Genomic DNA, 56,907 nt, shown 5'->3' with positions numbered 1-56,907 from the left:
AAGTACCTGCAGACCCTCGACTACGTCGACGACGACAGGATCGGCATCATCGGCGGCAGCTACGGCGGCTACATGGTGCTGTCGGCGCTGGCCTTCCAGCCGGGTGAGTTCAAGGTCGGCGTCGACATCTTCGGCGTCGCGAACTGGATCCGCACGCTCGAGTCGATCCCGCCGTACTGGGAGTCCTTCCGCGAGGCGCTGTACGTCGAGGTCGGCAACCCGGAGACCCAGCGCGACTTCCTGATGGCGACCTCGCCGCTGTTCCACGCCGACAAGATCAACGTGCCGCTGATGGTGCTCCAGGGCGCCAACGACCCGCGCGTGATCAAGCCCGAGTCCGACGACATCGTCGCCGCGGTCCAGAAGAGCGGCGTGCCGGTCGAATACGTCGTGTTCGACGACGAGGGCCACGGCTTCAGCAAGAAGAAGAACCAGATCGAGGGCTACGGCCGCATCCTGGCCTTCCTCGACAAGTACCTGCGCGACGGCGCCGCGACCCCGCCGCCGGCGCCCTGACTTTCGCCGCGCGGGGGCACGGGGCACACTGGCCCCGTGTCCCCCGGGAGTGAGCCGATGATCCGCCTGCCGTTCCTGTTCGTCCCTGGCCTGGCCGCGCTGCTGCTGGCGCCGCCGGCCGGGGCCGAGTCGCTGTACAAATGCACCGGCGAGAAAGGGGCGGTGAGCATCCAGTCCGAGCCCTGCCCCAAGGGCATGACCCAGGTCTGGAAGCGCGACACCGCCCCCGACCCCGAGCCGACCCCGGAAGCGCGCGCGGCCCAGGCCGCCGCGGCCGAAGCCGAGGCCGCCCGCGCCGCCGAGGCCGCCCGCCTGGCCAACCTCGAGCGGCTGGCCGAGCAACTGGCCCGCGAGGAGCAGGCCCGCGCCGCCGCGGCCGCCGCCCCGGCCGAGCGGCCCGCCACCAAGAGCGAATGCACGCTCGCCCACGATTTCCAGGACGCCACCCGCGACATGGATTGGCTCGAGCTCACCCAGTCGCAGCGCGAGCGCATCCGCAGCTGGGTGATCCGGACCTGCCGCGACCCGGACGCCCCGGTGGCCCCGGTGACGGAGACCACCGGCACCTGATCCGCGCCCGCCATGCCCCACAATACGGGCATGGAATCGAAGACCAACCTGCGCGGCATCGTCGCGATGCTGCTGGCCGTGGGCCTGTTCTCGCTGATGGACGGCGGGCTCAAGCACCTCTCGACGCACTATCCGCCGATGCAGGTGGCGGCCATCCGCGGCCTGTCGTCGCTGCCGCTGGTGCTGGCCTGGGTGCTGGCCACCGGCGGCGCGCTGGCGCTGCTGCGCATCCGCTGGCCGCTGCACCTGCTGCGCGGCGCGCTGTCGATCGTGATGCTGGCGGCGTTTGCCTACGCGCTCAAGCGCATGCCGCTCACCGGCGCCTACACCCTGTTCTTCGTCGCGCCGCTGATGATCACCGCGCTGTCGGTGCCGCTGCTGGGCGAGAAGGTCGGGCCGCGGCGATGGACCGCGATCTTCGTCGGCCTGCTGGGTGTACTGGTGGTGCTGCGCCCGACCGGCGAGGGCGTGGTGACGCTGGCCGGGCTGGCGGTGCTGGTGTCGGCCAGCGCCTATGCGCTGTCCTCGATCCTGGTGCGGGTGCTGCACCGGACCGACAGCGGCCAGAGCATGGTGTTCTGGATGCTGCTGATGACCGGCGCCGGCGCCGGCGCGCTGGCGTGGCCGGACTGGGTGCCGCTGCAGGCCGGCGATGCCTGGGTGATCGCCGGCGTCGGCTTCACCGGCTTCCTGGGCCAGGTCGCGATCACCGAGGCCTTCCGCAGCGGCGAAGCCTCGGTGGTGGCGCCGTTCGAGTACAGCGCGCTGGCCTGGGGTCTCGGGCTGGACTGGCTGATCTGGCAGGCGCTGCCCGACGGCGGGACGTTCGCCGGCGCCGGCATCATCGTCGCCAGCGGCATCTACCTGATCCGTCGCGAGCGCATCCACGCCGAAGCCGAGCATCCCTGAGGGGTGGCAGCCCGGCGCGGGGCCGCTATGCTGGCGGCATTGCCTCCAGGATCCACGCCATGACGCCCGTTTTCCGCGCCGCCCCCGGACTTGCCCTGCTGCTGGCGGTGGCTGGCTGCAGCCGTGAAGCCCCGGCGCCGGTCGAAGACGCGCCCATCGTGGTGACCGCGCCGGCGCCGGCCGGTCCGGACTGGAGCCGCTGCCATTTCCCGGGCCTGGCGCTGCCGGTGCCGGGCAAGCTGTTCGTGGTCGACGGCGGCCTGCCGGGCGAGGACGCCGAGCCGGGCCGCGAAACCATCCGCCGGGTCGAGGTGCAGGTGCCCGGCGAGATCGCCCTGCTGCTCACCGCGCCCGATGCCAGCGCCTGGGCCGTGCGGGTGTCGCCGGACACCCGGGTCACCGCCATCTTCGCCAGCGGCGACCAGCCGCAGCGCATCACCGGCCAGGGCCTGGGGCCGTCGCGGCTCGAGCGCTCGGTGGCGATGGGCGACGACTGCGGCCGCTACTGGTTCGGCAGCGCGCCGGGCGCGTCGCTGGACGAGGCGGTGCAGGCCGTGTTCGGCCGGCGCCACGATGCGGTCTACACGCTCGTGGCGGGCCAGGTGATCATCGGCGGCAGCGAATTCCAGCCCGAACCCGGGCTCTGATCGGGCCTCAGCGGCTGCCGAACACTTTCCTGAGCAGTTCAGTGGAGCGCTGCGCGGGGTCCTCGCGGATTTCGCGCTCCTGTTCGGCCACGACCTCGAACAGCGCGTCCAGGGCCTCGTCGGTGACGTAGCGGTCCAGGTCCACCGCCTCGCCGCCGCCCAGCGCGTTGATCAGTCCGCTGTTGCGGCCCACCACGGCCTTGTAGCGCTGGGTGACGCCGGCCTCGGCGGTGGCCTCGCTGACGATGGGCAGGAATTCGGCCCGCAGCCGGTCCTCGGTGACGCGCCGGAAGAAGCGGGTGCCGGCGTCGGGTTCGCCGCGGACGATGTCGAGCGCGTCGCGCACCGTCATCTCGCGCACGGCGTCGGCGAACACGTCGGCCGCCAGCGGCACGGCTTCCTCGGCGGCGCGGTTCATCGACAGCTCGAAGGCATCCACCTGCTTGCCGGCGCCCAGCTGGCGCGCCGTGTCGGTGAGCTTGCGCAGCTGGCCCGGCGCGCGGATGCGCAGGCGCTCGTCGCCGTAGAAGCCGTCGCGCTGCCCCAGCTGCAGCACCGCGCGCTGCACGCCCTGGGCCATGGCCTCGCGGATGCCGCCGGCGGCGTCCTGTTCGGTGACGGCGCTGCCGCGGCGGTCGAAGCTGCGCTTGAGGCGGTCCTTCCAGTCCTCGGCCTGGGCGGTGTGGACGGTGCCGGTGGCGAACACCAGCAGGGCCAGGGCGGTCGCGGCGAGTTTCATGGCGGGCTCCTCGGGGGGCGTCTGGCGGCCATCATGCCGCATCGCGGCGGCGGCGGCGCGCCGGTAGACTGCGCGCTTCCGCGACCCTGGCACCCCGGCATGATCGAACTCATCGGCTTCGACGGCGACGACACCCTCTGGCACAGCGAGGACTACTACCGCGACGCCAACCGGGCCTTCGAGGCCATCGTCGGGCGTTACGTCGACCTGGCCGACGCCGGCCTGCACGACCGCCTGCTGGCGACCGAGCGCGCCAACCTCAAGCTGTTCGGCTACGGCGCCAAGGGCATGACGCTGTCGATGCTGGAAGCGGCGTTCGAAGTGACCGGCGGCCGCATCGAGGCCGCCGACCTGCATCGCATCGTCGGCATAGGCAAGCAGGTGATGACCCATCCGGTGGCGCTGCTGCCGGGCATCCGCGCGGCGGTCGAGGCGGTGGCGGCCGAGTGCCCGGTGGTGCTCGTGACCAAGGGCGACCTGTTCCACCAGGAAGCCAAGGTCGCCGCCTCGGGCCTGGCCGACCTGTTCCACCGGATCGAGATCGTTTCGGAAAAGGATGCCCGCGCCTACACCCGCGTGCTGTCGGAGTTCGGCATCGCGCCGACGGGGTTCGCGATGGTCGGCAATTCGCTGCGCTCGGACATCGAGCCGGTGGTGCGCCTGGGCGGCTGGGGCGTGCACATGCCTTACCACGTCACCTGGGCGCATGAGCTGGAGAACGGCCTGGAGCCGGCGCACCGCGAACGGGTGGCGACGGTGGACGCGCCCGCCGGCATCCCGGCCGCGGTCGCGGCCCTGCGCGAGCGCGCCGCGGCGACGCCCGCGGGTTGCTAGGCTTCAGGCTTCGCTCCGCCGGACCCGACCCATGACCACGCCGCCTCCCTTCGACCGCCGCGACCTCGACTTCCTGCTGCACGAGGTCGAAGGCGTCTCCGCGCTGTGCCGGCACCCGCGCTTCGCCGAGCACTCGCGCGAAACCTTCGATGCGACGCTCGATGCCGCCGCCGAGCTGGCGCTGGCGAAATTCGCCAACCACAACCGCGCCTCCGACGAGCACGAGCCGCGCTTCGCCGATGGCCGCGTCGAGATCCTGCCGGCGGTGAAGCAGGCGCTGGACGCCTATGCCGAGGCCGGCTTCAGCGCCCTGCTGGCCGACGCCGGCGAGGGCGGCATGCAGCTGCCCTACACCGTGGCCCTGGCCTGCGACGCGATGTTCGCCGCCAGCAACGTCGCCACCGCCGGCTACGCGCTGCTGGCGCGCGGCGTCGCCAACCTGCTGCAGGCGCACGCCACGCCGGAGCAGTGCGCGCGCTACCGCACGCCGATCCTGCAGGGCCGCTTCCTGGGCACGATGTGCCTGAGCGAGCCGCAGGCCGGGTCCTCGCTGGGCGACATCCGCACCCGCGCCGAGCCCGCCGGCGACGGCAGCTATCGCCTCACCGGCGCCAAGATGTGGATCAGCGGCGGCGAGCACGACCTGTCGGAGAACATCGTCCACCTGGTGCTGGCGCGGCTGCCGGACGCGCCGCCCGGCGTGAAGGGCATCAGCCTGTTCATCGTCCCGAAGTTCCGCGTCGACGCCGACGGCAGGCTTGGCGCGCGCAACGACGTGCAGCTGGCCGGCGTGAACCACAAGCTGGGGCAGCGCGGCATCGTCAACACCTTCCTGAAGTTCGGCGAGCGCGGCGATTGCCACGCCGAACTCGTCGGTGCGCCGCACCAGGGCCTGGCCCAGATGTTCCACATGATGAACGAGGCGCGCATCGGCGTCGGCGTCGGCGCGATCATGCTCGGCAGCGCGGGCTACCGGTACGCGCTGCAGTACGCGCGCGAGCGCCGGCAGGGCCGGCATCCGGACCAGAAGGACCCGGCCTCGCCGCCGGTGGCGATCATCGAGCACGCCGACGTGCGCCGCATGCTGCTGCAGCAGAAGGCGCGGGTGGAGGGCGCGCTGGGCCTGGCGATGCACGCCGCCACCCTGGTGGACGCGCACGGCCACGACCCCGACGCCGGCGAGCGCGCCGACGCGCATCGCTTGCTTGAACTGCTGACGCCGGTGGTCAAGGCCTGGTCCGCCGATGCCTGCCTGGAGGCGAACGACCTCGCCATCCAGGTGCTGGGCGGCTACGGCTACACCCGCGAGTACCCGGTGGAGCAGTGCTGGCGCGACAACCGCCTCAACCCCATCCATGAGGGCGCCAACGGCATCCAGGCCCTGGACCTGCTGGGCCGCAAGGCCATGATGGAGAACGGCGCCGCCCTGAAGCTGCTGCTGCGCGCGATCGCCGCCACGGCGGCGCGTGCCGGCACCGACCCTGCGCTTGCCGACCACGCGCTGGCGCTTACCCGCGCCGCCGCGCGGGTGGCGCGCACCACCGCGACCCTGGGCGAGGCGATGGCCCGCGGCGAGGTGCGCCTGGCCCTGGCCAACGCCTCGCGCTACCTGCGCCTGGTGGGCCACGTCGCCATCGCCTGGACCTGGCTGCGGCAGGCGCAGGTGGCCAGCGCGGCCACGCCGGCGTCCGCGGCGGACCGCGATTTCTACGCGGGCAAGCTGGCGGCCTGCCGCTGGTTCTTCGTGCACGAGCTGCCGACCATCGAACACGACGCCGCGCTGCTGGCGGCGCTGGACCGCTGCGCCCTGGACACGCCGCCGGACGTGCTGTGACCGGCGCGGGCGCGCTGGTCGGCACGGTTCGGCTGGGCTAGTCTGGCGTCAAAGTCCCGCAAGGGGAGTCGACTTGCCCGAAACGCTGCGATTGCCGCCAAATCCACGCGTCCTGCGCGGCCTGCGCCGGTTCGCGCGTGCCGCGGGCGTGTTCGCGGTGGTCGTGCCCCTGGTGGTGCTGCTCGGCTGGGCGATTGGCAACGAAACGCTCAAGTCCCTGGTCCCGGGCCAGGCCACCATGAAGATCAATACCGCCATTGGCCTGGCGCTGTGCGGACTTGCGCTGCTGGCCTGCCAGGGGCGGCAGCCGCGGTTCCCGCTCTCGGGCCTGCTGTCGCTGGCGGTGCTGCTGTTGGGCCTGGCGATTGGTTTCGAGTTCGCCACGGGCGTCAGCCTGGGGATCGACACGCTGTTCCATCCCGATGGCCAGGCGTTGGTGCGCGGGCGCATCCCGGGCCGGATGTCCGAGCTGACGGCAACGTCCCTGGTCCTGCTTGGGGTGTGCGGCCTGGCGGTGTGCAGCGAGCGCGGGCGCACGCTGGCGCAGGCCGCGGCGTTGCTGGTGGTGCTGATCGGGCTGTACGCGATGTCCACCTTTGGCTACCAGGTCGGCTCGCGCACGCAGGTGACGCCCTTCTTCCCGGTGGCCATCCACACGGCGATGGTGCTGCTGGTCTTGTCGCTGGGCTGGCTGGCCGCACGGCCCGAGGAAGGCCTGATGCGCGTGTTGTCGGCCGACAGCCTGGGCGGCGCACTCGCGCGGCGGGCCCTGCTGCCGTCGCTGCTGATCCCGAGCCTGCTGAGTTTCCTGGCGCAGCGCCTGCTGTCGCACGAGCTGCTGTCGCCGCAGGCCACGCTCACGTTGCTGGCGGTGGCGTCGGGCAGCGTCGTGGCCTGGCTGGTCTGGTCGGTCAGTACGCTGATGGACCGGATCGAGGGCGAGCGCCGGATGGTGCGCAGCCTGCGCGAGGACGCCAACACGGACCCGCTGACCCGGCTGGGCAATCGCCGTGCGTTCCAGGCGGCGATCGATGGCCTGGCGCGGCAGCGTCGCGAGGAGGACCGGGCGTTCTCGCTGCTGATGATCGACGTCGACCGCTTCAAGGCCTACAACGACAGCCACGGCCACCCGGCCGGTGACGAGGTGCTGCGCCTGGTCGGCCGGGCGCTGCAGGCGGCCCTGCGGCCCGGCGACGTGGCGGCGCGTTACGGCGGCGAGGAGTTCACCGTGCTGCTGCCCGGCATCGACGGCGAGCGCGCGCTGCGGGTGGCCGAGCGCATCCGCCAGGACCTGGAGCAGACGGCCTGGCCGTACGAGCCGGTGACCGTGAGCATCGGCGCCGCCCAGGCGGCACGCGACGAGGCGCCCGACCACCTGGTGGCGCGTGCCGACGCCGCGCTCTACCAGGCCAAGCGCGACGGCCGCAACCGCGTGGTGCTGGACGCCTGAGCGCTTACTCCGGCGAGTAGCCCAGGCCCAGGAAGATCGACGTGGGGTTGTCGTCGCCGACGATCGGGCTGTTGCTGATCTCGGTCGGCAGCCAGGCGTGGCTGGCGCGCGCGAACAGGGTCCAGCGCGGGCCGAGCTTGCGCTGCACCAGCAGCGACAGGTCCGGCGTCACCGCCGCTTCGCCGCGGTAGGCGGCGCGGCCGGGCAGGGCTTCGCCGGCGCGCACGCCGTAGTAGTAGTCGATGATGTCGTCCGACTGCCACTTGGCCGACACGCCCGGGACGAAGGTGAAGCCGCCGGCGCGGAACAGCCCGTTCCAGGACAGCGCGGCCTCGTAGCCGCCGCTGCGGTCGAGCGCATCGGCCGACACCGCCGCTTCGACCACGCCGACCTTGTCGATGGTCCAGGCCGAGGCGATGCCCAGGTCGAGCGAGAACTTGCGGTCGGCCATGCCGGCCAGGAAGGCGGAATCATCGGGGTCGTAGCCGTCGGTGCGGACCTGGGCGAACACCGCCAGCTCGTGGGTGTCGGTCTCGCGCAGGCGCCAGCCGCCGCGCAGGCCGCGCAGGTAGGCGCGCTCGCCCTCGAAGCGCACCAGCGGCACCACCAGCAGGCCCTCGTCGAGGCCGACGTAGGGCGCGTCGCGGTCCGCGGCCAGCACGCCGTAAGTCCAGCGCGGCGGCGGCGGACGCGTGTCGTCGGCCGACTGGGCCAGGACGGGCGCGGCGGCGAGGAGCAGGGCGCAGGCGATCAGGGGCTTGTTCATCGGGGGGCACCGGTTCGGGGATCGCCCATTGTGAAGGCGAACCGTCGAACCGGCGTGAGCGCCTCGTTCAGGGCAGGTCGAAGCCGATCGGCACCAGCGCGTAGGCCCGGATCGCCCGGCCCTGGTGGGTGGCCGGGTGGAAGCGCCACTTCGCCAGCACCTGGTCGCGGGCCGCGCGGTCGAGCTCGCGGTGGCCGCTGCTGGTCTCGATCACGACCTCCTGCGGCCGGCCCTGTTCATCGACCAGCACCCGCAGCAGCACGGTGCCGGTGGCGCCGCTGCGCAGGGCCTGGCGCGGATAGCGCGGGGCCGGGTAGACGTCGTAGGCCAGGGTGGCGACCTGCGGCGTGCCGATATCGAAGCTGTCTTCGACCGGCGGGCCCGGATCGACGTCGTAGGCCGGTTCGCTGCCGACCTCCACCACCGGCGCGGGGTCGACCGCCACCGGCTGCAGCACCGGCTGCGGGCTGGGATCCGGACGCGGACGCGGCCGTTCGATCTGGGTCGGCGGGGCGGGCATCACCTCGATTTCCACCGGCGGTACCCACGTGGGCAGCACGGTCATGGGCTTCGGTTCCGGCTTCGCCGGCGGCGTCCAGGTGCTGGGCACCAACAGCACCGCGAACACCGCCGCGTGCAGGACCAGGGCGAGGGTGTTGCCGGCGATGCGCTTGGCATCGACGGCGGCGAACGGCGAGGGCTGGGGCTGGGGCAGGCTGTGCGTGACCATGGGGCACCTCTGGGTTGGGCTGGGCACAGCCTTCAACGACCGGGCCCGGGCAACGGGGTTACGAGGGTGCGCCGGCAGTGAGAAGCTAGACGGGCGTCCCCACTGGAGCCCGAGATGACTGCCCTGCGTTTCCGCCGTTCCGCCGGCGCGGCCCTGCTGCTGGCCGGCCTGTTGGCCGCGACCGGCTGCGATCGCGCGCCCGACGGCTCGGTCTCGCGCCTGCCCACGCCGGCCGATCCGGCGGCGGACGCCGCGCCGGCCGAGGCTTTCGAACGCACCTGGCTGGGCGTGCTGCCCTGCGCCGACTGCGATGGCATCCAGACCCGGCTGCAGCTGCGCGCCGATCCCGACGGCGCGCGCTACGTGCTCGAGGAAACCTACCTGGGCGGCAGCGGCGAGAACCGCTTCGTGCAGGAAGGCGACTGGCGCGAAGAGGGCGCGGTGATCCAGGGCCAGCCGGCCGAGGTCTACCGGCTCGATCCCGACGGTCCGGGCCGCTGGTTCTGGGTGCAGCCCGACGGGGCGCTGGAGATGCTGGAGGCCGAAGGGCGTCCGGCCGTCGACGGCCTGGCCTTCCGGCTGCAGCGGATTTGAACGGCGGGGTCGACCTGGCCGACCTGCGCGCGCAGGCCGAGCGCCTGTGCCTTGATCCGGTGCTGCGCGAGGCGGTGTGGCGCCACGCGGCGGACCTGCCGCCGGGCGTCGGGCCGGAGCGGCTGAGCCTGCGCATCCATCCCGACGACCAGATGCTGGCGCACTCGCTGGCCCATCATCGGGAGGCGAACGCGTCCTTCGGCCAGTACTTCAACGTGGCCTTGCAGCAGTACCACGCGGCCCGGCAGGTGATGGCGGGGCTGTTCGGCGCGGACGCGGGCCAGGCCGAGGTGCTCGACTTCGCCTGCGGCTTCGGCCGGCTGCTGCGCTTCCTGTCGCTGGTGCAGCCGCCGTCGCGGCTGCTGGCGGCCGAGATCCAGCCCGAGGCCCTGGCCTTCGTGCGCGAGGCCTTCGGCGTGGCCGGGGTGGCGTCGCCGGCCGATCCCGCGCGGTTCGAGCCCGGCCGCCGCTTCGACTTCATCTGGGTCGCCTCGCTGTTCTCGCACCTGCCGCCGGCGCTGTTCGAGGGTTGGTTGCGGCGCCTGCACGGCTGCCTCGCGCCGGACGGCGTGCTGTGCTTCAGCGTCCACGACGCCTGCCTGCTGCCGCCGGCGCAGGCGATGCCGGACAGCGGCTGCCTGTTCTTCCCGCAAAGCGAGATCGCCGACCTCGACACCGCGGTCTACGGCACCACCTACGTCACCGAAGCCTTCGTCGCCGCGACCATCGCCCGGACCTGCGGCGCGGACCACGGCTACCACCGCATCCCGCGCGGCCTGGCGCACGAGCAGGACCTTTACCTGGTGGCGGCGGCGCCGGGCCGCGACTACGGCGCGCTGCAGGCGTTCCGGCGCGGTCCCTGGGGCTGGGCCGACGAGCGCCGGCGCCTGCCGGACGGCACGCTGTACCTGCGCGGCTGGGCCGCGTCGCTCGACGAGGGCGCCCTCGATGCGGTGGAGGCCAGCGTCGACGGCGTGGCCTTCGATTGCTGCACCGGCGGGCTGCGCGAGGATGTCGCGCAGGTGCTGGGCGATGCGCGGCTGGCCCATTCGGGATGGGAGTTCCGGCACCGCCCGGCGCCGGGCGAAGGTCCGGTGCGGGTGGTGGTCAGCGCGCGCTCGCGCCGGGGCGAACGCGCCCTGGTGTTCGCCGGCCACTTCGCGCGCCCGCCGGCCGACGGCGCGGCCTGAGGCGGCGCGCGCCCCGCGTTAGTGCGCGGTGTAGCCGCCGTCGATCACCAGCTCGCTGCCGGTGATGAACTTCGACTCGTCCGACGCCAGGTAGACCACGCCCCAGGCGATGTCGTCGGGCGCGCCCAGGTGGCCCAGCGGATGCAGCGCGGCCACGGCCTCGCGCGCGGCGGCGGGGTCGGCGAAGCTGGCCTTGAGGTGGCCTTCCACCATCGGCGTCCAGATGAAGCCCGGGTGGATCGAGTTCACCCGGATGCGGTCGGGCGCGTAGATCATCGCGTCGGTCTTGGCCATCAGCCGCACCGCGCCCTTGGAGGCGTGGTAGGGCGGTGAATCGGCGGCGCCGACCAGGCCGTAGATGGACGAGAGATGGATGATGCTGCCGCCGCCGGCGCGCCGCAGGTGCGGGATGGCGTGCTTGGTGCAGAAGAACACCCCCTTCACGTTCACCGCCTGCACGCGGTCCCACTCGGCCTCGGTGATTTCGTGGGTGGGCTTGTTGACGCCGGCGATGCCGGCGTTGTTCACCAGCGCGTGCAGGCCGCCGAACGCGGCGACCGCTTCGTCGATGGCGGCTTTCACCGCGGCCTCGTCGGCGACGTCCACGTGCCAGTAGCTCGCCCGTGCGCCGCGTGCGCGCAGCGCGGCGGCCAGCGCCTCGCCTTCGGCATCGTGCAGGTCGAACAGCGCGACCGCGGCGCCTTCGTCCGCCAGGCGCTCGGCGCAGGCCTTGCCGATGCCCAGGGCGGCGCCGGTGATGACGCAGGTTTTTCCTTTCACGCGATCCATGGCCGGTCTCCTGGGGTGGGAGGCCCAGTTTGCACCGCTTCGGCCGCGCCGCTTTGACCCATGTCAGCCGGCGCGCGGGGCGTGCAGCTGATCCAGGTCAGGGACGACGCGGTCCGGAAGGGCCAGCATGGGTGCCGGGTCGCCCCGCCGGGCGGCCACCCGCTCCCGGAGGACCTGCGGCATGGACATCTACTGGAACGACTTCGGCTCGCACCTGCCCAGCGGCGCTTCCGCCTGACGACCGACGCCGGCGGCGAACCCGTGCCGGGCTGAGGCGTGGGCCCGCCGGGACCGGGCCGCCGGTAAACTATCGCGATGATCCCGCTGCCCGCCCCCGAAGCCACCCGCCTGACGGTGGCGCCGATGATGGACTGGACCGACCGGCACTGCCGCGTCTTCCATCGCCTGCTCGCGCCCAATGCGCGGCTCTACACCGAGATGGTGCACGCGCAGGCGGTGATCCACGGCGACCGCGACCGGCTGCTGGGCTTCGACCCGATCGAGCACCCGGTAGCGCTGCAGCTGGGCGGCAGTGACCCGGCGCACCTGGCCGAGGCCTGCCGGATCGGCGCCGACTGGGGCTTCGACGAAATCAACCTCAACGTCGGCTGCCCGTCGGACCGGGTGCAGGCGGGGCGCTTCGGCGCCTGCCTGATGCGCGAGCCGCGCCTGGTGGCCGAGTGCGTCGCCGCCATGGCGGCGGCCGCGCCGGTGCCGGTGACGGTGAAATGCCGGCTGGGCGTGGACGAGATGGAGGACTACGGCGTCTTCCTCGCCTTCATCGACACCGTCGCGGCGGCGGGCTGCGCGATGTTCGTCGTGCACGCCCGCAAGGCCTGGCTGCAGGGCCTGAGCCCGAAGGAGAACCGCGAGATCCCGCCGCTGCGCTACGACTGGGTGCACCGCCTCAAGCGCGAGCGGCCCGGGCTGCGCATCCTGCTCAACGGTGGCCTGGCCACGGTCGAGGACAGCGTGGCGGCGCTGGACCACGTCGACGGCGTGATGATCGGGCGCGCCGCCTACCACGAGCCCTATCGCCTGCACCTGATGGACCAGGCGATGTTCGCGCCGGGCGCACCGCCGCGCAGCCGCGCGGAACTGCTGCGTTCGCTGCGGCCCTACATCGAGGCGCAGCGCGCGCGCGGCGTCGCGCTCAAGCACGTCAGCCGGCATTTGCTGGGCCTGTTCCACGGCCAGCCGGGTGGCCGCGCGTTCCGCCAGGTCATCAGCGAAGGCGCGCCGCGGCCCGAGGCCGGCTGGGAGCTGATCGAGCGCGCCCTGGCCATGACCGTGCGCGCCGGGCACGCGGCGTGATCACCCGCGACGTCGCGGCCTTCGTCGCCCACGCCCGCGCGCTGGCGCCCGACTTCGGCCCGGCCTGCGCGGCCGCGGCCTTCCTGGTCACGCCCGAGGGCTTCGCGCTGGCCGCGCAGTCGGCCAGCGACAACGCCTACATGGACCTGTCGCGGACGGTCGATCCGGCGCGCGCGCTGGACCAGCACCGCGCCCTGCAGCGCGCGCTGTCGGACGACCTGCCGGTGGTCGCCTTCCCGGGCGATCCGGCCGCGCCCGACGGCCTGTTCCCGAACAACGTCTTCGCCACCGCGCCGGGGCGCCTGCTGGTTGGCCGGATGCGCCACCCGGTGCGCCAGCGCGAGGCGGAGCGCGCCGACATCCGCGGCTTCTTCCGGGCCATGGGCCGCGACGAGATCGACCTGCGGACCCAGCCCGGCCTCTGCGAGCTGACCGGCTCGGTGGTGATCGACCGTGCCCGCGGCATCGCCTTCGCCGGCCTGGGCGAGCGCTGCGACGAAGCCGGGGCCGCCGCCCTGCATGCCGCCCTGGGCCTGCGCGCCACGCTGCTGTTCGACCTGGCGCCGGGCGAGTACCACGCCAACGTGGTGATGAGCGTGCTGGCCGGCCGCGCGCTGGTGGTCTGCCCGGACGGCTTCGCCGATCCCGGCGTGGCGACCGCGCTGGCCGCGCTCTACGCGCCGGCCGTGGTCGTGCTCGACGCGGTCCAGAAGGCGGCGTTCGCCGGCAACTGCCTCGCGCTGGCGCCGAAGCGCGCCTGGTTCAGTGCGGCCGGCGCCGCCGCGCTGCGGCCGGACCAGCGCGCCGTCCTCGCCGCCGCCGGCCTGGCGGTGGCCGCGGTGCCGCTGGATGAAATCGAGAAGGCCGGCGGTTCGTTGCGCTGCTGCGTGGCCGAAATCTACTGAGTGCTGAACCAGCCCCGCGCCAAGTAATTGAAGGGATTAGGGTTCAGATCGGATTCACTGCCTCCCGCCCAGACTTCGCCGCATGGTCCGGCTGGCTAGCGGACCCCCTTGGAGCTAGTATCCCGACGATGCCGACCGTCCTTCGCCCCCTGCTGCTGCTGGCCGCCCTCGCGGTCGTCGCGCCCGTGCAGGCCCGCGAGGACGAGGCCCCGCGCCCGAGCCAGGACGAGGCCCCCCGCCCGAGCCAGCGTGAAGACGCCGGCGCGCGCGTGCGCCAGGTCGAGCGCGACGGCGGCCGGGTGCTGCAGGCCGAGCCGATGCAGCGTGGCGGCCGCCAGGTCTATCGCTTCAAGGTGCTGACGCCCGAAGGCCGGGTCCGCGTGCTCGATGATGCCCGCGGCCGCGAACCGGCCCGCCGCGACACCCGCTTCGATCGCTCCGAGCCGCCGCGCCCGGGTACCCTGATCCGCGAACGCCCGCGCGTCCGCAGCACCGAACCCGCTGCCGACGAAGCGCCCCGCCCCCCGCGCCGCGACGAAGTTCCCCGCGAGCGCGACTGAACCCGTTTCGCCTGCCCGCGAGGGTCGGCCCCTGTCGAAAGGAGACGACATGCGCGTACTGCTGGTCGAGGATGAAGCCCCACTGCGCGAGACCCTGGCCGCGCGACTCAAGCGCGAGGGTTTCGCCGTGGATACCGCCGGAGACGGCGAGGAAGGCCTGTACCACGGCCGCGAAGTGCCCTTCGACATCGCCGTGATCGACCTGGGCCTGCCCAAGATGTCGGGCATGGACCTGGTGAAGGCGCTGCGCGCCGAGGGCCAGAAATTCCCGATCCTGATCCTGACCGCGCGCTCGAGCTGGCAGGACAAGGTCGAAGGCCTCAAGTCCGGCGCCGACGACTACCTGGTCAAGCCCTTCCACGTCGAAGAGCTGCTGGCCCGCATGAACGCCCTGCTGCGCCGTGCGGCCGGCTGGTCCAAGCCCTCGCTCGACTGCGGCCCGGTCAAGCTCGACCTCTCGGCCCAGACGGTGACCGTCAACGGCGTCGGCGTCGACCTGACCAGCTACGAGTACAAGGTGCTCGAATACCTGATGCTGCACGCCGGCGAACTGGTCTCCAAGGCCGACCTCACCGAGCACATCTACCAGCAGGACTTCGACCGCGACTCGAACGTGCTCGAGGTCTTCATCGGCCGCCTGCGCAAGAAGCTCGACCCCGAGGGCGAGATCAAGCCGATCGAGACCGTCCGCGGCCGCGGCTACCGCTTCGCCATCCCGCGCGACGAGTAAGCCGCCTTGCGCGGCTGGCGCACGCTATCGCTGCAGGCCCGACAGCTGCTGGCGGCCAGCCTCGCGCTGGTCGCCTTCCTCGGGCTGACCGGCTATGCGCTCGACCGCGCCTTCGTCGACACCGCCCAGAACGCCCTGCGCGAACGCCTGGCCGACCTGGCCAACGGCTACCTGTCCGGCAGCGAGCTCGACCGCAGCCGCGCCTTCATCTCGCCCGAGACCCCGCCCGACATCCGCTTCATGATCCCGGGCAGCGGCCTTTACGCCAGCGTGCGCGGCGACGGGCTGCGCTGGGAGTCGGCGTCTTCGCTGGGCCGGTCGCTGCCGCCGGTGGCCTTCCTCGAGCCGGGTGAACGCCGCTTCGAAGGCCCGCTGCGCATCATCGACGCGCGCGGCATGGAGAACAGCGTCTACGCCTATTCGATCGGCGTCATCTGGGAATCGGCCGGCGACTTCCGGCTCACCTTCAGCGTCTACGAGGACGCGGCCCAGATCCAGGACCAGGTCAACGTGTTCCGGCGCGCGCTGTGGGGCTACCTCGGCCTGGCCGCCGGCCTGCTGCTGATGGTGCAGGTGCTGGTGCTGCGCTGGAGCCTGCTGCCGCTGCGCAACGTCGAGCGCGAGCTGGCGCGCGTGCGCAAGGCGCAGAGCCAGCGCCTGTCCGGCCGCCACCCGCGCGAGCTCGAGTCGATCACCGAGTCGATCAACAACCTGATCGAATCCGAGCGCAGCCACCTCGAGCGCAGCCGCAACACCCTGTCCGACCTGGCCCACAGCCTCAAGACGCCGCTGGCCGTGCTGCGCTCGCGCCTGGACGCCGACGCCAGCCTGCCCGAGCTGCGCGCCGACGTCGCCGCCCAGGTGCAGCGCATGAACGAGATCGTGTCCTACCAGCTCTCGCGCGCCGCGCGCAGCGGCCACGCGCTGTTCGCCGCGCCGATCGAGATCGAGCCGCGGGCCGAGGAAATCGTGTCCGGGCTGGAAAAGGTCTACGTCGCCAAGGGCGTGCTGTGCGAGTTCGAGATCGATCCCGCCGCGCGCTTCCACGGCGAACTCGGCGACCTGCAGGAGCTGATGGGCAACCTGCTCGAGAACGCCTTCAAGTGGGCGAACAAGCGCGTGCTGCTGCTCGTGCAGGTGGAGCCGGCCGCAGCCAACCAGCGCCCCGGCGTCAGCTTCATCGTCGACGACGACGGCCCCGGCATCCCGGAGGACGCGGTCGAGCGCCTGCTGCAGCGCGGCGTGCGCGGCGACGAGCGGGTGCAGGGCCACGGCATCGGCCTGTCGATCGTGCAGGACATCGTCGCCGCCTACCGCGGCCAGCTGCGGGTCGAGCGCGCGCCGGAACTGGGCGGCGCCCGCTTCCACGTGCGCATCCCGCCGGCGTTCTGAGCCGGACGGGGTGGGGCGGCCGCGCCCGCGGGCTCAGGCGGCCGGAATGGGCGAGTCGCCGTAGAAGCGGCGCAGGTGCGACGCCACCGCCGGCATTTCCGCGGCCAGCAGCGCCGGCGCCGAGAAGTGGTATTCGCTGGTGACCGCGAAGAATTCCTCGGGCGCCTCGGCCGCATACGGATCGATCGGCGTGTCCTCGCCCGCGTCCACGCGCGCGCAGAAGGCCTCGTAGGCGGCCTGGAAATCGCGGGCCCACTCGCGCTGCCAGGCGGCGGGCAGGGGCGGGGTGCCGTCCATCGCGCCGTCGAGCGCATCGAGCTTGTGCGCCATTTCGTGCACGACCAGCTGGAAGCCGGCCTCGGGCGCGGCCAGGTCGGCCTCGATGTCGTCCCAGGACAGCACCAGCGGGCCCTGGTCCCAGGCCTCGCCGGCCAGCTCGTCCTCCCACTCGGCGACCACGCCGGTGTCTTCGTCGTGGTGGCGGCGGTGCACGCGGAAAGCGCCCGGGTACACGACCACCTCGGACCAGCCGCGCAGGCCCTCTTCACCGAACTCCAGCAGGGGCAGGCAGGCCAGCGCGGCGAGTCGTCGCTGCTGCACCGGCGACAGCGCCAGGCCGTGCACGGGCGTGATGGCCTTGCGCGCCAGGAAGCGCGCGACCAGGGCCAACAGGCGGTCGCGGCGCGCCGGCGCCAGCCGCGCCAGGAAGGGCAGGTCGGCCAGCAGGGCGGCCGCGTCGTCGGCGGACAGCGCGGGCGGGGCGGGCAGCAGGCGGCGGAGCAGCGACATCATGCCCGCAGGGTGCGGGCGCGACGCGGAACAGGCAAGCGGTCGGGCTTAGCGGAACATGCCCGGCAGCAGGCTGTGCCAGCGCGGGCCGCTGCGGGTGCTGCTGCGCGGACGCACCGGCGCCGGCGAACCCGGGCGCGCGGTGGCGGTGGTGGAGCCTTCCGCGGTGGTCGGCGCCTTGCCGGTCGCCGGCTCGGCCTTGGTGCAGCCCGGGGCTTCCGACTCGGTGGGGACCGGTTCGGCGGCGAGGGCGGCCGGCGCGGCCAGGGCGAGGCTGAGGGCAAGCAACATGCGGACCATGGTGTACACCTGCGTTCGGGGACGTCCCTTGGGATGCCGGGGCGGACCAAAAGGTTGCGGACCCGGATTCTAACCCCGTTCGTGCGCCGTTGCCCGCGGGGTCGATGCCGCGGTGCAGCATGGCCGTCGGCGCGGGTTTTACGGCAGACTCCGGCAGCCCATGAACGTCGCCTTCGTCGAAACTCCCCGCCCGCTGATCCGTGGCCCCGCGCTCCGCCGCGCCCTCATCGCCGGCGCCCGCCGAGTCATCGCCCAGCGCGAGCAACTCAACAAGATCAACGTCTTCCCGGTCCCCGACGGCGATACCGGCAGCAACCTCGCCTTCACCCTGGGCGGCGTGCTGGCCGGTGCGCTGAGCCGCCGCACCCAGGGCGCGGGCGACCTGCTGCGCCGGGTCGGCGAGGACGCGGTGGACGGTGCCCGCGGCAATTCCGGCGCGATCCTGGCGCAGTTCCTCACCGGGGTCGCCGAGGCCGCCGGCAGCGCCCGCGCGCTCGAGCCCGAAGCCCTGGCCCGCGCCATCCGCGCCGGCGCCCAGTCCGCGCGGCAGGCGCTCTCGGAGCCCCGCGAAGGCACCATCATCAGCGTCATCGCCGCCTTCGCCGAGGCGCTGGAGCATCCCGGCGGCGGCGACCTGGGCGACTGGTTCCGGCGCGCGCTCGAGCACAGCCGGCGTGCGCTGGCCAACACGCCCAACCAACTGCCGGTGCTGGCCAAGGCCGGCGTGGTCGACGCCGGCGCGCAGGGTTTCGTCGACCTGCTCGAGGGCATCGATGAGTTCATCGCCTCCGGTGCCGTGGACGCCGTGGGCGTCGCCGACGAGCGGCCGGCCGACCTCGAGGCGGCCGAAGGCCACGGCGAAATGGCCGATGCCGATCCCGCGCACCGCTGGTGCAGCGAATGCCTGCTGGTCGGCGAAGGCCTGGACCGCGCCGGCCTGCGCGCGGCGATGGGCGAACTGGGCTCGTCGTGCGTGGTCATCGCCGGCAGCACCTCGCGGCTGCGGCTGCACGCGCACGTGGCCGATCCGAGCCGGATGTTCGAAGTGGCCGCCCGCTTCGGCCGCGTCGAGGGCGCCAAGGCCGACGACATGCACGCCCAGGCGCGCACCGCGGCCGGCGCGGTGGCGGTGGCCGTGATCACCGACAGCGCCGCCGACCTGCCCGAGGCCGAGATGCAGCGGCTGAACATCCACATGGTGCCGGCGCGGGTGAATTTCGGCGACCAGGACTACCTGGACAAGGTCGGGCTCTCGACCGCCGAGTTCTATCGCAAGCTGCGCACCGAGCTGGTGCTGCCGCGCACCAGCCAGCCGCCGCCGGGCGATTTCCGGCGCCAGTTCGAGTTCCTGCTCTCGCACCACCGCGAGATGGTCTACGTGGGCCTCTCGCGCGCCATCTCCGGCACGCTGCAGTCGGCCGAAACGGCGGCCCAGCGCGGGCATCCCGAGCGCACCCACGTCTTCGACACCGGCAATGCCTCGGGCGGCGAAGGCCTGCTGGTGCTGCGTGCGGCGGAAATGGCCCAGGCCGGCGCCGACGCGCCCGCGATCCTGGCCGAGCTGGCGCGGCTCAAACCGCTTACCCAGACCTGGGCGCTGGCGCGCGACATCCGCCACGCCGTGCGCGGTGGCCGCATCCCGGCCTGGGCCAAGCCCCTGGTCGACTGGCTGGGCCTGACGCCGATGGCGAAGGTGAAGCCCACCGGCCGGCTGGGCGTGGTCGGCGGCCTGTTCGGGGCCGCCCACCAGCCCGAACGCTTCGGCCGCTACGTGGCCAAGCGGGTCGGCCGCGGCCAGCGCCTGCGCGTGATCGTCGGCCACTGCGACGCGGCCGCCGACGGCGAGCGCCTGCTGGCGACGCTGCGCGCGGAGCTCGACGTGGCCGAGGGCTGGCTGGTGGAAACCGGCTCGGCGATCGGTGCCCACGCCGGCCCGGGTGCGCTGGTGGTGTCGGTGCAGCCGATGGCCTGACGGTTCCCGCAGGCTGGCCCATAATGCCGGGATGATCGCGGCCCTCCTGATCCTGATCGCCTACCTGCTCGGCTCGCTGTCGGGCAGCCTGCTGCTCGGCCGCCTGCGCGGCGTCGACATCCGCACCCAGGGCAGCGGCAACGCCGGCGGCACCAATGCGCTGCGCACCCAGGGCTGGAGGTTCGCGCTGGGCACGGTGCTGGTGGACGTGGGCAAGGGCGTGCTGGCGACCTGGCTGGCGCTGCGCTTCGGCGGCGGCGAAGCGTGGCTGCCGTGGGCGGCGGGCGTCGCGGCGGTGCTGGGCCATGTCTGGCCGGTCTTCCACGGGTTCCGCGGCGGCAAGGGCGCCGGCACCCTGGTGGGCGTGCTGCTGGTGCTGTGGCCGCTGGGCCTGGCGGTGATGATCGGCAGCTGGTTGCTGGTGCTGGGCATCGGCGGCTACGTCGGCCTGGCCACGATCCTGGCCGCGGCCAGCCTGGTGCCGCTGGCGCTGCTCACCGGCGCCGATGCCTGGCGGCTGGGCTTCGCGGGCCTGCTGGCGCTGTTCATCCTGTTCACCCATCGAAGCAACGTGGCGCGCCTGCGCGCGGGCACCGAGCCGCGCTTCGAGCGCGCGCGCGTGCTGGTGCCCCGGCGCAGGGCCCATGACTGACCGCGCGCTGCTGGCCCGGCTGTGCGACGGCCCGGCCTCGGGCGCGGCGCTGGCGCGCGAGCTGGGCATCACCCGCAGCGCCGTGTGGAAGCGCATCGAAGCGCTGCGCGCGGCCGGCGTGGCGATCGCGGCCCGCCCCGGGCAGGGCTATGCCTTGGCGCAGCCGCTTCGGCTGCTCGATGCCGGCCGCCTGGCGGCGGCGCTGTCGCCGGCGGCGCAGGGCGAGCTGGCCGGGCTCGAGGTGCTGTTCGACACCGATTCCACCAATGCCGTGGCGCTGCGCGAACCGGTGCCGGCGCGCGGCTGCGGCGTCTGGTTGGCCGAGCGCCAGTCCGCGGGACGCGGCCGGCGCGGCCGGGCCTGGACCTCGCCGCTCGCGGCGCATGTCTACCTCAGCGTGTCCCGCCGCTTCGATGGCGGCATCGCGGCGCTGCAGGGGCTCAGCCTCGCGGTCGGCGTGGCGGCCGCCGAGGCGCTGCAGGCGCTGGGCTACCGCGGCATCGGCCTGAAGTGGCCGAACGACCTGCTGGCCGAGGGCGGCAAGCTCGGCGGCATCCTGATCGAAGTGGGCGGCGACGCCGCCGGCCCACTGCGCGTGGTGGTCGGCCTGGGCCTGAACGTGGCCATGCCGGCCGACGCCGCGCGCGACATCGACCAGCCCTGGTGCGACCTGGCCCGCCTGTCCGCGACGCCGCCGGATCGCGAGGCGGTCTGCGTCGCCCTGCTGGACGCGCTGCTGCCGATGCTGGCGCGCTTCGAACGGGACGGCCTGGCGCCGTCGCTCGAGGCCTGGGCCCGCCACGACCTGCTGGCCGGCCGCGCCGTGCGCATCACCGAAGGCGAGCGCGTGTACGAAGGCATCGCCGCGGGCATCGACGCCGACGGCGCGCTGCGCCTGCGCGGCCCCGACGGCGAACGGCGCTGCCACGCCGGCGAAGCCAGCCTGCGCGCCGCATGAACTGGCTGCTCGACCTCGGCAACTCGCGGCTCAAGGTCGCGTCCTGGGCGCCCGGCGAAGGCCTCGGCCCGGTGCAGGCCTGGCCCCACGGCGCCGCCGATTTCGCGCCGTCGCTGCAGCGCTGGCTGGCCGGCGTGCAGCCGGGCGACCGCTGCTGGCTGGCCTCGGTGGCCGGCTCCGAACTCACCGCCGCGGTGGCCGAGGCGCTGGCCAGCCACGGCAACCCGGCGATCCGCGCGCGCACCCGCGCGGCCTGCGCCGGCGTGCGTATCGCCTACGCCGAGCCGGCGCGCCTGGGCGTCGATCGCTTCCTCGCGCTGCTGGCCGCGCAGGCGCGCGGCCCCGGTCCCTGGCTGCTGGTGTCGGCCGGCAGTGCGCTCACCGTCGACCTGCTCGACGGCAGCGGCCAGCATCGCGGCGGCGTCATCGCGCCCAGCCCCGAGCACATGCGCGCGGCGCTGGCGGCCCGGTTCCCGGCCCTGGCCTACGCCGGTGGCGAGGCCTGCGATTTCGCCACCGACACCGCCGACGCGGTCGCCGGCGGCAGCGTCGGGGCCGCGGTCGGCCTGGTCGAGCGCAGCCATCGGCAGGCGATCCGCCTGCTGGGCGTGGCGCCGCGGGTGCTGGTCGGCGGCGGCGGCGCGCCGCGCCTGCGTGAGTGGCTTGAGATCGAATCGGAACCGGCACCGGGACTGGTGCTGGAAGGCCTGGCGGTCTATGCCGCCGACAAGGAGGACACGGGCGGATGATCCTGCGCGGACTGGTGGTGCTGTTGGTGTGCCTGAACCTGGGCGTGGCCGCGTGGTGGGCGCTGCACGTGCCGCCGCAGGTGCTCGCGCCGCCGGCGCGCGACGATGGCGTCGGCAGCCTGGTGCTGCTGGGCGAGGCCGAGGCGCCGCCGCCGCCGGACGCGGCCGAGCTCGGCGCAGTGCCGGTGCCGCTGCCCGACCAGCCCGTCTGCCTGAGCCTGGGCCCGTTCGGCACGCCGGCCGAACTGCGCGCGGCGATGGCGGCGCTGACGCCGAGCGTGGCGCGCATCCAGTTCCGCGAAGTGCCGGCCACCGAGCTGCGCGGCTACCGCGTCTACCTGCCGGCCGCCGGCAGCCGCGAGGCCGCGCTGGCGACCGCGCGCCAGCTCGCCGCCAAGGGCGTGCGCGACTACTACGTGGTCACCGCCGGGGCGCAGGAGAACACCGTCTCGCTGGGCCTGTTCCGCGAACTGGACAACGCCGGCAAGCGCCGCGAGGAGCTCGCCGCGCTGGGCTTCCAGGCCGTGCTGGAGCCGCGCACCGAAGACGCCGCGCAGTGGTGGATCGATCTCGCCGCCGAACCCGGCTTCGACTGGGCGTCGCGGCTGCCGCGCGCGACCGGCATCGAGGCGCGCCCGGTCGCCTGCCAGTAGCGGCCGCCACGCGTCGCGCCCCGCGGGTTAGAATCCGCCGCGTCGCCGGCATAGCTCAGTTGGTAGAGCAACCGCCTTGTAAGCGGTAGGTCCCCAGTTCGAATCCGGGTGCCGGCACCATTCCTGCCCGCGCATACCGCGAATCGCGGTCATGGCATTCGCCCCGGAATTGCGTTTCTATACCGAAAGGTAGTCCGACCGTCCCGGCCGGGGGAGACCGCTTCGCGCATGGGCAAGGCAGACGGCATCCCAGCACAGGACCGCTCCGGCGCGCGAGCGCCGGTCGCGGCGACGGCGTGGCTGGGCGGTGGCCTGTTGCTCCTGGTGCTCCTGGACGCGCTGTTGCTGAGGCCGGCGACACCGCCGGCGCTGCTGGCGTTGGGCGTGCCCTTCCTCGTCGGCGGCGGATGCTTGCTGCGCGCCCTGGCCTCCGGATCGGCCTGGCCCGATCGCATCGTCGGCGCCCTGCTGCTGGCGGTGTTGCTCGCGCTGCTGGCCTGGCCGGCGGCGCAGGCCGCGGTGAATCCGGGGGCCGTCATCGGCGCCGCGGCCTTGTTCCTGGGCCTGGTCCTGGCGCACGCCGGAAACTCCGTGGTGCAGCGCGCCGGCGTCCGGACGCTGGGCGCCCTGCAGCTGCTGCTGGCCTTGCTCGCGCTGGTCACCCGCATCGCGCCCCCCGACGCGGGCGGCCTGGGGCTGGCGGTGTCGGCGACGGTCGCGCACGCCGGCGTCGGCCTGGCCTGGCTGCTTTCGGGCCTGCGCGGCCAGCCCCAGCGGATGTTGCGCCTGTCGGCGGCCCTCCTGGGCGGCGTGGGGCTGCTGGCGATATCGGGCTGGCTGGCCGGCAGCCCCGCGATCGTGCAGGCCGGCACCGACAAGGTGCCGATGCAGTTCAACACCGCGCTGGGCTGCCTGCTGGCGGCGGTGAGCCTGGGGCTGCTGGGGATGGGTTGGCGCCGGCGGGCACTGCTGCCGATGCTGCCGATCGCGGTGATGGCACTCGCCAGCCTGGCCGAGGAATACGCCGGCCTGGCCTTGGGCGTGGGCGAATGGCTGCTGGCGCACGACATCGTCGCCGAGGGCGTGGCGCCCGGGCGGATGGCGCCCAACACGGCGATGGGTTTCCTGGTCGCCGCGCTCGGCATCGCGCTGGCGCCCGGCGACGGGCCGCGTGCCCCCAGCCGCTGGGCCGCGACCTGGGCCTGTGGCTTCATGGTGTCGGTGGTCGGCGCCGTGGTCCTGGCCGGCTACCTGGTCGACGTGCCGATGGTGCGGGCCTGGGGTTCGCATACGCCGATGGCGCTGCTGACCGGCGTCGCGATGCTGGTGCTGGGCCTGGGCCTGGCCTTCGCCGGCAGCGCGGTCGACGTGGGACAGCGCCAGCGCGGCGTCTGGCTGCCGCTGGTGGTGGCGATGGCGGTGACGCTGACCTCGATCACGGTCTGGTTCGGCATCAATCGCGACCAGGAGCGGCGCGAGCAGGCGGCGCTGGAGCGGCAGATGGCGGCGGTGGAGCAGTCGCTGGCCGAAGGCGTCCGCTTGCGCCTGGACGCCCTGGACCGGATGGCCGTCCGGCTCACGCGCGCCCCCGACGACGCCACCCGGCGAACCTATTTCCACCTGGACGCCGAGCTGTACGTCAGCGACTTCCCGAGCATCGCCGCCCTGGTCCTGACCGATCGGGACGGCGTCGCGGTGGAGGTCTACACCCGGCTGGAGAACGCACCGGACCTGGTGGGTCGCCACGTCGACCTGGATGCCGGGCTGGCCGAGCTGTTCCGGCGCGCGGAAGCAGCCGGGGGCGACGCCGTCGCCGGCGAGTCGTCGCTGGGGCCCGCCGATCGCGGCGAGCTGGTCGTGCGTCGCGCCGAGCGCGACGGCGAGACCGTGGGCTTCCTGGTCACCGCCATCGAGTACCGGCAGCTGTTCCCCCGGGTGCTGGGTGCCGTCGGCCCGCAGAACGACATGGTGCTGCGACGGGGCGCGCGCGAGGTTTTCCGACGGGGCGGGCTCGACCGCGGCGAGCCGGCGATGGTCCGCGAGATCGGGCTGCTGGGCACGCCGCTGCGCATCGAGCTGTGGCCGATCCCGGCGGCGCCGGGAACCGGCAACTATGCCAACCTGCTGCTGTTCACCGGCCTGGCCACGGGCGGCCTGCTGGCCCTGGCGCTGCGGCTGGCGGCGCTGGCGCGGCAGCGCGCCGAGCAGGCCGAGCGCACCGGCGGTGCGCTGGCGCGGCAAATGGAGGAGCACGAGCACGCCCGCCGGGCGCTGGCCCACGTCGAGCGCGAACTGGGCGCGGTGTTCGAAAGCATCAGCGACGCCTTCTACACGCTCGACCATGAGTGGCGCTTCGTGCTGGTGAATCCGCGCGCCGAGCAGATGATGCAGCGGCCGGACCGCCAATTGGTCGGCCAGACGGTCTGGGAAGCCTTCCCGGCGGCGGTGGGCAGCGAGATCGAGACCCAGTTCCGGGCCGCCGCGGCGGAGCGGCGCACGAAGGTGTTCGAGGTCTACTTCGCGCCGCTGGGCAGCTGGTTCGCGGCCCGGGTGTTCCCGCATCCGAACGGGCTGGCGGTGTATTTCCAGGACATCAGCGACCGCAAGCGTGCCGAGCTGGCGCTGGCCCGCGCCCAGGCCAGCTCCAGCCGCGCCCAGCGGCTGGCCCAGCTGGGGGCCTGGGAATACGACCTGACCACGGGCGAGCTGCAGTGGTCCGACGACGTGCTGCGGCTGTTCGGACTCGATGGCCAGCGGATGGCGCGCGGGTTGCCGGCGCTGGTCGAACGGGTGGTGTTCGACGACCGCGCCAGGGTGCAGGAGGCGCACCGCGGCCTGCACGCCGGCGAGGGTGACATCGACATCGAGTACCGCGTGCTGCGCCCCGACGGCGAGATCCGCGCCGTGCGCGAGATCGGCACCCTGGTGCGCGACGACCAGGGGCAGCCGCTGTTCGCCGCCGGCGCCATCCAGGACATGACCGAGCGCCGCCGCGCCGAGGACGCACTGCGCGAGCTGACGCGGCGCCTGGAACAGTCGCTGGTGCTCAACCGCCTGGTGATGGACAACTCGCTGGACGTGATCTGCGCCATCGACGCCAACGGGCGCTTCAGCCAGGTCAGCGCCGCCAGCGCCACCGTCTGGGGTCATCCGCCGAATGAGCTGCTGGGCCGGCCGGTGGTCGACCTGGTGCACCCCGACGATCGTGGCGCCACCCACCGGGCCATGGCCGACGTACTGGCGGGCCGGCCGACGCTGGACTTCCGCAATCGCCATATCGCCCGCGACGGACGCGTGGTGATCATGCAGTGGTCGCTGGTGTGGTCGCCGCGCGAGCGCCTGGTGTTCGCGGTGGCGCGCGACGCCACCGAGTCCGCACGCCAGTCGCAGGCGCTGCGTGAGGCCAAGGAAAGCCTGCAGCGCGCCCAGCAGGTCGCCCGCATGGGCGCCTGGGAGTACGACATCGCCGGCAACCGGTTGGCCTGGTCGGACGAGGTGTACTCGATCTTCGAGGTCCGTCCGGACGAGTTCGCCGGCAACTTCGAGGCCTTCGCCGCGCGCGTGCACCCCGACGACTATCCGGGCCTGCTGAAGGCGCAGGAAGCCACGCTCGCGGGCGGCCCCGACCTCGACATCGAGCACCGCATCGTCTTCCCGGACGGCCGCACCGGCCATGTGCACGAACGCGCGCGCCTGGTCCGCGACGAGACCGGCCAGCCGCGGCTGCTGGCCGGCAGCGTGCAGGACATCTCCGAGCGCCGGCGCATCCAGGAGCAGCTCGAGCGCAGCGAGCAACTGCTGCGCATGGCCGGCCAGGCGGCGCGGCTGGGCGGCTGGTACTTCGACCTGGCGGAAAAGCGGGTGGTCTGGTCGGAGGAAGTGGCCGCCATCCACGAGCGTCCGGCCGGCTTCTCGCCGCCGCTGGACGAGGCCATCGACTACTACGCCCCGGAGCATCGGGACCGGCTGCGCGAGGTGCTGCGTGCGTGTTCGGAACAGGGCGCGCCGTTCGACGAACAGCTGGTGCTGCTCACCGCCTCGGGCCGCCGCGTCTGGGTCCGTGCGATGGGCCTGCCGGTCTTCGATGACCAGGGCAAGGTGGTCCGCGTGCAGGGCGCGTTCCAGGACGTGTCCGAGCGCAAGCAGCAGGAGCTGCGCCTGCTCGAAAGCGAGCAGCGCATGCGCACCACGGTGGAAAGCGCCTTCGACTGCATCATCACGATGGGCGACGACGGCGGCATCCTCGAGTTTAACGCGGCGGCCGAGCGCACCTTCGGCCATGCCCGCGCCGACGTGGTCGGCAAGCGGCTGTCGGACGTGATCATCCCGCCGGCCCTGCGCGCGGCGCACGAGGAGGGCATGCGCCGGTTCCTGGCGACCGGCGAGCAGCGCGTGCTCGGGCGCCGACTGGAGCTGTCGGCGCTGCGCGCGGACGGCGAGGAGATCCAGGTCGAGCTGTCGATCACCGAGGTCGAGTCCGAGGCCGGGCGCGCGTTCACCGGCTTCATCCGCGACATCACCGCGGCCAAGCTGGCGCAGCGGCTGGAGGCCGGGCAGCGGGCGATCCTGGCCGGCATCGCCGCGCGACGGCCGCTGGCCGAGACCCTGGAGGCCGTGGCCCGCCTCTACCAGCTCCAGTCCCCCGAGGCGATGTGCTCGGTGCTGCTGCTCGACGAGGCCGGCGAACGCGTGCTGACCGGCGCGGCCCCGGACCTGCCCGAGGCCTTCAGCCTGGCCGTGCACGGCCAGCCGATCGGGCCGAAGGCGGGCTCCTGCGGCACCGCCGCCTGGCGCGGCGAGCGGGTGGTGGTCACCGATATCCGCACCGACCCGCTGTGGGACGACTACCGCGCGGTGGCGCTCGAGCACGGCCTGCTGGCCTGCTGGTCGACGCCGGTGAAGTCGGCCAAGGGCCGGGTGCTGGCGACCTTCGCCACTTACTACCGCCAGCCGCGCACGCCGACCGCGGCGGAGCTGGCGGTGGTCGACAGCCTGGCGGCGATGGTCGCCATGGCGGTCGAGCAGGTCGCGGACTACCGGCGGATCCAGCTCAGCGAGCAGCGTTTCCGCTCGCTGTTCGAAGAGCATCCGGACGCGGTCTACGCGATGGACCTCGACGGCCGCTACACCGACTACAACGGCCGCCTGCGCGCGACCGGGCGCACCATCGAGCAGGTGCGGGGCCAGATGTTCGACGCCAACGTCGCGCCCGAGCAGCGCGAGATCGTCCGCGCCCACTTCAGCGCCGCAGTGCGCGGCGAGGCCCGTACCTACGAGGCCACCGCCGTGCTCGACGGCGGCCATCGGCTGGACATGCGCGTCACCAACCTGCCGATCGTGGTCGATGGCCGCGTTACCGGCGTGTTCGGCATCGCCCAGGACATCAGCCTGCTGCGCAAGCACCAGCGCGAGCTGGCCGATGCCCTCGATGCGGCCGAGAACAACAGCCGCCAGCTCCGGCGGCTCAGCGATTCGGCCATCCGGCTCAATCGCGACCTGCGCGAGGAGGCGCTGTACCCCCTGCTGGCCGACATGGCCCGCGACATCCTGGGCGCGCACCAGGCGGTCGCCAGCGTCGGCATGGGCGGCAAGAAGCACCAGATCCACGCGGTGTCGCTGTCGGAGAAGTACGCCAGGTGGCGCGACTACGCCACGCCGGCCGACAACAGCGGCATCTACGCCGTGGTCGCCGAGACCAACCAGCCCATGCGCCTGACCCAGGCCGAGCTGGAGGCGCACCCGCGCTGGCGTGGCTTCGGCCCGCATGCCAAGGACCATCCCCCGATGCGCGGCTGGCTGGCGGTGCCGCTGGTCGACAGCGCCGGCCAGAACATGGGCCTGCTGCAGCTGAGCGACAAGCAGCGCGGCGAGTTCACCGAGGACGACCAGCTGGTGGCCATGCAGTTCGCGCAGATGGCCTCGATCGCGATCGAGCGCGCGCGGCTGATCGATCGCCTGAGCGTGCGCGACCGCTTCTTCGACATGTCGGCCGAGATCTTCGTCATCTTCAGCCCGGCGCTGCGGCGCTGGCTGCAGGTGAACCCGGTCTTCTGCCAGATCACCGGCTACAGCGCCGAGGAGCTGTGCGGCCGCGAGTTCACCGACTTCATCCATCCCGACGACCGCGGCAGCACCCGCGAGCGCGCCAAGCGGCAGAAGGCCGGCGTCGGCGTGCCCCACCACTTCGAGAACCGCTACGTCAGCCGCGACGGCGCCGTGCACTGGATCGCCTGGACCTCGGTGCCGGGCGCCGACGGCCTGGTCTACGGCGTCGGCCGCGACATCACCGAGCGGCGCCGCGCCGAGCAGGCGCTGCGCCAGACGCTGGTGGACCTGAACAACCGCAACCGCGAGCTCCAGGACTTCGCCTTCATCGCCTCGCACGACCTGCAGGAGCCGCTGCGAAAGATCCGGGCGTTCTCCGATCGCCTGCAGCAGCGCCACGCCACCCAGCTGGCCCCCGAGGCGCGCGACTACCTCGACCGCACCAGCCATGCCGCCGCCCGCATGCAGACCCTGATCGACGACCTGCTGGCGTACTCGCGCGTGGTTGCCCGCGGCAAGCCCTTCGCCGACGTGGACCTGGGCAAGGTGCTGTCGGACGTGCTCGAGGACCTCGAGGCGCGGCTCGAATCCAGCGGTGGCCGCATCGAGCGCGGCACCCTGCCGACCCTGGAGGCCGACCCGACCCAGATGCGGCAGCTGCTGCAGAACCTGCTGGCCAATGCCCTGAAGTTCCGGTCGCCGGACCGGCCGCCGGTGGTGAAGGTGTCGGCCGCGAAAGCGACCCTGGACGGCGTCGCGGCCTGGCAGCTGCGCATCGAGGACAACGGCATCGGCTTCGAGCCCCGGTACGGCGAGAAGATCTTCGGGCCCTTCCAGCGCCTGCACGGGCGCCAGGACTTCGAGGGCACCGGCATCGGACTGGCCATCGTGCGGCGCATCGCCGAGCGTCATCGCGGCACGATCCGCGCGGAAGGCCGCCCTGGCGAGGGCGCTACGTTCATCATTGTGTTGCCGGCACGCCAGCCGCCGGAAGCGCCGGACGGCGTGCCGAATGCCCCGGGACTGGGGTAGCGGCGCGGAATTGGGTTAGATTGGCCGGCATGACCCCCCGCGCCGGTGGAGCCCCCCCTTTGATCACGATCCTGATGGCCGAAGACGACGCGGATGATCGGTTGATGACGCGCGAAGCCTTTCTGGAGTGCCGCTTGGGCAATCCGCTGCAGTTCGTGGTCGACGGCGAGGAACTGATGGATTACCTCAAGCGCCGCGGCCAGTACGCCGACGCCGCCCGCTACCCGATGCCCGGCCTGATCCTGCTGGACCTGAACATGCCCCGCAAGGACGGCCGCGAGGCCCTGCGCGAGATCAAGTCCGATCCCGCGCTGCGCGACATCCCGGTGGTGGTGCTGACCACGTCCAAGGCCGAGGAGGACGTCGCCCACAGCTACAGCGACGGCGCCAATTCCTTCATCACCAAGCCGGTCAGCTTCGCCGCGCTGATCGAGGTGGTGCAGACCCTGGGCAAGTACTGGCTGCAGATCGTCGACCTGCCGCCGCCGGGGCATCCCGCCAAATGATGCGACCGATCCAGCTTCGCGTCCTCGTGGTGGACGACGACGAAGAGGATTTCCTGATCCTGCGCGACCTGCTGGCCGACTTCCCGGCGGGTCAGTTCACGCTCGAGTGGGTGCCCACCCTGGCGCAGGGCGTCGCGGCGCTGCGCGCGGGCAGCTACGACGTGTACCTGGTCGACTACCTGCTGGGGCCCGACAACGGCCTCGACCTGGTGCGCCTGGCCGTGGCCGAAGGCAGCGCCCACCGCCCGGTGATCATGCTCACGGGCCAGGGCAACGACGAGGTGGACCGCGAGGCGCTTGATGCCGGTGCCGCCGATTACCTCATCAAGGGCAACATCGACGGCGAGAAGCTGGCGCGTTCGCTGCGCTATGCCGCCGAGCGTGCGCGCCACGTCGGCGAGCTCGACGAGGCCCGCGCGCGCTACCAGATGCTGTTCAACCGCACCCCGTTCCCGTCCTGGGTCTATGACGTCGGGACCCTGCGTTTCCTGGCGGTGAACGACGCGATGGTCGAGCGCTACGGCTACAGCCGCGACGAGCTGGCCGGCATGGGCATCGCCGACATCCGTTCGCCGGCCGAGGCCCAGCGCCTGCGCGCGTACCTGGCCGGGACGGAATGCCGGGACGGGTTCGTCGGCGTCTGGCAGCACCAGCGCAAGGACGGCGGCACGCTGTGGGTGGAGATCACCAGCCACGCCCTGCAGTTCGACGGCCGCGCCTGCCGCCAGGTGATCGCCGTCGACATCAGCGAGCGCCGCACCGCGCAGGAGCGCCTGCAGCTGCTCGAGCGCGCGGTCGAGTCGAGCATCAACGGCGTGGTCATCACCGACCCGCGCCAGCCCGACAACCCCATCATCTACGTCAACCCCGCCTTCGAGGAGATGACCGGCTACACCGCCGCCGAGGCGATGGGCCGCAACTGCCGGTTCCTGCAGGACGAGGCCACGTCGAAGGCGGAGGTGGACATCATCCGCGCCGCCCTGCGCGAGGAGCGCGACTGCAACGTCATGCTCAGCAACCGGCGCAAGGACGGCAGCCATTTCTGGAACCACCTGTTCATTTCGCCGGTGCGCGACGACGAGGGCCACCTGGTCAACTACGTCGCCGTGCAGAACGACCTGACCGAGCGCCACCGGGTCGAGGCCGAGCTGGCCTATACCGCCAGCCACGACGCGGTGACCGGCCTGCAGCGCTTCCCGGTGCTCGAGTCGACCCTGGGCGGGATGCTCGACCAGGAAGGCGCGGTGGTGTCGGTGCTGTTCATCGACATCGATCACTTCCACGCCATCAACGAATCCATGGGCCACCTGATCGGCGACGAAGCGCTGCAGGTGCTGGCCGAGCGCATCGGCCCGGTGGTGGGCGGCCGCGGCTACCTGTCGCGCTTCGCCGGCGACGAATTCGTGGCGATCGCGCCGGGCCTGGACAGCGCCGGGGCGCTGGCGCTGGCCGACCGGCTGCGCACCGCGGTGGCGCTGCCCATCGAGGGCGATGGTTACAAGCTCTTCCTCACCGCCAGCATCGGCATCAGCCGTTCGCCCGAGCATGGCGACAGCGGCATGGAGCTGCTGCGTCGCGCCGAGGCGGCCATGACCCGCGCCAAGCGCCAGGGCCGCGACAGCATCTGCGAGTTCTCGGCCACGCAGATGCAGGAGCTCGAGGACCGGCTGGTGCTGGGCGCGCGCCTGCGCGAAGCCATCGCCCGCGACGAACTGAGCCTGCACTACCAGCCGCAGCTGGCCGCCGCCGACCTGCGCATCACCGGCTTCGAGGCGCTGGTGCGCTGGACCAGCCCGGACCTGGGCCCGGTGCCGCCGGGCCGCTTCATTCCGATCGCGGAGTCGCTGGGCCTGATGCCGGAAGTCGGCCTGTGGGTGCTCAACGAGGCCTGCCGCCAGCTGCGCGCCTGGCGCGACCAGGGGCGCGACGGCTTCACGGTGGCGGTCAACTTCTCGGCCCAGCAGCTGCAGCGCCCCGACGTGGTGGCCCAGGTGGCCGCCGCACTGGCCCGCCACGGCGTGCCCGCCACGATGCTCGAGATCGAACTGACCGAAAGCTCGCTGATGGAGAACGTCGAACGGGTGCAGGGCCGCCTGGCCGAGCTCAAGGCGCTGGGCGTGTCGCTGTCGCTCGATGACTTCGGCACGGGTTACTCCAGCCTGTCCTACCTGCGCGAGTTCTCGCTCGACAAGCTCAAGATCGACCGCAGCTTCGTCAAGGACCTGCCCGAAAGCGCCGACGACGCCGTCATCGCCCGCACCATCGTCGCCATGGCGCACCAGCTGCGCATGCGGGTGGCGGCCGAAGGCGTCGAGGACGAGGCCCAGGCCGCGTTCCTTCGCCAGATCGGCTGCGACGAGCTGCAGGGCTACCACTTCGGTCGCCCGGTGCCCGCCGACGAGATCGACCGCCGGTTCCCGCGGGACTGAACCGCGGCCACGCCGCGGGTGGCGGCCGGCGCGGCCGGGGGCTTATCCTGAGCGCCCCCAATCCACGCGAGGACGCGCCCATGCGACGTCATCCGATGCTTGTTTCCCGGGCCCTGCTGCTGGCCTGCCTGCTGCCGCTGGCGGCCTTCGCCGGCCGGCCCGGCGTGGCCCCCGCCGCGGTCGCGGAAATCACCGCCCGCCCCGATGCGCCGCTGCTGCTGGACGTACGCAGTCCGGAAGAGTTCGCCGCCGGCCACATGGCCGGCGCCGTGAACATCCCGCATGACCAGCTGGCCTCGCGCCTGGCGGAAGTCGAGGCGGCCGACCGGCCGTGGGTGCTGGTGTATTGCCGCAGCGGCAAGCGCGCCACCAGCGCCGAGGCGGTGCTGGCCAAGGCCGGCGTGGAAGTGCGGCAGGTCGAAGGCAGCTGGCTGCGCTGGGAGGCCGAAGGGCGCCCGGTGGTCGTGCCGGCGGAGTCCGGCCGATGAGCCTGTCGCGTTCCATCGCCCTGGTGGGCGCGCCCACCGACATCGGCGCCGGCCACCGCGGCGCCAGCATGGGCCCCGAGGCGCTGCGCGTCGCCGGCCTGGCCGAGGCCCTGCGCGGCCGCGGCCTGGACGTGCTCGACACCGGCAACCTGCAGGGTCCCTACAACCCCTGGCTGCCGCCCACCGACGGCTACCGCCATCTCGACGAGGTGGTGACCTGGAACCGCCTGGTGATGGACGCGATGCACGCCCAGCTGCAGGCCGGCCGCCTGCCCATCCTGCTCGGCGGCGACCACTGCCTGGGCGTGGGCAGCATCACCGCCGTCGCCCGCCACTGCCGCGAGACCGGCAAGAAGCTGCGGGTGCTGTGGCTCGACGCCCACGCCGACTTCAACACCAGCCAGGTGACGCCTTCGGGCAACGTGCACGGCATGCCGGTGGCCTGCCTGTGCGGCCTGGGCCCGGAGGCCCTGGTGAACCTGGGCGGCAGCGCGCCGGCGATCCAGCCGGCCGAGATCCGCCAGATCGGCATCCGCTCGGTGGACCAGGGCGAGAAGCGGCTGGTGAAGGAATACGGCCTGGACATCTACGACATGCGCTTCATCGACGAGTTCGGCATGAAGCGGGCGATGGAGAAGGCGCTGGAAGGCATCGATGCCGACACCCACGTGCACGTGAGCTTCGACGTCGACTTCCTGGACCCGGCGATCGCCCCCGGCGTCGGCACCACCGTGCCCGGCGGCCCGAACTACCGCGAGGCCCAGCTGGTGATGGAAATGATCGCCGACACCGGCCGCCTGGGGTCGCTGGACATCGTCGAGCTCAACCCGGCCTTCGACGACCACAACCGCACCGGGCTGCTGGCCGTGGACCTCGTGGAAAGCCTGTTCGGCAAGTCCACCCTGATGCGCGACTGACGCCTTCGGCCCCGTCGCCGTGAACCCCGGGTGAAAACAGCCGGCGTTCATTGACAGGCCGGTCGGCGCGCATAGACTCACGCCACCCAAGACCACAAAGGAGCCTGCCATGACCCGTGCCCGTTCGTTCCAGCTCGCACTGCTTGCGATGTTCGCCGCGATCGCCCTGTCGGGCTGCAACACCATCGAAGGTTTCGGCAAGGACGTGAAGAAGGCGGGCGGCGAGCTCGAGGAAGCCGCGGAAGAAGCCAAGAACTGATTCCGCCGCGCGTGGGACCGAAGGGCCGGGCCGCCATGCCCGGCCCTTTCCTTTTCCTGTCGGAGCGCCATCACGCGCGAAGCTTTTCGGCGGAGAGCTTCGCGCCTGAAGGCGCTCCTACAGGGTTTGCTCAGCGCGGATCGGGCACGAAGCCGATCGGGAAGGCCTCCGGCGCGCGGCGCGGGTGCGGCCAGCGGGCGGGCAGCACGCCGCGGGCGACCAGCGCCCGCGTGCTGTCGTACCAGACCGACACGACCTGGTTCGGCTGCGCGCTTTCCCGCTGGAAGTGGGTGGTGGTGGCGGCATCCCAGCGACGCGCGCCGTGGCCGGTGCCCAGTTGCTGCTGCGCGCGATCGCGCTCGTAGGCGGGCGCCAGGGCGGCTTCCGCGGACGCCTGTGGCGCCATCGCGTCGGCGGCGCCGGCGCGGGCCTTCGCGGCCGGCGCGGCCTGGGCGATCTCGGCCTCCCAGCGCGGCGGCGGCGGGCGCCGTTCGCGGAAGGCGGCCACGCCGATCACGCCGACGTTGCCGGGCCGGCCGGTGCGGGCGGCATAGCTCTCGCCCAGCGCGGTGAACTCGAACTCGGCGACCTCGTCGAGGTTCTTGCGCCAGCCGCGCACTTCCAGGCGCTGCCAGGGCTGCAGCACGTAGCCCGCCTGCTGGCTGCCGGCGGTTTCACCGCTGATGGCGTTCACGCCGTCCACCGACACCACGGCCAGCACGCGCTCGCCGGTCAGGTTCTGCAGCACGACGGCGTAGCGGTGCCCGGGGCGTCCCTCGAGGTAGTCACGGCCGCGATAAGGCAGGCGGGGCAGGGTTTCCTGGCGGTCGAGGTCCTGCACCTGCAGGTCGACCAAGGCCTGGGCGCGGGCGGCGACAGGCAGGCTGGCCAGGGCGGCCAGGGCGAGCAGGGGGGCGATCAGGCGTTTCATGGGCGGTCTCCGGGCTTGGACGCGGGTTTCAACGTTCCGCGGCCGGGGACGGGGTTAGGCGCGCGGGCGGGCTAAAATGCCCCCGTTCACACAGCAGACGACGACATGCCCGTTACCCGCGTCCTTACCGGCATCACCACCTCCGGCACCCCGCACCTGGGCAACTACGCCGGCGCGATCCGGCCGGCCATTGCCGCCAGCCTGCGGCCCGGGGTGGAAAGCTTCTATTTCCTGGCCGACTACCATGCGCTGATCAAGGTGCAGGACCCGGCGCGGGTGCAGCGCTCGACCCTGGAGATCGCCGCCAGCTGGCTGGCCTGCGGGCTGCAGCCGGACAAGGTGTGGTTCTACCGCCAGTCCGACATCCCCGAGATCCCGGAGCTGACCTGGCTGCTGACCTGCGTGGCCGGCAAGGGCCTGCTCAATCGCGCACACGCCTACAAGGCGGCGGTGGACAGGAACCGCGAGGCGGGCGAGGACGACGATGCCGGCGTCAGCGCCGGCCTGTTCATGTACCCGGTGCTGATGGCCGCCGACATCCTGATGTTCCAGGCGCACTCGGTGCCGGTGGGGCGCGACCAGGTCCAGCACATCGAGATGGCGCGCGACTTCGGCGCGCGCTTCAACCATCTGTACGGCGAGCCGGTCGGCAAGTCCTTCTTCGTCCTGCCCGAGGCGGCGATCGAAGACAACGTGGCGACGCTGCCCGGCCTCGACGGCCGCAAGATGAGCAAGAGCTACGACAACACCATCCCGCTGTTCGCGCCGCGCGCGGAGCTCAGGAAGCTGATCTTCTCGATCGTGACCGATTCGCGGGCGCCGGGGGTTGCGAAGGACACCAAAGGCTCGGCTATCTTCGAGCTTTATCGCGCGTTTTCCACGCGCTATGACGCGGAGCAGTTTGCCCGCGCATTCGAAGAAGGCATCAGCTGGGGCGAAGCCAAGGAGGCCCTGTTCGAACGCATCGACGCCGAAGTGGCGCCGATGCGCGAGAAGTACGAAGCGCTGATGGCCAAACCCATCGAGATCGAGGCGATCCTGCGCGAAGGCGCGATCAAGGCCCGCAAGATCGCCACGCCGCTGATGGCCGAGCTGCGCCACGCCGTGGGCTTGCGCGACCTGCGCGAGCAGGTGGTGGTGGCCAAGGCGGCCAAGGCGAAGGTGGCGATGCCGCAGTTCAAGCAGTACCGCGACGACGCGGGGCGTTTCCGATTCAAACTGATCGATGAGTCGGGCGTCGAGATATTGGAAAGCATTCAGTTCGCCTCACCTCGTGACGCGGGTGGCGTGATCGCGAAAATCCGGTCGGAAGGGCCAGCGGGCATCGAGCATAAGGAAGGCGTAGGCCTGTTCCTCGAAAACCAGCTCTTCGGCAACCTGGTGGCGCCGGCGGGCGTCGATCGCCTCAGCAAGGCGCTGCAGCTGCTGGCGGAGGAGGGCGCCTGATGGCCGACATCGCCGATCTCGCGATCATCCTGTTCCTGCCCTGGTTCGCGATCCTGGGCGCGCTGTACTGGTTCTATCCGCGCACGCTGGCGCGCACGCCGGCGCGGCGCAACTTCGACCTGGCCATGCTGGCGCTGGCCTTCACGGCCAGCTTCATCGCCGGGCGCTGGGGCTATTCGATCGCCAGCACCAGCATCGAAGCCGGGCCGATCTGGCGCCAGGTGCTGGCCAGCCTGCTGGCCTACAAGGCCTTCCTGGCGGTGATCGCCGGAGCCTGGGCCTGGCGCGGGATGCGTTTCCGCTAGCCTCGTTCGCGGCGCGCCACGCGAGGCGTGACGCTCGCGGCGCTTGTGGCATGGCACTCGAGGCATGTTGCGGGAGCCCCTGCCGACGCGGTTGCGCCCCGGCGGCGTCCGAGGGGTAGACTGCAGGCCTGCGGACCCGAGGCCAAGCCCATGCCCCGAGCAGGCGCGCCCGATGTTTTCCCTCTGCTGAGGGCACCGGTGTCCGGTGCGGCCGAGCTGGCCCGCATCGAGGCGCTGCAGCGCTATCGCGTGCTCGACACGCTGCCCGAGGCGGCCTACGAAGACCTGGTGCTGCTGGCGGCGTCGATCTGCCGCGCGCCGATCGCCCTGGTGAGCCTGGTGGACGAGGGCAGGCAATGGTTCAAGGCGCGCCTGGGCCTGGACGTGGACCAAACGCCGCGCAGCATTTCCTTCTGCGACCACGCCATCCGCAACCCGGGCGAGGTGATGGTGGTGGCGGATGCCACCCGCGACGCGCGCTTCGCCGGTAACCCGCTGGTGACCGGTGCGCCCAACATCCGCTTCTACGCCGGCGCGCCGCTGGTCACCGACGAGGGCCACGCGCTGGGCACGATCTGCGTGATCGACGACAAGCCCCGCGGGCTGGACGAAGCCGCCCGGGCCGCGCTGTCGGCGCTGTCGCGGCAGGTCATGCGGCTGTTCGAAGCGCGCCAGCGCAACCTTGAACTGCAGCGCCTGGCCGCCGAACGTGAACTGATGACCCACGGCATGATCGAATACCAGCGCCAGCTGGAGGTCGAGAACGCGGGGCTGGTGGTGGAGGCCAGCCACGATGCGCTGACCGGCCTGCTCAACCGCAGCGGGCTGGAGAAGCTGGGCGGCGCCGCGATGACGGCCAAGTGGCTGGCCAGCGGCGTGTATTCGGTGGCCGTCCTGGACCTGGATCACTTCAAGCGGATCAACGACACCCACGGCCACGCGGCCGGGGACGAGGCGATCCGGGCGGTGGCGACGGAGATACGCCGCAACATCCGCGGCGGCGACATCGCCGTGCGCTACGGCGGCGAGGAGTTCCTGCTGCTGATGCCGGGCACGCCGATGGCCGGCGCCATGACCGTGACCGATCGCATCCGGCTGTCGGTGGCGGCGCGCGATGACCTCAAGGAGCCGCTGACCCTCTCCGGCGGCATCGCCTGCGGCACGTCCGGCCTGGACGACCCGGAGGCGGTATTCCGCGCGGCCGACCAGGCGCTCTATCGCGCCAAGCGCGGCGGTCGCAACCAAATCCAGGCGGCCGAGGACTGAACGGGCGCCATCACCGCGCGGCGGCGGCCCGCCATCGGCGCCCGGCTCTCGTAAACTGGCGCCAGTCCGACCCGAAGGATCGCTGCATGAACACGGCGCCAGATGCCCCGACCGCGCCGCCGCCGCTCTCCGCGGCGGCCGACCAGGCGCGCCTGGATAAGCTTCGGCACTACCGCATCCTCGATACCCTGCCCGAGCGGGCCTACGACGACATCGTGGCCCTGGCGCGGGCGGTGTGCGGCACCTCGCAGGCCGTGATGAGTTTCATCGACGAAACCCGGCAGTGGTTCAAGGCGGCCGAGGGCATCGACGGCGAGGGCACCGACCGCAGCATCGCGTTCTGCGACATCGCCATCCGCCGCCCGGACGACGTGACCGTGGTCAACGACGCCTCCGCGCATCCGGTATTCCGCAGCTATCCCCAGGTCACCGGGCCGGACCACCTGCGCTTCTACGCCGGCGCGCCGATGGTGACGCCGGACGGGCATGCGCTGGGCACGGTCTGCGTCATCGACAGCGAGCCGCGCACGCTCCGGGCCGAGCAGGTCGACGCCCTGCGTGCCCTGGCCCGGCTGGCGGTGCAGCTGCTCGAGGGTCGGCGGGCCCAGCTCGAGACCCAGCGCCAGCTGGCCGAGCGCGAACTGGTCAACCGCGACCTGCTGCGCTACCAGCGCCAGCTCGAACGCCAGAATTCGCTGCTGGAGGTGGAGGCCAACACCGACGCCCTGACCGGCTTGCTCAACCGCACGGGGCTGGAGAAGTTGCGGCAGGAATTCCGCGGGCACGAGACGTCGCCGGACCAGCCGTTTTCCGTCGCGGTGCTGGACATCGACCACTTCAAGCGCATCAACGACAGCCTGGGGCACGCCGCCGGCGACGACGTGCTGCGCATCGTCGGCGAGGAGATCGCCCGCTGCGTGCGCGGTGGCGACATCGCCGTGCGCTACGGCGGCGAGGAGTTCCTGGTGATCATGCCCGACACCCCGCTGATCGGCGCGCGCACGGTGGTCGAGCGCGTGCGCCAGGACGTGGCGGCGCGCGCGGACCTGCCGATGCCGGTGACCATCTCCGGGGGCCTGGCCATGGGGCGTTCGGGTCGCGACACGCCCGAGGCGATCTTCCAGCGCGCCGACCAGGCGCTCTACCGCGCCAAGCGGCGCGGGCGCGACCGGGTGGAGGTCGACGAGGACTGAGCGCCGGCCTCAGTCGTGGCGGTCGGCGTTGCCCGCGTCCAGCGGTTCGCGCGCCTTCACCACGCAGAAGCGCTGGCCGGTGGGCGCCTGCATCACCACCCAGCGGCGGTGGCGCGGGCGCGAGGCTTCGGTGGCGCCCAGGGCTAGCAGGCGGGCGACCTCCGCCTCCAGGTCGTCGGTCTCGATGTCCAGGTGCACGCGCGAGGGGTGGTCCACCTTCTGGACTTCGATCTGCAGGCCGTGGCGGCGGCCATCGAGGCGCGCGTACTTGTCTTCGCCGCCTTCGTCCGGATCCAGCACCGGCAGGCCCAGCGCGCGGCTCCAGAACCGCGCCGCGTGGCCCAGCGAGCCGCCCTCGCAGTCGATGATGAAGCCCGCGAGGCGGCTGTGGTGCGGCATGTCAGTGCGGGCGCTGCAGGTCGTCGAGCAGGGCGCGCAGGAAGCGCGCAGCTTCGCCGCCGGTGCAGGCGCGGTGGTCGAAGGTGAGCGAGATCGGCATCGTGCGGTGCGTTTCCAGTCCGCCCAGCACCGGCACCACCGCGTGGTACAGGCGGCCGGCGCCGACGATGCAGACGCAGGGCGGCACCACCACCGGCGTGGCGTACTTGCCGGCGAAGACGCCGAAGTTCGACAGCATCAGGGTGTAGTCGCGCAGGTCTTCCGGCGGCAGGCTGCGGCTGCGGACGCCATCGCGGATGCGGTTGAGTTCGCCGCGGATCTGCCAGGCGTCGAGTTTCTCGGCGTTGCGCAGGTTGGCCACGAACAGCCCGTCGGGCGAATCGATGGCGATGCCGACGTCGACCCGCGAGTGCCGGCGCAGCGTGCCTTCCTTGGCGTTGAACCAGGAGTTGAGCGCGGGAACCGCCTGCGCGGCCACGCCCAGCGCGCGGATCAGGCGCGCCATGATGTCCTCGCCCGGGGCCCAGGCGTGGATGTCGGCGTCGTCCATCAGCGAGGTCGGCACCACTTCGGCGTGGGCCTGCGACATGGTGCGGATCATGTTGCGCTTGACGCCGCGCACCGGGTCGTCGACGTCGAGCTTGGCGTCGCCGTCTCCTGCAGGAGCGGCTTTAGCCGCGAAGCTCCTGGCGGGAGGCTGCGGGCGTTCGGCGAAAGGCTTCGCGCCTGAAGGCGCTCCTACAGGAGGTTTTGGGGCGGCGGCGGGGGGCGGGCTGGCGGCGGCGCGCTTCACGTCGGCGAGGGTGACGTCGCCGTTGGCGCCGCTGGCCGTGACGCGGGCCAGGTCGACCTTGAGCTTCTTCGCCAGCGCACGCACGGCCGGCATCGCCTTGACGCCGCCGATGGCGACCGCCTGCTCACTGCGCACGGCGTTGGAACTTTCCATCGCGCCGACCACGGTACCGGCGTCGTCGCTTTCCGCGTCATCCGGCGCAGCGTCGCTGGCTTCCGCGGGCGCTGGCGCGGCCGGGGCGGCGGCGGCCGGCTTGTGGCCGTGCGAATGGCCGGTGTCCTGCGCGTCCGCGCGCTGGGGCAGGGACGGGTCGATCTCGACCTCGACCAGCCAGTGGCCGGTCTCGACCACGTCGCCGGCGGCGCCGGCCAGGCGCAGCACCTTGCCCGAATACGGCGACGGCACCTCGACCACGGCCTTCGCCGTTTCCATCGACACCAGCGGCTCGTCGAGCCTGACGACGTCGCCGACCTTGACCAGCCACTCGACGATCTCGGCGTCGGGCAGGCCTTCGCCCAGGTCGGGCAGCAGGAACAGCTTCTTCTCGCTCATGGGATGTCCTCAGCCGGCCGCGGCGACGCGCTGGGCGGCGGCGACGATCTTGTCCACGCTGGGCAGGTACTTCATCTCCAGGCGGAACAGGGGAATGTGGGTGTCGTAGCCGGTGACGCGCTCGACCGGGGCGACCAGGTCGAACATCGACTCCTCGGCCAGGCGCGCGGCGATCTCGGCGCCGAAGCCCGCGGTCTTGGCGGCCTCGTGCACGATCACGCAGCGGCCGGTCTTGGCCACCGATTCCTTGATGGTGTCGAAGTCGAGCGGCGTCAGCGTGGCCACGTCGATCACTTCGGCGCTGATGCCCTGCTCGGCCAGCTTGTCGGCCGCCTCCAGGGTTTCCTTCACCTGCGCGCCCCAGGTGACCAGGGTGACGTCGCTGCCGTCGCGCAGCACGAAGCACACGTCCAGCGGCAGCGCCTCGCCGTCGTCGGGCACTTCTTCCTTGTACTGGCGGTAGATGCGCTTGGGCTCGAAGAAGATCACCGGGTCCGGGTCGCGGATCGCGGCCAGCAGCAGGCCGTAGGCGCGCTGCGGCGACGAGGGCATCACCACCCGCAGGCCCGGCACATTGGTGAAGATCGATTCGTTCGCCTCGGAGTGGTGCTCGGGCGCGCGGATGCCGCCGCCCCAGGGCACGCGCAGCACCATCGGGCAGGTCAGGCGGCCGCGGGTGCGGTAGCGGAAGCGGGCGGCGTGGCAGACGATGTGGTCCACCATCGGATACATGAAGCCGTCGAACTGCGCCTCGGCCACCGGCTTGAAGCCCTGCGATGCCAGGCCGACGGTGAGGCCGGCGATGGTGGTCTCGTCCAGCGGGGTGTCGAGCACGCGCTCGCTGCCGAACGCCTGCTGCAGGCCGGCGGTGGCGCGGAACACGCCGCCGTTCACGCCCACGTCCTCGCCCAGCACGACCACGGTGTCGTCGTGCTTCATTTCCCAGGCCAGGGCCTGGGTGATCGCCTCGATCAGGGTGATGGCGGCCATCAGCGGCCCTCCCACTGGATCGCGTCGGCGCGCTGCGCCTCGAGCTCGGCGGGCAGTTCGGCGTAGAGGTAATCGAACATGGCTTCCACCGGCTGCACCTTGGTCTCGAGATAGGCGTTGACCTCCTCGTCGACGCGCTTGCCGCATTCCTCCTTCCACGCGGCCTCTTCGGCCTCGCTCCAGACGCCTTCGGAAATCAGGAAGGTGCGCAGGCGCGACATCGGTTCGCGCTCCCAGCCTTCCTTCACCTCGGCGTCGTCGCGGTAGCGGCGGGCGTCGTCGGCGGTGGTGTGGTCGGACAGGCGGTAGGTGACCAGCTCGAGCACGCTGCCGCCGTGGCCGTTGCGCGCGCGCTTGATCGCGTGGTCCATGGCGGCGCGCACGGCGATGATGTCGTTGCCGTCGACCTGCACGCAGTCCAGGCCGCCGGCCAGGCCCTTCTGGGCCAGGGTCTTGGCGCCGGTCTGGGCCTTGCGCGGCACCGAGATCGCCCACTGGTTGTTGATGATGCACAGCACGAAGGGCAGCGTGTACGCGCCGGCCGAGTTGATGGCGGCGTAGGTGTCGGTCTTGGAGCTGCCGCCGTCGCCGACGCAGGTGACCGCCACGCGCGGTTCGCCGCGCAGCTTGAAGGCGAGCGCGGCGCCGGCGGCGTGCAGGCACTGGGTGGCGATGGGCACGCACCACGGGTAGTCGTGCGGCGGGCCGGAGAAGTCGTTGCCGCGTTCGTCGCCGCCCCAGTACATCAGGATGTCGCGCGGCTTCACGCCGCGGACGATCTGGGCGCCGTATTCGCGGTAGGACGGCGCGAACACGTCGTCGTACTGCATCGCGCTGCCGATGCCGATGTGCGCGGCCTCGTGGCCCAGGCAGCTGGCGTAGGTGCCCAGCTTGCCGGTGCGCTGCAGCGCCACCGCCTTGGTGTCGAAGGTGCGCACGTACAGCATGGTCTTGAACAGTTCGACCAGGTTGCGCCGGTCCTTCGCGAACTCGGGCAGGTCATCGCGCACCAGGCGGCCGTCGGCCCCGAGGTACTGCAGGTATTCGATTTCGAAACTGGCAACGGTCGCCATCACGGGCCCTCCCAGGCAGACCCGTTTGATAGCAGCCCCGGACCCGGCGTGGCAAGCGCCGGAACGGCTGGAAACGTGAACTCAGCGTGTCGCCGCGCGCGTCGCGGGCGTGCGCGAAGCCTCTGGTGCCGCGGATCCCCGGGCACCGTACGCCGGCGTCGGTTTCGGCGCCGGGCGCGTCGATTGCGTCGTTCGTCCGTCCACGACGTGCGTGGCCGTTGCCGAATCGTTGCCCGGCGTGCGATCAACGGCGATCGCCGCGGCCGGGTAGGTGTGCGTGGCGGTGACGCGGATCGGGCGCCCGCTCTGGATGAAGCGGTAGGCCGGCACTTCCACGCCGATCACGCTCGGGCTGCCGGACGCGATCGGCAGGTAGCGGCTGCAGGCCCATTCCTGCAGGTCGGGGAGGTAGATGTTGGCGCTGCAGAGCCAGCCGGGGCCATCCATCACCAGGTTGGCGTATTCGCCCGCGCCGGGCGACTCGATGCGGATCACCAGCTGGCTCAGCGCCGAGGTCTCCGGGCCGTCGGCCGCCGCGGTGATGGAGAACACCGCCGGCGCCGGGAAGCGGGTGCGCTTGGCGGCGACCTGGGCCGAAAGATCGACGATCGGCGCGATCGGCAGCGTCAGGTTGACCTGGTCGTTCTCGCTGCGCGGATCGTTGACGGCGCTCTCGACGCGGATGCGCACCTGGACCTGGTCACCGACGAGTCCTTCGGTGTCCAGGCCGACCGACAGCTGGCCGCGGGCGCCGTTGCCCGGCAGGTCGCCGAGCGGGCAGCGCACCTGGCTGAAGCCGAACCCGATCGCCTCGGCGGGCGCGCAGGCCTGGCCGTTGAAGGCCGCCTCCACGCGCGCGGGCTGCAGCAGGACCTCGACGATCGCGACGGCGCTGCGCGCCGTGCTCGGGCCCAGGTTGGCGAAGTCGAACACCAGGGTGTTGGCCTGGCCGGGATCGAGCTTGACGGGATAGGGCGTGGGCGCGGGGCCGCAGCTGGCGCCGACGCAGAAGTCGGCCTCGGCGATCACGAACACCTGGCCACTGGCCGTGTCGTTCGCGGGCACCGGGTCCATCAGGTCGCTGGCCACCGTGGCCTGCAGCGACAGCAGGCCGCCCAGGGCGATCGCGGGATTCGTGCGGACATAGGCGCTCAAGCCGCTGCTGCCGGCCGGCACCGGGCAAATCACCGCGGTGCTGCCGGCCGGCGCCGCGTCGGCGGTGCAGGCCACGGCCTGCCCGAACGCGTCGCGCACGCGGAGGTCGCCCGCCGCCAGCGCGGCGTCAATCACCAGCCGCAGGCGCGGATTGCGCGGCAGGTTGGGTCCGTAGCTGTCGACCTGCAGCGTGAACGAGGCCTCGGCCGGCTCGACGACGACGCTGCCCGCCGGGAAGACGCGCACCGCCAGGTCGACCGTCTGGTCGACCGTGAAGCTGGCCTGTGCGCTGTTGTCGGCCGGCACCTGCTCTTCCGAGTCCGAGCCGACGGTGACCTGGGTGGTGACCGTGTACTGCGGCACGCCGGCGCGCAGCGGCGGGGTGATGCCGAGGCGGAAGAAGTAGTCGTAGGACGGGAACTCGGGCTGGAGCATGGGCGCCGTGACGGTGCAGGCGATGCGCGAGCCGGCGCCGTCGGCCTGCGGCGGCAGGCAGCTCCAGATCGCTGGCGTCTGCCCGGATACCTGCGGTTCGAGCTCACCCAGCGCCGACGGCGGCAGGTCGACCCGCACCTCCAGCGTGGCGTTGCGGGCGACGCCGCGCAGGGCGTTGCTGACCACGAACGAGACGCTGGGTGCGCTGTCGAGCAAGGCCGTATCGGCCGAGGGCAGGAGCGTGCCGAGGCGAAGGTCGACCTTGTCGGAGACGCGGCGACTGGCGCTGGCGACGTTGTCGGCGGGCGTCGGGTCCGGGCTGGACGCAGCGGCCTCGACGGTGAGCCCGGTGACGCGGCCGCCGTCGAGCAGGCCGGTGGCGAAGGTGACGCCGAACACCGCGACCTGCAGGAAGTCGTCGTTCGTGACGCTGCAGGTGAAACGGCTGCGGCGGGGCCCGGTGCTGGTGCCGGCATCGCAGGTGACGCCGCTGTCGCCCGGGGTGAAGCCCACGTCGCTGGCCAGCGCGTCGATGTCGAGCGTCATCGTCACCGGCCCCGGCGGGTTGAGCGGCGAGCGGTTGACGATCACCACCCAGCCGCCGGGTTCGCCCGGGAACAGGTCCTCGACGCCGCCGATCGACAGCAGTTCGACCTGCAGGTCGACGCGGCCGTCGAAGACCAGGGTCTGGCTGGACGTGTTGTTGGAAAGATCCGCATCGTTGTGGCCGCCGCGCAGGGTGGCGGTGAAATCCACGCTCTGGCCGTCCAGCGACGGGTCGGCCGGCAGGCTGATCTCGAAACCGTGGCCGTCGCCGCCCAGTTCGGGGTTGCTGCAGCTGACGCGGCTGCCGGCGCCGTCGGCCGCGACCGCGCCGCAGGTCCAGCCGGGCCAGCTGGTGGACAGGCTCCACTGCGCCGGCGCCAGCGTCGAGGTGATCACCAGCTCCAGCGCCTTCGCGGTATCGGGGCCCTGGTTGCCGACGGAAAGATAGAGCGTGTTGTCCACGCGCGGGCTGTAGGTGCCGTTCGAATAGAGCGTCACCGCCGTGTCGGCGTCGATGAACGCGGCCACCGCCAGTCGCGCGATCAGCGGGTCGCGGGCGGAGAACGTGAAGCCGGGGTCGCCCGCGGCGCGGGCGCTGGCCGGGAAGTCGGCGTTCATGCGCGGGTGCGCGGAAGCGACCGCAAAGCGGCGACGCAGCGCCTCGTTGGCGAGGATGTGGTCGAGCGCGCGGAACTCGCCGCGGTCGTTGGCGGTGTAGCGGGTGTAGGCCGGCGCGAGTTCGGTGAGGTTGGCCAGCGGCGTGGTGATCGGGCTGGGCATCGCCACCCAGGTCTCGTTCGCCGGCGCCGGGCGACCCGTCAGGATGCCCATGACGTCGACGCGGCCATCGTTGAAGGCATCGGCCTCGAAGCCGCCGAGCACGGCGATGGCCTCGTTCGGGTCGGCCTGCTGGCGGTCTTCGATCCAGGCGGCGATGCGGGCGGCCTGGCGGGCGCGAAGGGTCATCACGCGATCGCCGCCGGTGCTCCAGCCGTTGGGCCCGGGGGAGAGCGAATCGGACGCGCTGCCTTCGTGCAGGCGAACGTTGACCGCCGTGAACTCCGCCTGGCGGCCGGCCTCGTCGGTGACGCGCAGCGCCAGCGCCAGCGGCGGACGGGTGAACAGCGGCTCGCTGCCGCCGTCGGGGTGGGCGCTGGTGTCCGCCGCCGCGATCGTTTCCGCGGCCAGCACCTGCACCCGCGGCGCCAGGCCGTCCACGGTGTAACCGGCGACCAGGAAGCCCAGGTCCAGCCCGCTGGCGTCGCTGCCTTCGACCAGCACGGCCTGGTATTGGCGCGGCTCCGGGCAGTAGGTGGTCGGGTTGGTCTCGATGAGCGCGGCCAGGTCCTGCAGCACCTGCACGTTCTCGACGCCGCCGACGGCGATCACCTCGGGATTGAGCATGAAGGTGCACAGGCCGGTGGCGATCTTCGCCAGTCGCGCCTGGTACACCGCCGGCGCATGCACCGGCTCGTCGCGCGCGGGATCGTCGCTGGCGTCGTACAGGCCGCCGAGGTCCATCCAGACCAGCTTGACTTCGCCGGGGACGTTGAAGGCCGCACCTTCGCCGCGATAGCCGGGCACGACCTCGATCGGGCGCTGGGCGTCGAGCAGCAGCGCGTGGCGGGCGTCGCGGTAGTCGAGCACGCCGACGGCGTCGCGCACCCGGTCGTTGAGGCCGACTTCGAGGCTCGCGTGGATGGACCCCCGCTGGCCGCTGCCGTCCACGGCCAGCACCTGAGGATTGCCGTCGTTGAACGACGGCGACTTTCCGGCCGGCAGCGGCTCGGCGGTGAACGGCGGCAGGCCCGGCTCGCGGAAGGGCAGGGCGTCGAAGGCAATCGAGGTGCCCAGCACGGCGTGGAAGTTGCCGTTGGGGAAGACGGCCTGGTTGTCGGTGCGCACGACGCTTTGCGTGGCGCCCACGACGACCAGTTCGGCGGCGCGCACCCGCATGCCTTCCAGGCGCTCGAGCGCGGTCGGATCGCTGTCGGGGGAAAGATCGGCGGCATCGAGTTCGATCGGCGCAGGCAGCGCGTCGCTGCCGACCACGACCTGAGCGGTCACGTCGACCAGCTGCGTGACGGTCAGCTGGTGCGGATAGCCGTAGGGCAGGACTTCCTCGACCCGGCCCCGGACCATGACGACGTCGCCCGGCTGCACCAGCCCGTTCTCGAGCTCGGGGACCTGAACGAACAGGCCTTCGGAGGTTTCCGCCAGGGTGTCCGCGGCGTGGTCGGGGGTCTGGATGAAATAGCCGAGCGCGGTCTTCGCCGTCACCACGCCCGAAACCATCACCTCCGAACCGGCCAGCGGTGACAACAGGCCGCTGCCCTGGATCTCGTGGACGGTGGCGTCGATGACGCCGGTGCGGTCCTGCACCGGGCGCGAGCCCGCGGGGAAGGGCAGGGACAGGCCGCCGAGGGCCAGCAGGCAGGCGGCGGCGAGGCGCGAGAAGGTCATCATCGATTCCCCAAGAAAAACCCCGCCGGCGGGGCGGGGTCGGACTAGGCCTTGGCGCTGATTCTAGCCAAGCCCCGGCGGAATGCCATCCGCCGGGGCCGGGAAATTCTCAGCGGTTGAACGGGTTCTGCGGGCGGCCGACGATGCGGGCGCTGCCGGTGGCGCTGTCGTTGGCCGGCACCGCGTCGCGGCTGAAGGTGCTGGCGGTGATGACCAGGTCGACGTCCTCGATGGCGCCCAGGCGCACGGCGTCGAAGCGGATCGACAGGTTGTCGATGGCGCCCGCGTCCAGTTCGGCGTCGCGCTGGCAGGCGATGCGGCTGCCGGTGTCGATGTCGACCGGCGCGCTGCAGGTCCAGCCGGCCGCCTGCACCGGGTAGAGGCGGAAGGACGGCGTGCCGATCTCGATCGTCAGCGCCGGCTCCACCGCCGGGGCGCTGCCCAGGTTGGCGACTTCGGCCCGGAACACGACCTGGTTGCCGCTCACCACCGGCTTGCCCGGCGAGGTGACCGCGACCGACAGGTCGGCGTCGAGGAAGTCGGCCACGCGCAGTTCGGCCACCAGCGGATCGTGGTCCGAGGTGCGGACCGGCACGGTCGGGTCGGCGGCGTTGTCGGTGGCGAAGTCACTGTTGACGCGGGCGTGGTACAGGCGGGCCCGGGTGTTGGCCAGCACCGTGTCATTTACCAGGGCGTGGTCGAGGGTCTGGATGTTGCCCTCGAACACGTACGAGTACTGCTCGGCCTCGGGCTTGGTGCCGATCAGGTTCACCAGCGGACGGGTGACGGCGCTGGCGCCGTACTCGAGCACCTGGTCGGCCGGCGCCGGGGTGCCGCCGATGATGCCCATCACGTCGACGTAGCCGTCGCTGAAGTTGAACGAGTTGTAGTCGCCGATCAGCACCAGGTTGGCGGGCGTTTCGTCGGTCTGGATCGCCTCCACCAGCTCGGACAGCATCACGGCCTGCTGCAGGCGCTTGCCGCGCGAGCGGTTGCCGGCGGTGCCCCAGGAATCGCTGCGGGTGGCCAGCGAATTGACGTCGAGCAGCGACAGCGTGTGGTTGAGCAGCACGGTGAGCGGGAACTCCTCGCCGTTCTCGCCCTTCACCCGGGCGTTGAGCATCAGCGGCGCGCGGTCGAACAGGACGCCCGAGTTGGTGCTCAGGTCCGGCGCCACCAGCGGTTCGGTGGTGAACATCTCGGTGATGGCGTCGACCACCACGCGCGGGCCGCCGGCTTCGACCGGCGCGGTCTTGACCAGGAAGCCCAGGCGCTGGGTGCCGCTGTTGGACAGCACGTAGGCCTGGTACTGCGGGCTCTCCGGGCAGGTGCCGAACTCGTTGGTGTTGATCGCCGAGGCCAGGCGCTCGGCCGCGGCCAGGTTGGCGATCTCGACCAGGCCGACCACGTCGGGGTTGCGCAGGTACTGGCAGAACACCTCGGACAGCTTGTCGAGTCGGGTGATGAAGTCGCCGGTGAGGGCGAAGTTCTCGATGTTGTAGCTGCCCACCCGCACCGCGCCGACCGGCGCCGCCGGCACCGCGGCCACGAAGGCGCCGCCGCTGGCGACGATGCCGCTGTTGTCGCCCAGCAGCAGGCTGAAGTCACCGCGGTCGTAGTACATCACGCCCGCCATGCCCTGCAGCTGGGTGCCGGCATCGAGGTTGAGCGCGGTGCCGGCCTCCAGGCCCGTGCTTTCCACGCGCAGGCGCTCGGGGTTGCGGTCGAACACCGGGATGTTGTTTTCCGGCGGCAGCGGCACCGCATCGAGCGCGGCGATGCCGGGCTCGCGCGCGGGGCGCACGGTCTCGGGCAGGGTGACGTAGAAATCACCGAAGCCATTGGTGGGGCCGACGACGACCGCGGCCGGCAGTTCGACCCGCATGCCCTGGTAGCGGCCCATCGCGTCGAGCGCGACGCCTTCCGACAGCACCGAGGCATCGATCAGCACCGCCGGCGGCAGCGGGTTCCCGGTCGAGAGCACCGTGAAGCTGCTGCTGCCGAGCTGGGTGAGCGGGTAGCCGTGCGGGGTGCGCGAGAAGCTGGTGATCGTGCCGCCGATGCGCAGGCGGTTGCCGACCGCGGCGTCCACCGGCGGGGTGCCGCCGGTGAACACGAACAGGCCCTCGGCCGTGGCCGGGTCGCCGTCCTCGTCGCCCGGGGCGCTCTGGATGAAGTAGCCGTTGCCGCGGCGGGCGGTGACGATGCCTTCGGTCAGCACCTGGGTGCCGATCGCCAGCGGCGAGCCGGTGCCGGTGCCCTGGATCTCCGGAATCAGGAACTCGCCGACCACCGACAGCGCGATGTTGGTGTCGGTGCTGCGGGCCTGGTCGTCGACCACGTTGACCGGCAGCGAGACGGCACCGGCCGCGGCGCTGACCACGGTCTCGAACGAGAACACGTTGTCGCCGGCGGTGGCGTCGCCCTGCAGGCCGTCGTCGCGGAAGCCCTGGCTGGCGCTGCCGCCGATGGCGGTCAGGTCGCCGGTGACGACGATGCCGGTGGAGTCGGGGTTGCGGCCCGGGGTGACCGTGACCGTCAGCAGGGTGCTGTCGCCGTTGGCCAGGCTCGACGGGCTGGCGCTGCCGTTGCCGGTCGGGTCGGTCGGGTCGGTGCTGAGCGCGCAGGTGTTGACCGGCGAGCCGGTGTTGCGCGGCAGCGGGGCGGCGGTGCTGAAGTCGGCGCCGTTGTCATCGCTGTCGGTGCAGCCGCCGTCGGCGCGGAACGCCGCGGTGGTGTTGCTCAGGGTCGGGGTGGCGGACGTGCCCTCGAACAGGTTGGCCGACCCGAAGCCGACCAGGTCGATGACCAGGGCCAGCTGGGCCTCGCCGCAGGGCGCGGCGGACGTGCCGCAGTTCAGGGTGGCGGCGCCTTCGACCAGGGCGACCTTGCCGTTGGTGCCCGAGAGGTTGGGGTTGGTCGAGGTGGCGTCGGGGCTGACGGGCAGGGCCACGCCATTGGCGCCGGACGCCAGCTGCAGCAGGAAGTACTGCCCGGGCTGCAGCGTGGTCGCCGGCAGCGCCACGGACTGGGTGAAGCTGCCGGTCGACGAGCCGTACTGCACCGACTTGCCGTCCAGCGACACCGGCACCGGGCCGCGGTTGAACAGCTCGACGAAGTCGTGGGTATACGGCGCGCCGGAGTTGCCGCCGCCGCCGTAGACCTGGCTGATGGCGAGGTCGGAGGCCGCCTGGGCGGTGCCGGCCAGGGTCAGGGCGAGGATCGTCGCAGCCAGCGGGCCGCGGTGGGTCGGATTCATGCGGTAACTCTCCCCAGAGGTAAGCAGTGCTATCAGCGGAAAGCCCGCCAAGGGGTCGGAATTTATCCGAAAACCGGGTCAGAAGCGTGACAGGCGGCGAGAAAATCCCGCCGCGGGGACAGCCCCGGGGTCTTCACATACCATGGACACCCCCTCCGACCCCCGCGACCGGCCCCCGATGACCCCGTCCGACAACCTCCGTCCGCTGGAGGACGCCATCACCACCGACCTGCGCGAGCGCCTGACCTACGGCGGCTACCTGCAGCTCGACACCCTGCTGGCGGCCCAGAAGCCCTTGTCCAGCCCGCCCCACCACGACGAGATGCTGTTCATCGTCCAGCACCACGTGGCCGAGCTGTGGATGAAGCTGCTGATCCACGAGCTGCGCGCGGCCATCGCCTGCCTGAAGACGGACCAGCTGGACCCGATGCAGAAGATCCTGGCCCGGGTGAAGCAGGTGCAGCGGCAGCTGACCGAGCAGTGGTCGGTGCTCGAGACCCTGACGCCGGCCGACTACCTGCAGTTCCGCGACATCCTGGGCCCCGCCTCGGGCTTCCAGTCGCTGCAGTACCGGGTCATCGAATTCCTGCTGGGCAACAAGAACGCGGCGATGGTGAAGGTGTTCGAGCACGATCCGGCCGCCAGCGCCGAGCTCACCGCCGTGCTGGAGGCGCCCAGCCTGTACGACGAGTTCCTGCGCCACCTGCACCGGCGCGGCCACGCGATCCCGGCCGGCTGCGTCGAGCGCGACTGGTCGCTGCCGCATGCGCGCGAGCCGGGCCTGATCCCGGTGTTCAAGGCCATCTACGAGGACACCGACACGCACTGGGAGGCCTATGCCACCTGCGAGCAGCTGGTGGACGTGGAGGGCAGCTTCCAGCTCTGGCGGTTCAGGCACATGAAGACCGTGGAGCGGATCATCGGTTTCCGGCGCGGCACCGGCGGCAGTTCCGGCGTGGGCTTCCTGAAGCAGGCGCTGGAGCTGACCTTCTTCCCCGAGCTGTTCGAAGTGCGCACGGTGCTGGGCCAGCCGGGCTGAACGACGGGCGGGTGGCTGCTACGATCCGGGGCTGTCGCCGATTCCCGAGGAGCCCGCATGTCGCCCGCCACCCCTGAGATCGCCGCCCCGCGCGGCTGGATCGCCCGTTCGCTCGACCTGGTCGAACGCGTCGGCAACAAGCTGCCGGACCCGGCGGTGCTGTTCCTGATCCTGATGCTGGTCACCTGGGGCGTGTCGGCGCTGATGTCGACGATGAGCTTCACCGAACTCGACCCGCGCAGCGGCGAGCCGGTTCGGATCGTGAACCTGCTCACCGGCGGCAGCCTCACCGCCTTCATGGCCTCGATGGTCACCACCTTCGTCAACTTCGCGCCGCTGGGCGTGGTGCTGGTGGCGATGCTGGGCCTGGGCGTGGCCGAGCACACCGGCTTCATCAACGCCGGCCTGCGCTCGCTGCTGGTCGTGACCCCGAAGCAGCTGCTGACGCCGGTGCTGATCGGCGTCGGCATCCTCAGCCACGTCGCGGTGGATGCCGGCTACGTGCTGGTGATCCCGCTGGGCGCGGTGATCTTCTACGCCGCCGGCCGGCATCCGCTGGCGGGCATCGCGGCCGCCTTCGCCGGCGTGTCGGGCGGCTTCTCGGCGACCTTCCTCGTGCCCTCCAGCCTCGACCCGCTGCTGGCGGGCCTGACCCAGGCGGCGGCGCGCCTGATCGACGCCAACCTCGAGATCAACCCGCTCAACAACTACTGGTTCACCACCAGCTCGACCCTGCTGATCATGCTGGTGGGCTGGTTCCTCACCGACCGGGTGATCGAACCGCGCCTGCAGGCGACCAAGGTGGACGGCGACACGGCGCAGATGCCGACCATGACCGAGCTCAAGCCCGAGGAGATCAAGGGGCTGGTGGCGGCGGCGGTCGCGATGTTCGTCGCCGCGGCGCTGTTCGTGCTGACCCTGGTGCCCGAGGGCACGCCCTGGGGCGCCGACCCGGCCACGCTGGCGCCGGGCACGCACCCGCTGCTCGCATTCACCGCGCCGCTGATGCGCTCGATCGTGGCGCTGATCTTCCTCTTCTTCCTGATCCCCGGCGCCGTGTACGGCTACGTCGCGGGCACCGTGAAGACCCATCGCGACATCATCGCCGGCATGTCCAAGGCCATGAGCGGCATGGGCTACTACATCGTGATGGCCTTCTTCGCGGCGCAGTTCATCTACGCCTTCGGCCAGTCCAACCTGGGCGTGCTGCTGGCGATCAAGGGCGCCAACGGGCTGCAGGCGCTGGGACTGCCGATGGCCATGACCCTGGTCGGCATCGTGCTGCTGTCGGGCTTCGTGAACCTGATGGTGGGCTCGGCCTCGGCCAAGTGGGCGCTGATCGGCGCGGTGATGGTGCCGATGCTGATGCAGCTGGGCGTGTCACCGGACCTGACCCAGGCCGCGTATCGCGTCGGCGACTCCTCGACCAACATCATCACGCCGCTGCTGCCTTACTTCCCGCTGATCGTGGTGTTCTGCCAGAAGTACGTGAAGGGCGCCGGCGTCGGCACGCTGCTGGCGCTGATGCTGCCGTACTCGGTCACCCTGCTGGTGGTCTGGACCGCCTTCCTGCTCGGCTTCTGGGCGCTGGGCATCCCGCTCGGCTTCGGTTCGAGCTACCAGTACGTCCCGGCCGGCTGAACCAGCCTCCCGGCCTGTTCATCCCCGGGGCCCGGTTTGTGACGACGGTTTGACGGCCGAGGCCCATCCCGGGTACACCTTGCCGGCCTTCACAGGCCGGCCGGGGCCGGCCGGCCCGGCCCAGCCGGACTCATAACCACAACAAACCCAGGGGAGAGACCGCATGAGCGGTGCCACCAACCAACCGACGGCCGCCGTGCCGGAGTTCAACAACGTCCTCGGTCATCCGCGTCCGCTCTGGATGCTGTTCATGACCGAGTTCTGGGAGCGCTTCGCCTTCTACGGCATGCGCTGGGCGCTCACGCTCTACATCGTGGCGCAGTTCTTCGGCGGCGACGCCTCCGGCGAGGGCTATGCCAGCCGCACCTACGGCGCCTTCCTGGCGCTGGTGTACGCCACCGCGCTGTTCGGCGGCTGGGTGGCGGACCGCATCATCGGCTACCAGCGCTCCATCCTGCTGGGTGCGGTGATCATGGCCGCGGGCCTGTTCATGATCATGCTGCCCACGCAGCAGCTGTTCGTGCTGGGCCTGTCGCTGGTGATCGTCGGCAACGGCCTGTTCAAGCCCAACATCTCGACCATGGTCGGCCAGCTCTACCCGCAGGGTGACGCGCGCCGCGACCGGGGCTTCACCATCTTCTACATGGGCATCAACGCGGGTGCGCTGGTGGCGCCGCTGCTGACCGGCTGGCTGGCCAGCGTGATCACCGACACCCCGATGGAGCAGAACTACAAGGTCGTGTTCGCCGCCACCGGCGTCGGCATGATCATCAGCTTCCTGTGGTTCTGGTTCGGCCGCAGCCAGCTCAAGGGCATCGGCGAGCCGCCGGCGGACCGCAACGGCAAGACCAGCCTGCTGTGGGTGATCGCGGGCTGCGTGGTGTCGGTGCCGATCGTGTACCTGCTGATCGCCAAGGTCGGCGCCGCGGCGCTGGCCTGGGTGCTGGGCCTGCTGTTCATCGGCCTGTCGGTGATGCTGCTGGTCGAGGCCATCCGCGGCGGCAACATCGCCCGCGACAAGGTGATCGCGATGCTGATCATCTTCCTGTTCAACGTGCTGTTCTGGATGTTCTTCGAACAGGCCGGCAGCTCGTTCAACTTCCTGGCGCAGAACATCGTCGACCGCAACCTCGGTGGCTGGGAGTTCCCGGTGGGCTGGTTCCAGTCGGTGAACCCGGTGGCGATCGTGCTGCTGGCGCCGCTGGTGGCCCTGGTCTGGGGCTGGATGTCGAGCCGCAACATCGAGCCGTCGATCCCGCGCAAGTTCGGCCTGGGCCTGCTGGGCAACGCCGTGGCCTTCCTGGTGCTGATGTACGCGCTCAAGAACCTGGTGGTGGACGGGCAGATCCCGTTCTGGCCGCTGGTGCTGGTGTACGTGCTGCAGACGGTGGGCGAGCTGTGCCTGTCGCCGATCGGCCTGTCGATGGTGACCAAGCTGGCGCCGATGAAGGTCGTGGGCCTGGCGATGGGCGGCTGGTTCCTGTCCACCGCGATCGGCAACAACCTCTCGGGCATCTTCGCCGGCAGCGTGTCGGGCGAGACCGGCATGACCGTGGCCTCGGCGCTGAGCGGCTTCACCTTCAGCTTCTGGCTGCTGCTGGGCGCGGGCGTGCTGCTGTTCCTGATCGCTCCGCTGATCAACAAGCTGATGCACGGCGTGAAGTAAGCCGGCGCAGGTTCCTTCGTTTCGAGAAGCCCCGGCCTGGTGCCGGGGCTTTCTTTTGGACGGTGCGGCTGTCCCGCGCGTGTTGGCTACAGCAGGTGGCGAAGGTCGGGGAGGTACTTCTCGAGCGAGCCGGTGTTCACCGCGACCACGCGTTCGCCGCGCCGGAGCAGGCCGCGGTCCAGCAGCTGGGGCAGTGCGGCCAGGCAGGCGGCGCCTTCGGGCGAGATCCAGTGGCGGCGTTCGCGCCAGACGGTCGCCAGCTCGCGCGCGGTGTCGGCTTCCGGGACCGCGACGGCCGCGCCGCCGCTGGCGCGGATGATCTGCAGCACGCGGAACTGGCCGACGCCGGCGGGGACGTTCAGGCCGGTGGAGAGCGTGGGGCCGGTTTGCGGCAGGGCGTGGGTGTCGTCGGCGCCTTCGTCGAAGGCGCGCACGAGCGGCGTGGTCACTTCCGACTGCACGCAGATCATCTTCGGGCGGCGCGAATCGACCAGGCCGAGGGCCTCGAGTTCGTCGAAGGCCTTCCACATGCCCAGCACGCCGGTGCCGCCGCCGGTGGGGTAGACGATGGCGTCGGGCAGCGACCAGCGGGTTTCGCCCGGCGGCGGCTCGGCCATTTCCAGGCCCAGGGTCTTCTTGCCCTCGATGCGCCAGCCCGGTTCCTGGAAGGTGGCGCAGTTGAACCAGCCGTTCGGCCAGTAGTCGGCCTTGAGCTTCGCCGCGGCCTCGCGGATCGTGCCCTTCACCAGCGCGAGGTGGATGCGGCCCGGGTGCAGGCGGGTCATCGCCGCGACCTGGCCAAGGATGGGCATCGGCGTGTCGTCCGGCATGGCCACCACCACCTCGAGGCCACCCGCCAGCCCGTAGCGCACCAGCGAGTCGCCGGCATTGCCCTGGGTCGGCACGGCCAGCCGCGTGAGGCCGGCGCGGCGCGCCATCGCCACCACCATCGCCATGCCGCGATCCTTGAAGCTCTGGGTCGGGTTGGCGCCGAAGCCCGGATGCGCGCGGCCTTCATCCTTGAGCTGCAGGCGCAGGCCGGCGGCGCGGGCCACCGGGTGGTCGGCGTAGTCGAGCAGGGGCGTGTGGCCTTCGCCCAGCGCGACGATGTGCCGGGCATCGGCCGGATCGGTGATGTCCAGCGGCATCAGCGCGCCAAAGCGCCACATGTCCCGGCGCATCGGGTCGTACCAGGCGGCGCCAGGCTTCTCGCGCGCCAGCCGCTCGATATCAAGCACCATCTGCACCGGCCGGCCATCCACCGGATCCAGGTTCATCGGCGGCTCGACCGGATACTCCACCCCCGACCCAATGCCCCTCAAGCAACGCAAATACCCCATCCCCATTCCCCTCAAAAATGAACAAGCCGTACCGGGTTCAATTTCATTCTCCCTGAGACTGTGTCTCATCGACCGTGAAATTGAACCCGGTACGGCTTGTTCAGGTTTTTAGTGGGTTTTGGCTTCGGCGGCGCCGAGGAGGTCGATCAGGCGGGAGAGGGCGGTGCGGTCCTCGGTGCTCAGGTTCGACAGCAGGC

The 56,907-nt window shown here is 71.9% G+C and carries 46 protein-coding genes and 1 tRNA gene (1 of these 47 only partly in view); 33 read left to right on the top strand and 14 right to left on the bottom strand.

The annotated features are described in order from the left end of the window. The 4 genes in view from VFQ84_RS03955 to VFQ84_RS03940 are tightly spaced (at most 59 nt apart) and all read left to right on the top strand, a layout consistent with a single transcriptional unit that may run on beyond the window. A protein-coding gene (locus tag VFQ84_RS03955) for a S9 family peptidase (protein ID WP_325129434.1) crosses the window boundary here: on the top strand, nt 1–516 show its 3' end. It extends 1,452 nt beyond the left edge of the window; 516 of the gene's 1,968 nt are visible here — the last part of the coding sequence; its start codon lies beyond the left edge, outside the window; its stop codon occupies nt 514–516. 57 nt (nt 517–573) lie between these two features. Continuing rightward, nucleotides 574–1,086, top strand: a complete 513-nt coding sequence (locus VFQ84_RS03950; RefSeq protein ID WP_325129432.1) for a DUF4124 domain-containing protein — start codon at nt 574–576, stop codon at nt 1,084–1,086. Nucleotides 1,087–1,116: 30 nt separating this feature from the next. Further along, on the top strand, nt 1,117–1,995 hold the full coding sequence (locus VFQ84_RS03945; protein ID WP_325129431.1) for a DMT family transporter: 879 nt from the start codon (nt 1,117–1,119) through the stop codon (nt 1,993–1,995). A gap of 59 nt (nt 1,996–2,054) precedes the next feature. Then, on the top strand, nt 2,055–2,642 hold the full coding sequence (locus VFQ84_RS03940; RefSeq protein WP_325129429.1) for a hypothetical protein: 588 nt from the start codon (nt 2,055–2,057) through the stop codon (nt 2,640–2,642). Between the two features lie 7 nt (nt 2,643–2,649). Here the strand turns inward: VFQ84_RS03940 and VFQ84_RS03935 are convergent, their stop codons facing one another. Further along, nucleotides 2,650–3,381, bottom strand: a complete 732-nt coding sequence (locus tag VFQ84_RS03935) for a DUF4197 domain-containing protein (protein ID WP_325129427.1) — start codon at nt 3,379–3,381, stop codon at nt 2,650–2,652. A gap of 99 nt (nt 3,382–3,480) precedes the next feature. Here VFQ84_RS03935 and VFQ84_RS03930 point away from each other — a divergent pair, with 99 nt between their 5' ends. From VFQ84_RS03930 to VFQ84_RS03920, 3 genes are all read left to right on the top strand, one after another. Further along, complete coding sequence (locus VFQ84_RS03930) at nt 3,481–4,215, top strand: HAD family hydrolase (protein WP_325129425.1); 735 nt, start codon at nt 3,481–3,483, stop codon at nt 4,213–4,215. Between the two features lie 31 nt (nt 4,216–4,246). Then, complete coding sequence (locus VFQ84_RS03925) at nt 4,247–6,049, top strand: acyl-CoA dehydrogenase (RefSeq protein ID WP_325129422.1); 1,803 nt, start codon at nt 4,247–4,249, stop codon at nt 6,047–6,049. 91 nt (nt 6,050–6,140) lie between these two features. Next, a complete protein-coding gene (locus tag VFQ84_RS03920; protein ID WP_325129420.1) occupies nt 6,141–7,499 on the top strand; it encodes a GGDEF domain-containing protein in 1,359 nt (452 codons plus the stop codon). 4 nt (nt 7,500–7,503) lie between these two features. Here the strand turns inward: VFQ84_RS03920 and VFQ84_RS03915 are convergent, their stop codons facing one another. Both VFQ84_RS03915 and VFQ84_RS03910 read right to left on the bottom strand, forming a co-directional pair. After that, nucleotides 7,504–8,265 (bottom strand): MipA/OmpV family protein, encoded by a 762-nt coding sequence (locus VFQ84_RS03915; RefSeq protein ID WP_325129418.1) that lies wholly within the window; start codon nt 8,263–8,265, stop codon nt 7,504–7,506. A gap of 67 nt (nt 8,266–8,332) precedes the next feature. Next, nucleotides 8,333–8,995 (bottom strand): TonB family protein, encoded by a 663-nt coding sequence (locus VFQ84_RS03910; protein WP_325129416.1) that lies wholly within the window; start codon nt 8,993–8,995, stop codon nt 8,333–8,335. A 114-nt stretch (nt 8,996–9,109) separates the two neighbouring features. Between VFQ84_RS03910 and VFQ84_RS03905 the strand changes: the two genes are divergently transcribed. Both VFQ84_RS03905 and VFQ84_RS03900 read left to right on the top strand, forming a co-directional pair. Further along, complete coding sequence (locus tag VFQ84_RS03905) at nt 9,110–9,589, top strand: copper resistance protein NlpE (RefSeq protein WP_325129414.1); 480 nt, start codon at nt 9,110–9,112, stop codon at nt 9,587–9,589. Beyond that, entirely contained in the window at nt 9,586–10,779 is a 1,194-nt protein-coding gene (locus tag VFQ84_RS03900) for a class I SAM-dependent methyltransferase (RefSeq protein WP_325129412.1), read from the top strand. Before VFQ84_RS03905 ends, VFQ84_RS03900 begins: the two co-directional genes overlap by 4 nt. A gap of 18 nt (nt 10,780–10,797) precedes the next feature. On the opposite strand, the gene VFQ84_RS03895 is transcribed toward VFQ84_RS03900, so the two are convergent. Beyond that, on the bottom strand, nt 10,798–11,568 hold the full coding sequence (locus VFQ84_RS03895; RefSeq protein ID WP_325129410.1) for a glucose 1-dehydrogenase: 771 nt from the start codon (nt 11,566–11,568) through the stop codon (nt 10,798–10,800). A 315-nt stretch (nt 11,569–11,883) separates the two neighbouring features. Between VFQ84_RS03895 and dusA the strand changes: the two genes are divergently transcribed. The 5 genes from dusA (at nt 11,884) to VFQ84_RS03870 (ending at nt 16,469) form a co-directional block, all read left to right on the top strand. Further along, complete coding sequence (dusA, locus tag VFQ84_RS03890; protein ID WP_325129407.1) at nt 11,884–12,882, top strand: tRNA dihydrouridine(20/20a) synthase DusA; 999 nt, start codon at nt 11,884–11,886, stop codon at nt 12,880–12,882. Further along, nucleotides 12,879–13,787, top strand: a complete 909-nt coding sequence (locus VFQ84_RS03885; protein ID WP_325129405.1) for an arginine deiminase-related protein — start codon at nt 12,879–12,881, stop codon at nt 13,785–13,787. Before dusA ends, VFQ84_RS03885 begins: the two co-directional genes overlap by 4 nt. A gap of 128 nt (nt 13,788–13,915) precedes the next feature. Then, a complete protein-coding gene (locus VFQ84_RS03880; RefSeq protein WP_325129403.1) occupies nt 13,916–14,347 on the top strand; it encodes a hypothetical protein in 432 nt (143 codons plus the stop codon). Nucleotides 14,348–14,396: 49 nt separating this feature from the next. Beyond that, nucleotides 14,397–15,077: a response regulator transcription factor gene (locus VFQ84_RS03875; RefSeq protein WP_034214380.1), complete on the top strand. Its 681-nt coding sequence runs from the start codon at nt 14,397–14,399 to the stop codon at nt 15,075–15,077. Between the two features lie 6 nt (nt 15,078–15,083). Continuing rightward, nucleotides 15,084–16,469: a sensor histidine kinase gene (locus VFQ84_RS03870; RefSeq protein ID WP_325129395.1), complete on the top strand. Its 1,386-nt coding sequence runs from the start codon at nt 15,084–15,086 to the stop codon at nt 16,467–16,469. A 33-nt stretch (nt 16,470–16,502) separates the two neighbouring features. Here VFQ84_RS03870 and VFQ84_RS03865 read toward each other — a convergent pair whose 3' ends face one another. Next, nucleotides 16,503–17,258, bottom strand: coding sequence for a M90 family metallopeptidase (locus VFQ84_RS03865; protein ID WP_325129393.1), 756 nt, complete (start codon nt 17,256–17,258; stop codon nt 16,503–16,505). Between the two features lie 48 nt (nt 17,259–17,306). Then, on the bottom strand, nt 17,307–17,549 hold the full coding sequence (locus VFQ84_RS03860) for a hypothetical protein (RefSeq protein ID WP_325129392.1): 243 nt from the start codon (nt 17,547–17,549) through the stop codon (nt 17,307–17,309). Between the two features lie 169 nt (nt 17,550–17,718). Between VFQ84_RS03860 and VFQ84_RS03855 the strand changes: the two genes are divergently transcribed. The 12 genes from VFQ84_RS03855 (at nt 17,719) to VFQ84_RS03800 (ending at nt 34,218) form a co-directional block, all read left to right on the top strand. Beyond that, nucleotides 17,719–19,530 (top strand): DegV family protein, encoded by a 1,812-nt coding sequence (locus tag VFQ84_RS03855; protein ID WP_325129391.1) that lies wholly within the window; start codon nt 17,719–17,721, stop codon nt 19,528–19,530. 31 nt (nt 19,531–19,561) lie between these two features. Next, a complete protein-coding gene (plsY, locus tag VFQ84_RS03850) occupies nt 19,562–20,182 on the top strand; it encodes a glycerol-3-phosphate 1-O-acyltransferase PlsY (RefSeq protein WP_325129390.1) in 621 nt (206 codons plus the stop codon). Continuing rightward, nucleotides 20,175–21,140 carry a bifunctional biotin--[acetyl-CoA-carboxylase] ligase/biotin operon repressor BirA gene (gene birA, locus VFQ84_RS03845; RefSeq protein WP_325129389.1) on the top strand — a complete coding sequence of 322 codons (966 nt, stop codon included), beginning with the start codon at nt 20,175–20,177 and terminating at the stop codon, nt 21,138–21,140. Before plsY ends, birA begins: the two co-directional genes overlap by 8 nt. Continuing rightward, entirely contained in the window at nt 21,137–21,889 is a 753-nt protein-coding gene (locus VFQ84_RS03840) for a type III pantothenate kinase (RefSeq protein WP_325129388.1), read from the top strand. The genes birA and VFQ84_RS03840 overlap by 4 nt, the downstream gene beginning before the upstream one ends. Then, on the top strand, nt 21,886–22,542 hold the full coding sequence (locus tag VFQ84_RS03835; protein WP_325129387.1) for an SPOR domain-containing protein: 657 nt from the start codon (nt 21,886–21,888) through the stop codon (nt 22,540–22,542). The genes VFQ84_RS03840 and VFQ84_RS03835 overlap by 4 nt, the downstream gene beginning before the upstream one ends. Nucleotides 22,543–22,586: 44 nt before the next feature. Next, nucleotides 22,587–22,662 (top strand) — tRNA-Thr (locus VFQ84_RS03830). 108 nt (nt 22,663–22,770) lie between these two features. Next, complete coding sequence (locus tag VFQ84_RS03825) at nt 22,771–29,619, top strand: PAS domain S-box protein (RefSeq protein ID WP_325129386.1); 6,849 nt, start codon at nt 22,771–22,773, stop codon at nt 29,617–29,619. Between the two features lie 29 nt (nt 29,620–29,648). After that, the gene (locus VFQ84_RS03820) at nt 29,649–30,125 is read left to right on the top strand and encodes a response regulator (protein ID WP_325129385.1); all 477 of its coding nucleotides are present in this window, start codon (nt 29,649–29,651) and stop codon (nt 30,123–30,125) included. After that, on the top strand, nt 30,122–32,554 hold the full coding sequence (locus tag VFQ84_RS03815; protein ID WP_325129384.1) for an EAL domain-containing protein: 2,433 nt from the start codon (nt 30,122–30,124) through the stop codon (nt 32,552–32,554). Before VFQ84_RS03820 ends, VFQ84_RS03815 begins: the two co-directional genes overlap by 4 nt. Nucleotides 32,555–32,634: 80 nt before the next feature. Continuing rightward, the gene (locus VFQ84_RS03810; protein ID WP_325129383.1) at nt 32,635–33,042 is read left to right on the top strand and encodes a rhodanese-like domain-containing protein; all 408 of its coding nucleotides are present in this window, start codon (nt 32,635–32,637) and stop codon (nt 33,040–33,042) included. Then, on the top strand, nt 33,039–33,959 hold the full coding sequence (rocF, locus tag VFQ84_RS03805) for an arginase (RefSeq protein ID WP_325129382.1): 921 nt from the start codon (nt 33,039–33,041) through the stop codon (nt 33,957–33,959). The genes VFQ84_RS03810 and rocF overlap by 4 nt, the downstream gene beginning before the upstream one ends. Nucleotides 33,960–34,068: 109 nt before the next feature. After that, entirely contained in the window at nt 34,069–34,218 is a 150-nt protein-coding gene (locus tag VFQ84_RS03800) for an entericidin A/B family lipoprotein (protein WP_325129381.1), read from the top strand. Between the two features lie 130 nt (nt 34,219–34,348). Here the strand turns inward: VFQ84_RS03800 and VFQ84_RS03795 are convergent, their stop codons facing one another. Beyond that, nucleotides 34,349–35,149 (bottom strand): hypothetical protein, encoded by an 801-nt coding sequence (locus VFQ84_RS03795; protein ID WP_325129380.1) that lies wholly within the window; start codon nt 35,147–35,149, stop codon nt 34,349–34,351. Between the two features lie 105 nt (nt 35,150–35,254). Between VFQ84_RS03795 and VFQ84_RS03790 the strand changes: the two genes are divergently transcribed. The 4 genes from VFQ84_RS03790 to VFQ84_RS03775 all read left to right on the top strand — a co-directional run bounded on the left by VFQ84_RS03790 (nt 35,255) and on the right by VFQ84_RS03775 (nt 39,359). Beyond that, on the top strand, nt 35,255–36,595 hold the full coding sequence (locus VFQ84_RS03790) for a tryptophan--tRNA ligase (RefSeq protein WP_414636994.1): 1,341 nt from the start codon (nt 35,255–35,257) through the stop codon (nt 36,593–36,595). After that, nucleotides 36,595–36,900: a hypothetical protein gene (locus VFQ84_RS03785; RefSeq protein ID WP_325129379.1), complete on the top strand. Its 306-nt coding sequence runs from the start codon at nt 36,595–36,597 to the stop codon at nt 36,898–36,900. Before VFQ84_RS03790 ends, VFQ84_RS03785 begins: the two co-directional genes overlap by 1 nt. A gap of 198 nt (nt 36,901–37,098) precedes the next feature. After that, a complete protein-coding gene (locus VFQ84_RS03780) occupies nt 37,099–38,166 on the top strand; it encodes a sensor domain-containing diguanylate cyclase (protein WP_325129378.1) in 1,068 nt (355 codons plus the stop codon). Between the two features lie 86 nt (nt 38,167–38,252). Further along, the gene (locus VFQ84_RS03775; RefSeq protein WP_325129377.1) at nt 38,253–39,359 is read left to right on the top strand and encodes a sensor domain-containing diguanylate cyclase; all 1,107 of its coding nucleotides are present in this window, start codon (nt 38,253–38,255) and stop codon (nt 39,357–39,359) included. Between the two features lie 9 nt (nt 39,360–39,368). On the opposite strand, the gene VFQ84_RS03770 is transcribed toward VFQ84_RS03775, so the two are convergent. The 6 genes from VFQ84_RS03770 to VFQ84_RS03745 all read right to left on the bottom strand — a co-directional run bounded on the left by VFQ84_RS03770 (nt 39,369) and on the right by VFQ84_RS03745 (nt 51,024). Next, nucleotides 39,369–39,758 (bottom strand): VOC family protein, encoded by a 390-nt coding sequence (locus VFQ84_RS03770; RefSeq protein ID WP_325129376.1) that lies wholly within the window; start codon nt 39,756–39,758, stop codon nt 39,369–39,371. A gap of 1 nt (nt 39,759) precedes the next feature. Beyond that, the gene (locus tag VFQ84_RS03765; protein ID WP_325129375.1) at nt 39,760–41,103 is read right to left on the bottom strand and encodes a dihydrolipoamide acetyltransferase family protein; all 1,344 of its coding nucleotides are present in this window, start codon (nt 41,101–41,103) and stop codon (nt 39,760–39,762) included. A 9-nt stretch (nt 41,104–41,112) separates the two neighbouring features. Continuing rightward, nucleotides 41,113–42,093, bottom strand: a complete 981-nt coding sequence (locus VFQ84_RS03760; protein ID WP_325129374.1) for an alpha-ketoacid dehydrogenase subunit beta — start codon at nt 42,091–42,093, stop codon at nt 41,113–41,115. Beyond that, nucleotides 42,093–43,166 (bottom strand): pyruvate dehydrogenase (acetyl-transferring) E1 component subunit alpha, encoded by a 1,074-nt coding sequence (gene pdhA / locus VFQ84_RS03755; RefSeq protein ID WP_325129373.1) that lies wholly within the window; start codon nt 43,164–43,166, stop codon nt 42,093–42,095. Before pdhA ends, VFQ84_RS03760 begins: the two co-directional genes overlap by 1 nt. A gap of 81 nt (nt 43,167–43,247) precedes the next feature. Next, nucleotides 43,248–47,765: a hypothetical protein gene (locus tag VFQ84_RS03750; RefSeq protein ID WP_325129372.1), complete on the bottom strand. Its 4,518-nt coding sequence runs from the start codon at nt 47,763–47,765 to the stop codon at nt 43,248–43,250. Between the two features lie 109 nt (nt 47,766–47,874). Then, on the bottom strand, nt 47,875–51,024 hold the full coding sequence (locus VFQ84_RS03745) for a lamin tail domain-containing protein (protein ID WP_325129371.1): 3,150 nt from the start codon (nt 51,022–51,024) through the stop codon (nt 47,875–47,877). Between the two features lie 178 nt (nt 51,025–51,202). Between VFQ84_RS03745 and VFQ84_RS03740 the strand changes: the two genes are divergently transcribed. The 3 genes from VFQ84_RS03740 (at nt 51,203) to VFQ84_RS03730 (ending at nt 55,370) form a co-directional block, all read left to right on the top strand. Continuing rightward, nucleotides 51,203–52,063: a tryptophan 2,3-dioxygenase gene (locus tag VFQ84_RS03740; protein WP_325129489.1), complete on the top strand. Its 861-nt coding sequence runs from the start codon at nt 51,203–51,205 to the stop codon at nt 52,061–52,063. Between the two features lie 57 nt (nt 52,064–52,120). After that, the gene (locus VFQ84_RS03735; protein WP_325129370.1) at nt 52,121–53,704 is read left to right on the top strand and encodes an AbgT family transporter; all 1,584 of its coding nucleotides are present in this window, start codon (nt 52,121–52,123) and stop codon (nt 53,702–53,704) included. A gap of 163 nt (nt 53,705–53,867) precedes the next feature. Then, nucleotides 53,868–55,370 carry a peptide MFS transporter gene (locus VFQ84_RS03730; RefSeq protein ID WP_325129369.1) on the top strand — a complete coding sequence of 501 codons (1,503 nt, stop codon included), beginning with the start codon at nt 53,868–53,870 and terminating at the stop codon, nt 55,368–55,370. A gap of 86 nt (nt 55,371–55,456) precedes the next feature. Here VFQ84_RS03730 and VFQ84_RS03725 read toward each other — a convergent pair whose 3' ends face one another. Next, nucleotides 55,457–56,710 carry a threonine synthase gene (locus tag VFQ84_RS03725; RefSeq protein ID WP_325129368.1) on the bottom strand — a complete coding sequence of 418 codons (1,254 nt, stop codon included), beginning with the start codon at nt 56,708–56,710 and terminating at the stop codon, nt 55,457–55,459. Nucleotides 56,711–56,907: the final 197 nt, after the last annotated feature.

The organism is Arenimonas sp. (genome assembly GCF_035721105.1).
Lineage (GTDB): Bacteria > Pseudomonadota > Gammaproteobacteria > Xanthomonadales > Xanthomonadaceae > Arenimonas.
The sequence above is the reverse complement of the archived record's forward strand: the minus strand, read 5'-3'. Positions and strand labels throughout refer to the sequence as shown.

Excerpts from the sequence above, each read along its gene's own strand:
- VFQ84_RS03950 (WP_325129432.1), top strand. The coding sequence starts at position 574 with ATGATCCGCCTGCCGTTCCTGTTCGTCCCTGGCCTGGCCGCGCTGCTG.
- VFQ84_RS03945 (WP_325129431.1), top strand. The coding sequence starts at position 1,117 with ATGGAATCGAAGACCAACCTGCGCGGCATCGTCGCGATGCTGCTGGCC.
- VFQ84_RS03940 (WP_325129429.1), top strand. The coding sequence starts at position 2,055 with ATGACGCCCGTTTTCCGCGCCGCCCCCGGACTTGCCCTGCTGCTGGCG.
- VFQ84_RS03935 (WP_325129427.1), bottom strand. The coding sequence starts at position 3,381 with ATGAAACTCGCCGCGACCGCCCTGGCCCTGCTGGTGTTCGCCACCGGC.
- VFQ84_RS03930 (WP_325129425.1), top strand. The coding sequence starts at position 3,481 with ATGATCGAACTCATCGGCTTCGACGGCGACGACACCCTCTGGCACAGC.
- VFQ84_RS03925 (WP_325129422.1), top strand. The coding sequence starts at position 4,247 with ATGACCACGCCGCCTCCCTTCGACCGCCGCGACCTCGACTTCCTGCTG.
- VFQ84_RS03915 (WP_325129418.1), bottom strand. The coding sequence starts at position 8,265 with ATGAACAAGCCCCTGATCGCCTGCGCCCTGCTCCTCGCCGCCGCGCCC.
- VFQ84_RS03910 (WP_325129416.1), bottom strand. The coding sequence starts at position 8,995 with ATGGTCACGCACAGCCTGCCCCAGCCCCAGCCCTCGCCGTTCGCCGCC.
- VFQ84_RS03905 (WP_325129414.1), top strand. The coding sequence starts at position 9,110 with ATGACTGCCCTGCGTTTCCGCCGTTCCGCCGGCGCGGCCCTGCTGCTG.
- VFQ84_RS03895 (WP_325129410.1), bottom strand. The coding sequence starts at position 11,568 with ATGGATCGCGTGAAAGGAAAAACCTGCGTCATCACCGGCGCCGCCCTG.
- dusA (WP_325129407.1), top strand. The coding sequence starts at position 11,884 with ATGATCCCGCTGCCCGCCCCCGAAGCCACCCGCCTGACGGTGGCGCCG.
- VFQ84_RS03880 (WP_325129403.1), top strand. The coding sequence starts at position 13,916 with ATGCCGACCGTCCTTCGCCCCCTGCTGCTGCTGGCCGCCCTCGCGGTC.
- VFQ84_RS03875 (WP_034214380.1), top strand. The coding sequence starts at position 14,397 with ATGCGCGTACTGCTGGTCGAGGATGAAGCCCCACTGCGCGAGACCCTG.
- VFQ84_RS03865 (WP_325129393.1), bottom strand. The coding sequence starts at position 17,258 with ATGTCGCTGCTCCGCCGCCTGCTGCCCGCCCCGCCCGCGCTGTCCGCC.
- VFQ84_RS03860 (WP_325129392.1), bottom strand. The coding sequence starts at position 17,549 with ATGTTGCTTGCCCTCAGCCTCGCCCTGGCCGCGCCGGCCGCCCTCGCC.
- VFQ84_RS03855 (WP_325129391.1), top strand. The coding sequence starts at position 17,719 with ATGAACGTCGCCTTCGTCGAAACTCCCCGCCCGCTGATCCGTGGCCCC.
- plsY (WP_325129390.1), top strand. The coding sequence starts at position 19,562 with ATGATCGCGGCCCTCCTGATCCTGATCGCCTACCTGCTCGGCTCGCTG.
- birA (WP_325129389.1), top strand. The coding sequence starts at position 20,175 with ATGACTGACCGCGCGCTGCTGGCCCGGCTGTGCGACGGCCCGGCCTCG.
- VFQ84_RS03840 (WP_325129388.1), top strand. The coding sequence starts at position 21,137 with ATGAACTGGCTGCTCGACCTCGGCAACTCGCGGCTCAAGGTCGCGTCC.
- VFQ84_RS03835 (WP_325129387.1), top strand. The coding sequence starts at position 21,886 with ATGATCCTGCGCGGACTGGTGGTGCTGTTGGTGTGCCTGAACCTGGGC.
- VFQ84_RS03825 (WP_325129386.1), top strand. The coding sequence starts at position 22,771 with ATGGGCAAGGCAGACGGCATCCCAGCACAGGACCGCTCCGGCGCGCGA.
- VFQ84_RS03820 (WP_325129385.1), top strand. The coding sequence starts at position 29,649 with ATGACCCCCCGCGCCGGTGGAGCCCCCCCTTTGATCACGATCCTGATG.
- VFQ84_RS03815 (WP_325129384.1), top strand. The coding sequence starts at position 30,122 with ATGATGCGACCGATCCAGCTTCGCGTCCTCGTGGTGGACGACGACGAA.
- VFQ84_RS03810 (WP_325129383.1), top strand. The coding sequence starts at position 32,635 with ATGCGACGTCATCCGATGCTTGTTTCCCGGGCCCTGCTGCTGGCCTGC.
- rocF (WP_325129382.1), top strand. The coding sequence starts at position 33,039 with ATGAGCCTGTCGCGTTCCATCGCCCTGGTGGGCGCGCCCACCGACATC.
- VFQ84_RS03800 (WP_325129381.1), top strand. The coding sequence starts at position 34,069 with ATGACCCGTGCCCGTTCGTTCCAGCTCGCACTGCTTGCGATGTTCGCC.
- VFQ84_RS03795 (WP_325129380.1), bottom strand. The coding sequence starts at position 35,149 with ATGAAACGCCTGATCGCCCCCCTGCTCGCCCTGGCCGCCCTGGCCAGC.
- VFQ84_RS03790 (WP_414636994.1), top strand. The coding sequence starts at position 35,255 with ATGCCCGTTACCCGCGTCCTTACCGGCATCACCACCTCCGGCACCCCG.
- VFQ84_RS03785 (WP_325129379.1), top strand. The coding sequence starts at position 36,595 with ATGGCCGACATCGCCGATCTCGCGATCATCCTGTTCCTGCCCTGGTTC.
- VFQ84_RS03775 (WP_325129377.1), top strand. The coding sequence starts at position 38,253 with ATGAACACGGCGCCAGATGCCCCGACCGCGCCGCCGCCGCTCTCCGCG.
- VFQ84_RS03770 (WP_325129376.1), bottom strand. The coding sequence starts at position 39,758 with ATGCCGCACCACAGCCGCCTCGCGGGCTTCATCATCGACTGCGAGGGC.
- VFQ84_RS03765 (WP_325129375.1), bottom strand. The coding sequence starts at position 41,103 with ATGAGCGAGAAGAAGCTGTTCCTGCTGCCCGACCTGGGCGAAGGCCTG.
- VFQ84_RS03760 (WP_325129374.1), bottom strand. The coding sequence starts at position 42,093 with ATGGCCGCCATCACCCTGATCGAGGCGATCACCCAGGCCCTGGCCTGG.
- pdhA (WP_325129373.1), bottom strand. The coding sequence starts at position 43,166 with ATGGCGACCGTTGCCAGTTTCGAAATCGAATACCTGCAGTACCTCGGG.
- VFQ84_RS03750 (WP_325129372.1), bottom strand. The coding sequence starts at position 47,765 with ATGACCTTCTCGCGCCTCGCCGCCGCCTGCCTGCTGGCCCTCGGCGGC.
- VFQ84_RS03745 (WP_325129371.1), bottom strand. The coding sequence starts at position 51,024 with ATGAATCCGACCCACCGCGGCCCGCTGGCTGCGACGATCCTCGCCCTG.
- VFQ84_RS03740 (WP_325129489.1), top strand. The coding sequence starts at position 51,203 with ATGACCCCGTCCGACAACCTCCGTCCGCTGGAGGACGCCATCACCACC.
- VFQ84_RS03735 (WP_325129370.1), top strand. The coding sequence starts at position 52,121 with ATGTCGCCCGCCACCCCTGAGATCGCCGCCCCGCGCGGCTGGATCGCC.
- VFQ84_RS03730 (WP_325129369.1), top strand. The coding sequence starts at position 53,868 with ATGAGCGGTGCCACCAACCAACCGACGGCCGCCGTGCCGGAGTTCAAC.
- VFQ84_RS03725 (WP_325129368.1), bottom strand. The coding sequence starts at position 56,710 with ATGGGGTATTTGCGTTGCTTGAGGGGCATTGGGTCGGGGGTGGAGTAT.